Below are 57,671 nucleotides of genomic sequence, written 5' to 3' on the forward strand. Positions count from 1 at the left end.
TCCGGTAAAGATAAGTATATCATCTTTACCGCGCTCAACCGGCCGCAGGCTATAAAGCTTCGTAACTTCATCAAGGAAAACCAGCCGGAAGCATTTATCCTCATATCCAATACGAGTGAAATTATCGGAAAAGGATTTCATAGTATATAAGGATACAAAACGACTCAACATATTTGAATTAAAGGAGATTTTTAATGAAGCATCTAGTAATAGCTGAAAAACCATCTGTAGCGAGGGACATAGCACGTGTTCTCCACTGTACGAAAAAAACGAACTCTTATATAGAAGGAACGGATTATATTGTAACATGGGCGCTCGGCCACCTTGTCACGCTTGCGGACCCGGAACAATACGGCGAGCAGTATAAAACATGGAATATGGACACGCTCCCCATGCTGCCCAAAGACTGGAAGCTGGTAGTCATCAAACAGACCGGGAAGCAATATACTGCAGTCAAGGAACTGATCTACAGAAAAGACGTCTCTGATATCATTATTGCAACAGATGCCGGCCGCGAGGGTGAACTTGTTGCCCGCTGGATTCTGGACAAAGCAGGGAACAAAAAGCCACTGAAGCGTCTCTGGATTTCCTCAGTCACGGATAAAGCCATCCGTGAGGGTTTTGCGCATTTAAAGCCCGGTAAGGAATACTATAATCTCTATAAAGCCGCTGTTGCCAGAGCACAGTCTGACTGGGTTGTAGGCATCAATGCCACCCGTGCCCTGACCTGTAAATATAATGCACAGTTATCCTGCGGACGGGTGCAGACGCCGACGCTTGCCATGATTGCGGCGCGGGAGGAAGAAATACGCAGTTTCAAACCCAAAACATTTTACGGAATGAAGGCACTGGCAAAGGGAATCAGCTTTGTATGGATCGACGCACAATCCGGTTCCCAAAGAACATTTGACCGTGACCGCATCCAGAATCTTTATAAACAGCTCAGTGGCCCGCTTCTTATCGTGGAAGTCAACAAAAAGCAGAAGAAATCCTTCTCCCCCGCCCTTTACGACCTGACCACCCTGCAGAGGGAGGCGAACCAGCATTTCGGATTTTCCGCAAAGGAAACGCTCAATATTATGCAGCGTCTCTATGAAAACCATAAGGTGCTCACCTATCCACGTACGGATTCACGATATCTGACAAGTGACATGGTGGGAACGTTAAATGAGCGCTTAAAGGCGTGCGCTGTAGGCCCGTACGGCAGACTGGCCGGAAGACTTTCCATGAAGCCGGTCAAAGCCGACAAATCTTTCGTCGATAATGCAAAGGTATCCGACCACCACGCAATCATCCCGACAGAGCAATTCGTCCAGCTCGACCATATGACAAACGAAGAACGAAAAATATATGACATGGTCGTGAGGCGTTTCCTCGCCGTCCTTTCACCGGCCTGTGAGTATGAAGAAACCGTGATAAAAGGAACCATCGGATCGGAAACATTTACTGCGAAGGGAAATATCATAAAGCAGCACGGCTGGAGGGAGGTTTATGAATCCGGCTATGAAGATCCTGACGATGACGATGCAGAGGATTCTTTTGTGAAACAGACACTCCCTGAAGTAAAAAAGGGAGATACCCTCGATGTAACGAGCCTGACAGTGACGGAAGGCAAGACCAAACCGCCTGCATATTTTACAGAGGGCACCCTGATTAGTGCTATGGAAAATCCGGTAAAATATATGGAGCGCAAAGACAAAACACTCATCCGTACACTTGGGGAGACCGGAGGACTTGGAACCGTCGCCACCCGCGCTGATATTATTGAAAAGCTGTTCAACAGCTTCCTGATGGAGAAGAAGGGAAATGAGATCCATATAACGTCAAAAGGAAAACAGCTTCTGGATCTCGTACCCGCAGACCTCAAGAGCCCGGAACTTACTGCGGACTGGGAGCTTAAGCTTCAGGCGATTGCGAAAGGAAAAGTGTCCGGCCAGGATTTCATGAACGAAATCGAAGGCTATACAAAAAGGCTCATACAGGAAATCAAGACCGCCGAGGGCCGGTTCCGCCACGATAATCTGACACGCACCAAATGCCCGGAGTGCGGTAAATACATGCTCGAAGTCAATGGAAAACACGGAAAGATGCTTGTCTGCCAGGACCGTGAATGTGGACACAGGGAAACCATTTCCAGACAAACCAATGCCCGCTGTCCCGTCTGCCACAAGAAGATGGAACTTACAGGCAAGGGGGATGGCCAGCGTTTCATCTGCTCCTGCGGGCACAAAGAAAAGCTCAGCGCTTTTCAGGAACGCCGGAGCAAAGAAGGAAAAGGTGCGAATAAGAAAGATGTGAATAACTATTTGAAAAAACAGGCAAAAGAAGCTCAGGAACCGATTAATAATGCATTTGCGGACGCATTTTCCAAATTTGATATAAAATTTTAGTTATGGCCTTTATGAAAAAAATCCGCGTACGCCCTTTGCCGGCCCGTACGCGGATTTTTTGTTTATAGAATTAGTGGAAGAAATGATCCCCGATCTGAATTCCCCAGTCTCCGTTTCCGAAGTAAAGGCAGTCCCCGATCGGATTCGCTCCTGCAATCGCATCTGCTGCTGCCTGCATTGCAGTGTCAGTATATCCGCCACTTGCAAGCACACTGTCCAGCCAGCCCGTCATAGCCGGTCCAAACTGTCCTGACTGATATATGACTTCAGCAACACTGTTCGGATACACACCGCTTCTCACGCGGTTCATAATAACGGCTCCAACAGCAACCTGTCCGTCATACGGCTGGTTTCCCGCCTCACAAAAGATAATGGATGCCAGAAGCTCCTGATCCCCCGCCGCAACCGGCATGGCTGACGCCTCTGCCGCCGCAGAGAGCGCCGCTTCTTCCTCCGCCGCTCTCTGGGCCTCTTCCGCCGCCCGCTGGGCCTCCTCGGCAGCACGCTGTGCCTCCGCCGCGATTCTTTCCTGCTCTTCTTTTATCCTGCGCTGTTCCGCATCATAAGCTGTTTTTGCATCTGTTGCAGCCTTTTTCGTATCTTTCATCTCCAATGCTGGAATCCTGCCAATTGCTTCTGTATTCTCCCCTTTATCTACAGTATCAATTGTAAACGCTTCCGGCATCGAAGAAGCCGCCTGCGTTGTAAACCCGGCAGTAAACATCGTGCATACGGTAACCGCCGACAATACCTTTATAAATTTTTTTCCCTGTAACATATTTATACCCTCCTGATTTGTTGCAATATCTTTACGTGTTTGTAATAAGCTTGTAATAAAATATATGCTTATCATTTCAAACTTATTACAGATATTACAAATTTGTTACAAAACGCATTCTACTACAAAAAATCGGATCTGTCAACTTTTTTATTTCCTTTTATTCCACCCAATAAATTCCTGCGGTCCGGTACGAAAAAAATGAGAATATTCTGAAAATGGAGTGCAAAGGGGTCAGACCCCTTTGCACTCCATTTTCAGAATATTCTCATTTTTAGTCAATCACCAGCACTTCCAGAAGCTCACTCATATTCCGAATGACCGCATCTGCCCCTGCTTCTTTATATGTCTTTTCCACAGTTCTAACAAGACTGTCTTTCTCGCTCTGGGGAAGTCTTTCGTATTCCTCCTGCGTGAGTCCCATTTCTGAGCTTCCTTCGATCACTCCAATAGTAAATACACCCGCATTTTTTCCTTCTTTGATGTCGGATACGGTATCCCCTACTTTTACTACATTAGCTGTGGATGTGATTCTAAGAACCTCCATGTTTTTAAATATCATGTAAGGATAAGGCCTTCCGGCATTTCCCACAGAATTTGGTGAAAACCAGGCATCCGGCTCGTAGCCTTCCTCTTTTGCCTTTGGCACAACAACCTCCATCATTTCGTCGGTATAGCCTGTTGTTGAACCGATCTTAATGCCCTTCTCACGCAGCTTAGCCACAGTCTCCAGAACATATGGCTTTGGCTTTGCGAACTGGTCCAGAATCCCCATCAGATTTTCTTCAAAGGACTCGTACAGCCTGTCTATATCAGGCTCCCCCGGCTCCTGCCCGTATTTTTCAATCCATTGCTCCCGGATTCTTGGCATCGCCAGCATTGTTTTAATGTGATCCCTTTTCAGCATCCCCATCGGCTTTCTTACCTCTTCCATCGTAGGTTCGATTCCCGCTTTACGGAATACTTCCACAAAAGCCTGTACCGGCGCAAAACAACCGTAGTCTACCGTGGTGCCGGCCCAGTCAAATATGACTGCCTCAATTTTTCTGTTCATTACGTATCTCCTTGTTTTACTCATTATTTTCCTTTAAAAATTGTGTAAGAATTTCGATTAATTTCAAAATATCCTCTTCATAAATTTCACCGATATTACCGATACGGAAAGTCTCGGCTTCTGTCACTTTCCCCGGATAAATGGCGTATCCGCGGTCTTTGATGTATGTATACATGTCAGTAAATGAAAATTTATGATTCTCCGGATAGAAAAATGTCGTAATGATCGGCCCCTGATGTTCTGCTTCTATATAAGGATGTATTCCCAGTTCTGCCATTTTTTCAATAAGAAGTTTGTTATTATCCGTATACCTCTTATTTCTCGCCGGAATGCCTCCCTCTTCTTCCATTTCTTTAAGTGCCTGTGAAAATGCAAGTACAACATGTGTTGGTGATGTAAATCTCCATTTTCCGTCTTTGTCCATCGTCGCCCACTGGTCATACAGATCCAGTGAAAGGCTCCTCGCCTTACCTTTACTCTCAACCAGTTTTTGTTTATTGGCGATGATGAATGAAAATCCCGGCACACCTTGAATACATTTATTCGCGCTGCTGACGATAAAATCAATTCCCCATTCCCCAACAGGGATATCCACACCGCCAAAACTACTCATTGCATCGACGATCATGGTTCTGTTTCTTTCCTTAACAACCTTTGATACAGCCTCAATATCATTGAGAATCCCAGATGTTGTTTCACTGTGAACCATAGATACATGTGTAATGTCCGGATTCTGATCAAGTATTTCCGCAATTTTCTGCGCATCCGGCACTTTATAGTATACCTCATGATGAATCATATACGGGATTCCTGCGTGCTTCGCGATATCTTCCATCCGCTCGCCATAAGCACCGTTTGCTATGATAAGCAGCTTATCCTCATCTCCGACAACACTGGTCAGCACAGACTCCACACCAAAAGTACCACTTCCCTGCATCAGCACTACTGTGTAATCCTCTTCCGATACGTGCGCAAGTTCAAGCAGCTTCCTTCTAATCTCAAGTGTAATTACTTTATAATCATCATCCCAGGTACAGTGGTCAAAAAGCATCTCCTCCTTCACGGTATTTGTGGTCGTCAGCGGTCCCGGCGTCAGTAACTTATAATTCTTCATAATGTAAAAATTCTCCTCTCAATCTTTCTCCGGCCTGTAGCATCCGTTATAAATAGCATTGAAATTATAGCAATATCAGTATTAAGAAACAATCAAATACAGTTCAAACTTCGGTTAAACAAATGTAAATTTACAGATTATTCTCTCCGCTTCCCACTGAATTCTTCTGCTGTAATCTTAATGACTGACACAATTGATACGAGTCGTTCGTTAAATTCGAAGTCCTTTCCTGTCTGGCACTTCATTAATATGCTGAGTGCCTTGATTTTTTCTGCTGGATCATCTATGATCTCCGCCTTTCCCTGTCCGACAATACTGGCATAGCGAAAGCCATACTGGCATGCAACTCTTCCTTCGATCAGCTCATGGTCGCAGTCCAGTTCAAAGCCTACTTTTTGATTTTTCTGAAGCAGGTCCAGTTTCTTTCCTTCCAGAGCGGCATGGAGATAGAAGATCAATTCTTTTCCCTCATATGTATATCCGAAGTTCATTGGAAGGAGATAGATTCCATCCTCATCATACATCGCGATTCGTATCACCTTGCATGTATCCAGTACATGCAGCATCTCCTCCCGTGTTTCTATCTCCCTGTCTCTTCTTTTCATTCGCGGCATATCTTTTGTCCTCCTTTTTAATCTTATTTCATAATATCACATCCTTGCATTCTCTTCCATTATTGTATTTTTCTTCTAAATTTATTTTCGGATTTACATGACTGCTTACTGATCGCTGTCAATCCGGAAACAATCTATCGACAGCCGATATTTTTCATGATATAGTAGCCATATCACATAAAATCGTTATTGTCCGTGCCCTTTCAGGACGCACAGTAACGGTGTCCGCCAAAGGTGAAATTCATAAAGGCGGATTCATCTGCAAAAGAAAAATTTTATTTAGAGTGAGGCTTTAGAAATGAGACGGGGAAATTCAAATGTAAATCAGATCACAGAAGGAGTCATCTGGAGGCAGCTTCTTCTGTTCTTTTTTCCGATTGTATTCGGAACCTTTTTCCAGCAGCTTTATAATACAATTGACACGGTTATTGTCGGACACTTTGTGGGTAAAGAAGCCCTTGCAAGTGTAGGAGGGTCTTCCACCCAGATTATCAACCTGATCGTCGGCTTTTTTACCGGGTTGTCCTCCGGCGCTTCCGTCGTGATTGCGCAGTTTTTTGGGGCACAGGACGAACGCACCGTGCGTCAGAGCCTGCATACTGCCTATGCTTTTTCGATAGCCGGAAGTATCGTCATTAGTGTACTCGGGATCGTACTGGCTCCGTCTATGCTCGAATGGATGCATACCCCGGAAGAAATCATGGCGGACTCTACGATGTATCTGCGTATTTATTTTACCGGAATTTTATTTGTCTTCATATATAATATGGGGTCCAGCGTCCTGCGCGCAGTCGGGGATTCCAGACATCCGCTTTATTACCTGATTTTCTGTTGTGTAATGAATATTATACTGGATACTCTGTTTGTTGTAGTATTCCACATGGGGGTTCTCGGAGTCGCGCTGGCTACTCTAATCTCTCAGGCCTGCAGCGCCGTGCTTGTCACGCGAAAGCTCATGATTTCCGACGGCATCCTGAAGCTTTTTATCCGGCAGATCCGGCTGCACAAATCCGTACTGAAGTCCCAGCTTCACATCGGGCTTCCCGCCGGTTTCCAGTCCGTAATGTACAGCATTACAAATGTAATCATACAGGCCGCCCTGAATGACTTTGGAACAGATACTGCGGCAGCCTGGTCCGTATACGGGAAATTGGATGCTGTATTCTGGATGGTCAGCAGTGCTTTCGGAATTTCAATCACCACTTTCGTCGGGCAGAATTACGGTGCAAAAAAAATGGACCGTATCAAACGGAGCACCCGCGTCTGCCTTGGCATTGATTTTATTATGTCCGGAGTACTTGTGCTGTTCCTCATTGTGGCCCGTACCTTCCTGTTCCGCCTGTTTACGAATGATGCCGAAGTAATCCGGATTGGCTCCGAAATGCTCCTGCTTATCACACCGTGGTATATCGTATTCGTAATCATCGAAATACTGTCAGGTTCCCTGAGGGGGATCGGTGACGTTGTAATCCCGATGATTATTACGATGTGTGGGATCTGCCTGCTGAGAGTGGTATGGATCATCGGCGCGCTCAAGATTAAACCGACCATTCCGGCCATCATTTTCAGCTATCCGGTTACATGGATTTCTACGGCAGTCCTATTTATCATCTACTATTTTTACCGAATGAAAAAATTCAAGATATGAAATAAACACACCTCCGGCGGTTACTAGGCCGGAGGTGTGTTTTGCTTTTCTACTGAGTCACAGGCAGATGCCTATTTCTTATAATATTGTCCAAATTTCAGTGCATACATCGGTCCGAACTGGGAATAGAAGGAATCCAGTTCCACATGGTATGTCTGACCGTCCATCTTAACTACCGCGGGCTTCCCCCTCGTAATGAACTCCAGCGTGATCCTGTTCTTTCTGCAGTAATCTTCTATTTCCCTGCAAAATGCATCCACACTTCTGGGGCATTCCTCTAAATCCACAACAAGGTACCGCCCTTTCACAACTTCCCCGTTTAATTCTTCCGCTATTTTCTTAAAGGAACGATAATCCACTAACCAGCAGACAAAAGCCACCGCAATGTTCACCAGTACGATATTCCGCAGAACGCCCGGTAAAACAATCGACAGTAAAACAAAAAAACCTGCAAAAATCGAAATCCAGTAAACCGCTGCTGCCCCGTTAAACCATTGACTGATTTTTCTGTTTCCCTGCCTGTTATAAAGCCAGATAAACAAATTTCCCACAAGCAGATACACAATCAATGCAGCAGGGACAAACTTAAGCATTCCTGCAATCGCAGCCGTATCCTTTGAAAAACTCAGATACACTGCCGAGCTGGCAAATAAAACCAACCCAAAAAAGCATCCATAAAGTACTTTTTCCTTTGTTTCTTCTGATATTCCATGCGCTCTCATAACAATCCCTCCTTAATTTGTGCCCGAAGGCCTTTTAAATATTTTCTGGAAATATAAGTACTGTCACCATTCTCAAATTCCGCCATCATAATCCCGCCCGGTATGGGCTTATAGCGTTCCACCTTTGCCGTATTGAGTAGAACCGACTTCGATGCCCTCACAAATTCCACCGGCAGAATCCTTTCCAATTCATACAGCCGCTTTCTGGTACAGTAGATTTCCCCATTCATATGGATGTACTGTACCTCCATCAGTGATTCGATATAAAAAATCTCTCTGCATTTCACCTGATGGATCTCGTCATCCTTATAACAGGAGAGAAGCATATGTTTATAATTCTCCCGCTCTATAAAACCGGATAACCTCCTGATACTTTCATCTTCCTCATGTACCATCAGCCTTGCGGTCTCCAGCTTCTCTTTATCTATCTTTTCTATTTCCACCTTCATTCCATTTCCCTCCTGCCGTACCGTTTAGTAATAATGTCTTCCCTCTTTTTCTTTATCTTATCCGAGTTTTTTATAATTGTCTACTCATAAACGGCCAAAGGTCGCTGGGCATCGGTAAGAGGATATTGGACAAAAGAAAAGACGCTGCCCGGGCATTCCGCTCAGGACAGTGTCTTTCGTATCTTCTTATTTATCTCATTCTAAAGATCGGGCTGATCTTCTTATAAATCAGAAATACAATCAGGGAAACCAGTGTACCCTTCAGCAGGTTAAATGGTCCGACTGCAAAGAATACGAATGTGGATAAACTTGTAATATGTGCATTCACCGCCGTCCCCATCTCCACTAATGAATCAATCGGCATTCCAAATGCCGCGGCATAAGTTGGAAGCAGGATATATGCATTCAGTGCACATCCAATTACCGTCATAAATACAGTGCCGACAGCCATTCCCACAATGGCATTCTTTCTTGTACGGTTCCTCTTATAAATCAATCCCGCCGGAACACATAATGCACACCCGATCAGGAAATTTGCGATCTCGCCGACACCTGCTGTAATCGTGCCGTTGATAATAAAGTTCAGAAGGATCTTTACCAGCTCGATCACGGCACCTGCCATAGGTCCCATGACGAAGCAGCCTACCAGTACCGGAACTTCACTGAAGTCGATCTCATAAAATGCCGGTGCGAACGGCAGTGGAATCTCGAACAGCATCAATACTGTTGCAATTGCGGATAACATGCTGATCTGTGCGATTGTGCGGACGCCAATTTTACTTTGTGTCCTTGATACTACATTTGTCTCTGTGCTCATAGTCGTTTCTCTCCTTTAATTAAAAAAATTGAATTGAAAAGAAAGAAAATCTTCCCGGAAATCATGTCGGCCGCGTACATAACAGAATTTTCTGTGTTCCAAAAAATCCCAAAAGAAAAGCCCCGGATATTATCCGGGGCTAAAAAATACGCTTTTGATGGCATAAATTTCTTCTTTCATCCAGACTTTACTGTCGGTACTGGAATTGCACCAGTTCAGCCACTATCCGAAAATAGCAGGTCGCGGACTATACCGCCGGTTGGGAATTACACCCGACCCCGAAGAATTTTCTCTATTCTATTGGTCATTATACATCTTTACTGACTGTTATGCAAGAACTATTTCGAACCATTATACTAAACCTAAAATGCCGTATCATAATCCCAAGGCTGTCCTCCCGCAATGCATCCGCCGTCAACTCTGATTTCCGCACCGGTAATATATGCCGATGCATCTGATGCAAGCAGGATACAGATTCCCGTAATGTCTTCCGGGACGCCGGGCCTGTTCAGTGCAATTCTGTCCAGCAAATATTTTGAACGCCCGGGGTGCTCCCATGTCGGCACTGTCAGCGGGGTCTGAATATGGCCCGGACTGACGCAGTTTGCCCTGATATTGTATTTTGCCCATTCAACTGCCATTGACCTTGTCATAGACAGTACACCGCATTTTGTTGCTCCATATACGGAACAGCCTCCTAAGATGCTGCCTGTATTATGTGAGCCTATATTAATAATACTGCCCTTTTTCTGTGTTTTCATATATGGCGCTACAGACTGTGTAACCAGAAAGACACCTTTTAAGTTAATATCCATAATGCGGTCATATGTCTCTTCTTTTACATCCATAAATCCTTCTCGCTTATTGATTCCGGCACAGTTGACTAAAATATCGATATGCTTATATTGACGGCCGATCCCGACAATGCATTCTTCAATACAATCCTTATCGGTAACATCCAGCCTGTGGCATGAGGCCTCCCCGCCTGCCTCTGTTATTCTTTTCTGAACCTGTTCCAGCTGTTCCTGATTAATATCACATAGTGCCACGCGCGCTCCTGCAAGTGCCATCCCCTCTGCAATGGTACTCCCGATTCCTCCGGCAGCTCCTGTAAATACAACAACACTGCCCTCTAGTGAAAACATTTTCTGTAAGTTCTCTCCTATATTCATCATCTGGCTCACCTCTCAGACTCAACACAGACATCTGCGATTTTCTCATAATATTTTGCAATCGCACTGTGGTCTTCCTGTCCATGTCCGTCTGCATGAAGTTTCTGCAGCATTTCCATTACATTTGCCGTCAGAGGGAGCGGAACTCCTATCTCGTGCCCCGTATCAAGGGCATTATTCAAATCCTTTATATGCAGGTCGATTTTAAAGCCCGGCTTAAAATTCCTCTCCATAATCATTGGTATTTTTGCATTCATAACAGTAGAACCTGCCAGGCCGCCCTTGATCGCGTTAAATACCTTGTCCGGATCAACGCCTGCCTTCGTACTCAGCATAAATGCCTCTGACACCGCTGCAATATTTAAAGCAACGATAATCTGGTTGGCAAGCTTTGTTGTATTTCCTGCACCTATTTCCCCGCAATAAACTGCACTTCCCCCCATTGCCATGAGAATATCATACACCTGTTTAAAAACTTCTTCTTTTCCGCCCACCATAATTGATAATGTCCCGTCTATCGCTTTGGGCTCACCGCCGGATACGGGCGCATCCAGCATTTCTATCCCCTGTTTTTCACACGCTTCACTAATCTCCTTCGATACCTGAGGCGCGATAGAGCTCATATCAATTAAAATACTTCCCGCTGATGCCCCTTCCAGAACACCGTTTTTTCCCATAACCGCGGCCCGTACATGAGGTGAATTAGGTAAAACCGTAATAATCACCTTGCATTCCTCTGCCACCTCTCTGGCAGAATTGCGCTCTGACGCACCTTCTTCCACCATAACCTCAGTATTTTCTTTCACGATATCATACACAATAACTGTATGGCCTGCCTTCATCAGATTTCTGGCCATAGGCTTTCCCATAATACCTAATCCAATAAATCCTATTTTCACTTTGTTACCTCCTCGTCTGAATAACCATCTCATTCATATATTGACTCGACTGCCTTTATAACATGCTCTTTTGTCAATCCATAGTAAGTGAGCAGTTCCTGATAATTGTGTGCACTGCAGCCGAAGCTGTCTTCGATTCCCACATATTCGACTGGCTTGCATTCCTTCCTCAATACCTCTGACACTGCACTGCCTAATCCGCCCACAATACTGTGTTCCTCAGCCGTGACAACGCCTTTACAATCCTTTGCAAGCCGGATGACCGCCTCTTCATCCATAGGCTTTATTGTACTGATATTTACTACCTTTACAGAAATCCGCCCTTCCAGTTCTTCCGCCGCCTTCATTGACACCCCTGTCATATAGCCTGTAGCAAAAATAACAACATCACTGCCTGACCGTAATACAGCCGGCTCGCCTATCTTAAATTCACTTCCTTCGTCTGTAACATTCTCATAATCGTTGCGGTTTAATCTTATGTAACATGGACCTTCCAGTTCTGTCATTGCTTTCACTGCCGCCTTTGTTTCATTTGCGTCTGCCGGGGACAATACGGTCATATTCGGTATTGCACGCATAATTGCAATGTCTTCCACCGACTGGTGTGTTGCCCCGTCCCCAAAATCAGATAGTCCGGAAGAAGAACCGCAGATTTTAACATTCAATTTACCAATAGCTATTGTCTGCCGGATCTGGTCGTACGCCCTCCCTGCTGCAAACACTGCAAATGAATTTGTAAATGGTATTTTACCGGTCTGTGCCAGCCCGGCTGCAACCGAGGTCATATTGGCCTCTGCAATACCCATTTCATAATGTCTTTCCGGATATGCCGCCTCAAACATCTTCCCCATCGTAGAGCCTCCCAGATCAGCATCCAGTACAACAATGTCTTTATTCTCTCTTCCCAGTTCGACCAATGCCTCCCCATAGGCAGTCCTTTGATTATTACAGTTCATATGCCCCTCCTTTATGCCAGTTCCGCTAATGCCTGCCTGTAAGTTTCCTCTGTCAGCATGCCATTATGGAAACCTACCACATTCTCTGCAAAACTGACTCCTTTTCCCTTTACCGTATCCGCAATTATAACTGTAGGTATTCCTTTTTCCTGATCTGCCTGATCCAAAGCTGTCAGGATTTCCACCATGTTATGCCCGTTAATCTCGATTACATTCCAACCGAAACTTTTCCACTTATCTGGAACCGGATTCGAATTCATTCTGTCTCTCACAGCCCCGCTTGCCTGTAGATTATTTTTATCTACGATTGCGATCAGATTCCCTGCTTTGTAGTAACCTGCAGCCATCGCAGCTTCCCATATCTGCCCTTCTCCCAATTCTCCGTCCCCGATCAGAACATATACATTCCGGTCAATATGGTCGGCTTTCATTCCAAGTGCCATTCCGAGGCCAATGGACAGCCCCTGGCCAAGAGAACCTGTCCCGGCCTCGATACCGGGTGTTTTCCTGACGTCAGGATGCCCCTGCAGGTAAAAGCCTATTTCCTTTGTATGCCTGAGGTCGTCGACAGGGAAGAAACCAGCTTCCGCCAATGCGGCGTACTGTAAAATCGCCACATGTCCCTTACTCAGTAAAAAACGGTCCCTGTCTTCCATTTCCGGATTCTTACAGTCATAGTGCATCTTGTAAAAATAAAGTGCGGCAACAATATCCGCAGAAGAATTAGATCCCCCTATATGCCCTGCGACTCCTACGCCGATGCTTACTACAACATTCCGCCTTAGAGTCTTTGCCTTTTCCTCAAGTCTGTTTATCAGTTCTTTACTATATTCCATCTCTGAGCCCCCTTTAGTATGATAGCTGCTGTAATACATATCTGTTTATTTTTAATCGAGTTTCTGGATATTTATTTCTCCCTCATATTCGGCACAAATAACCAGGTCCTTATTCAGTTTCGCCGTCTCCGGCAGTATCACTCTGAACCGGTATTCATCCCTTGCCGGTTCATAACTTTGATAAAATTCTAATTGTCTTTTATCCTCAAGCATGTATACATCTGTCACTTTTGTTCTCAATCCCGTAACGAGTATCTCATAAGGAAATTCCGGATATTCAAAGACATGCAGAAACAGCTTTTTATCCTTGCCTGTTATTTTCCCCCAACGTATCTCATACTGGAAGTCCAGTCTGGAATTACAGCCATAGATACTTTCTCCGTTTACCCTGATCCATTCGCCTGCTTCATCCAATACTTCGATACTCTTCTGGGGAATCTGGCCGCGTTCGTCCGGCCCGATATTCAGCAGAAGGTTTCCGCCCTTACCTGCTACATCAACAAGTTTATAGAGTACATCTTTTGCAGACTTCCAATTATGGTCTATACTCGAATACCCCCATGTATCGTTCAGGGTCATCGGCGTCTCCCATGCTCCCGGGAAAGAAAGAACAGGAATTTCATTATCAGACATCTGCCTGTAATCACCCAGTTTATATCCGATCCTCCCGTTAATCAGGCAGTCCGGCTGCAGATCTTTTACAAATCTTTTCAGCTCCTTACAGAGCTCCACAGGCATCACATAAGGTGTATCAAACCACATAATGCCTACTTCTCCATAATTGGTCAGCAGTTCCCTTACCTGCGGTTCGACTTTTCCGTAAAAATACTTTTCAAAGTCTTTTTCTTCATCCTTCTTATAATCCCAGTCATTTCCCCATCCATTTTCATCTTCCCAATCCTGCATCTGGGAATAATAAATGCCTAATACCATACCCTGCTTTTGACATTCATCTGCCAGTTCTTTTAAAGGATCTCTCCCAAACGGTGTATTCATAATGTTATAGTCTGATACTTTGGAATCATACATTGCAAATCCATCATGGTGCTTGGCCGTAAAAACAAGGTACTTCATTCCCCATTCTTTTGCTTTCCGGACAATCTCTTCTGCATGAAAATCTACCGGATTAAACTGCTCCGCTAATCTGCGGTATTCTTTCCCGGGAATCCGTGCATTCCTCATGATCCACTCTGCCCCATATGGTACCTTCTCACCCTGATATATTCCCCCTAGTGCAGCATAAATGCCCCAATGGATGAACAAACCGTATTTTGCATCTTTAAACCAATTATCACTTCTCATTCAAGACTCCTTCCTCTTACCCCTTAATCGCCCCGGACATAACTCCGCTCTGAATTTGATTATGGAACAGTACATATATTATAACTACCGGAATAACAGATAAAATTATAAAAGCATACTGCGGGCCCATCTGTGCTGAGAATTCACCCCAGAACGACAGCATTGCCCGGGGAACCGTATATTTTGCCGGCTCTGAAATCAATGTCAGGGAAAATACAAGTTCTCCATATGCATAAATAAATGAAAAGATTGCCTCTGTTGCTATGATTGGTTTGCAAATAGGCAGCAGAATTGACCTGAGCAGCCTAAAGTCACTGCACCCATCTATAATTGCCGCCTCATCTATTTCCCTGCTCACCGAATCCAGAAAACCTGTAAACAAAAAGATTCCCTGTGCGAGGTTAAAGCAGACATAAACCAGAACAAGGTATCCGAAGTTATTCTTCAGCCCCCAGTCTGCGGCCATTGAGGAAATAGGGATTAAAGTAGAATGTATCGGAACCATAACCCCGATCACAAACAACATATACGCGTGGCGGGCAAAAAACACATGACGCTTTCTTGAAATTGCGTATGCGGCCATCATCGCGACAATTATTTCTATTATAGTCGTCGATATCGCGACAAGAAGTGAATTCCCGATGGAACGAAATGAGTGCCCCAGTTCATTTGCTACTGCGTAATTTTCTATTTTCCACTGTATGGGAAGATTTAATGCGCTTCTATACATCTCGTCATTCGTCTTAAATGATGAAATAAATACATACAGCAGTGGGATTATTGTTGCAAGAAGCCAGATTACAGCAACCACATATAACATTATTTTCTTCCATTTTCTGCTTTTCACACCGTCCCCCCCTTTCAATACTCTTCCTGTCTGAAGATTCTGTTACAGCAAATACTTAATGCAACGCCCAATATTAATAAAATAATCGCAATCGCCGCACTCCTGCCCATTAGTTTAAATGAATACGCATTCAAATAAAGTAAAATTCCCGGAGTGGAACTGGTCGCATTCGGTCCGCCGCCTGTCATTGCCCAAATCATATCGAACTGCTTGATACAGCCTGTAATACACAGGATAGAATATACCTTAAAGGAATTCTTACTTAATGGAAGGGTAATGTAACGGATTCTCTGCCAAGTAGTGCATCCATCTATTACCGCCGCCTCATTGAGTGCATCCGGGATGGTAACCAGACCTGCACAGAAAATCAGCATGTTAAATGCGGCAGACTTCCAGCAGTTCACCAAAGCGACTATCCAGACATTCAGACCGGGCGTATTCAGCCAGTCAAAAGCAAGAGAATTTAATCCGAGGCTTTTCAGAATCTCTATGATGGCTCCATAATTAGGATTTATCAGATTCTTCCACATAACTGCCACGATTGTTGTTCCCAGTATAACCGGCAGGTAATAAACAGTTCTGAAAACCTTTGTCCCTCTTATTTTAGCTGTTACCAGAAGTGCCAGCGCATACGATAAGGGCATCTGTATCAGAAACCCAACGAACAGAAAGATACCCGCATTTGTCAGAGAGCGCCAAAATGATTTGTCTGAAAGGATTACCCGATAATTTTCCATACCTACAAACGTCCTTTTCGCACTAAAAATCCCATTCCAAGAATGAAAAGATAAAATCACATTGCTGATAATCGGATAAATAACAAATACAATCAATAATAAAACCGCCGGAAGCAAGAATATGGCTGCAATCCAATAATCCTTCTTTTTCATGCCTTTTCCTCCTTTGAGGGGCCCACGCACCGCCTTAATACCAGACAAACTGCACGGGCCCTTTATCTGCTTACTCGTAGTTTGCTAAGTTATCCATAATCTCTTTACTGACGTCTTCCGCCGATGAACCACTTCCCAACAGTTGGAGTGCATTTCTTACAACGGTCAGTTCCGCAGTATTTGTACTTGCCTGTGCCAATTCAGCAACATAAGCTTCCGTCTGGGACATCAGTTCATTACATTCATCAAACATATAATTGTCAATGATTCCTTCTGAAGGAATAACTGAATATGTATTAGCATATTCCTTGACCAGCTCGTCCACAAATCCTTGGCTTGTAAGCCACTTTACTACTTTCAGGGATGCCTTAATCTGATTGACAGATTTATTCATTGTGCAGACAAAGTAATTCTGGGATGCCCCACCCATATTATCTTTCTCATATTTTGCATCGAAATATGGGATCTTAGCTGCATGAATCGTCTGGTTTTTAAAGCATTCTGAATCAGAGAGCAGCGCACCGCCTCTGGATAAATCTATCATAAACGCACAATCCCCTGCCCCAAAATAGGAACGCTCTGCATTTACATCAACGCTTAATACATTCTCTCCGAAATACCCTTTGTCCTGCATATCCTTAATCTCTTGAATTAACTTCACTATTTCCGGGCTTTCGTAAGTATATTTCCTGTCAGCTAACTGATTCTCAAAATCCGGTCCATATGATTTTACAGCCATAGCACTCAGAAGATGCCCATAACGGTAGTTATCAGCTTCACCAACTAAAAATGGCTGATATCCATTTTCTTTCAGAACCTCGCAGCAATGCTCCAGTTCTTCCCAGCTCTTGGGAACTTCCAGATTGCACTTGCTTAAATACTCTTCGTTATAGTATAAAAGCAGTTCAAACGCTGACCACGGAGCACCGTATATCCCCTCATGCCCATACCTCTCATAATCCACCATGTTCCAGTTTGCTTTAACAATACCATTGTACCAATCCTGATCTGCATCAAAGTAAGGTTCCAGGTTTAATACAATATCAGACTCTACGTAATCCAGACAGTTTGTACCCCCATACTGCATAAAAATATCAGGCGCATCTCCTGATGCAATGTCTGTAGACAATCTGTCAAGATAGTCTGTTTCTTTCATAATGAAGACCGGTTCAATTGTAATGCCGTTATCTTCTTCATTCCATTCATTTATTTTCCTGATGAAATACTCACTTTCTGCATCTCCCCCATCAGCGTTGATACGATGATATAACTTTACAGTCGTCTCTTCGACTTCCATCGCATCAATATCATATCCGGCATCTGCCAGTTCCCCCTGCTCCTTTTCTTCCGTCTGCCCTTTTTTTCCGCATGCACATAATCCCAATACCATACAAATAACCATTAAACAAGATAAGATACGTTTCATTTTAATATTCATTCCTTTTCTCCTCCTTTTGCACTTTTACAGTATCCTTACATGTTTCCAGATTTACAATAATCCCTCCCATCTTCTGTGAGCCCAATTTGATGTCTGCCTAATTCCTATACTTCGATCTGGAGCTTGCATCTGTGGCTCAATTGTTGTTAGTTGTTACCTGTATTACATCTATGGGTAAAATATAACATACATTTACGTTTTTTTCAATATATTTCTTAAACGAAAGATTTTTTTGTGCAATATATATAAATCATTGTTTGTCGTTATCACTTCCGCTTTCATTTAAAATACTCTAAATTCTTTTCAATATGCTCTTTCATCATCTCGGCAGCCTTTTCTTCATCGCGGCTCTCAATTGCCTTTATAATCTGTTCATGATAGTAAAGACCATTCTCATACCCCATCTTATCAATTACGGCATCCATCGACTGCTCTAAAACATCCTGCAGAATACTGTTTGTTTTTATAAAAAGTGCATTTCTTGTAATCTGGGCGATCTTTAAGTGAAACTCCAGATCTGCTTTACTGAAATTATTACTATCGGATTTATCTCTATATTTGGTCATTTTCACCAAAATGTTCTTTAATTCTTCAATGTCCCCTTCTGTTGCCCGCTTTACCGCCAGACGTGTACAGCCCGTTTCTATAATCTGTCTGAATTCAAAAACCTGTGTTGCCGTCTGTTCGCCTAAATACATAACCGGAATCAAAGCATTCATGCTGTCCCCGACATTAATATCTCTTACATAAGAGCCGTCTCCGAGCCTCGTTTCTATCAACCCCAATGCATTTAATTTCTGCAGGGCCTGCCGGACCGTGATCCTGCTCACATCAAATAAATCTGCTAAATCATTCTCTGATGGAATCTTACTGCCCGGCCCCCATTCCCCATCTATCAGCATCTTCTTTAACTGAAAAAATACCTGTTCACCAACATTGACCTTCTTAATAGGCTTAATTCCCATGACAATACCTCCTGGTTAATAATATCTGATTCCCTTTCCTTCATAGATAAGCAGTGTCGTATCTACTTATACTGCTTATTTTCGAAAGGTGTTTCTTGTATGCTGTAATACAGCTAACCATATTATTAAATATTTATGACCAATTGTCAATCATAGATCCATCAAATACTCCAAAATCTGCCATATTATTACTTCCATTATCATCCTTAAGGAATTTTTAAGTTATTCCCACCCATCTTCTTTAGAAAACAGGCGTATGATTCAGGCTGAGGAGGAAATATTATGAAAAAATACCTGTTTTTGTCCGCCGCAATACTTACTGCATTCTCACTGACTGCCTGCCGGGACTCCAACTTCAGCGGCAGCCGAATCGGGGATAACAGCCATCTGCTCATGGAATACCGTATCTTTAACGGTACAGATTCTCAGTTACTTGAAATGGAAAAAGGGGATGTCATCAATGCAGAACTTGTAATCGACAGTGGACAGTTATCCGTAAAAATCCAGAAGGAAAAGGATGATCCGGTCTATGAAAAGAAAAATATTGTCTCTTCCGATACCTTTCAAGTCCCGATTGAAGAAAGTGGGTCATACAAGGTCACAGTAACCGGAGAGAAGGCAAAAGGCAGTGTGAAATTTGAGCAAAATTCCGGGACAGAGGCTTTACTTAATTCTTATTATGAAGCACAGGATTCACGTGCGTTTAAGATGTTTAATAAATCCATTTTTAAACACCTTGCCAGCGGATGGACCGCCAAACTCGGTGATATCGAAAATCCAAAGTGGAATTACGATACCTTTGCCAAATATACTATTTTAGATAAGGACATGAATCCTGATATGGAGAAAGATTCCTTATACATCTGTACATTTTCAGCTGAGAACCAGAAATGCGGCTATGCCGTCATATCATACGACGGCGACAGCCTGTCACTGGTACGTGCAGTAGAAACGCCATATTTATTTGATATGCACAAGAATATCGAAGGTATAAAAAAAGAGCTTAATTACAGCAAAGTCCGTTCGGCATCCAAAGCCTCAAGGGTGCAGATTATGAATGGGGAGGAGCCAATAGAAGGAATTTATATCAGTGATAATGAGGGGAATCATTATCTGTATAACTTTAACTAACGAAGTCAGGCAGTCTCTTTGCAGTATTCTTTTATCAGTTGAAACAATCTGTCCCCTGAACACACCGGTACTATCGCAGTAGAGCCTGCCAGATTGGCCTCCCCATAAATATCCTCTCCCTGAGTCAGGACGAGTGCCGGTATGACATCATAGGCAGGCCCGAACAGGACTTCCAGATACTCACAGTATTTTGCTGCCTGACTGATGTCTTCCTCAAGCGCCTCATCCTTCATCTTGAATTCCAGTGAAAACACCTTCTCTTTGGTAATCAGTATCACATCCGCATAAATCCTTATGTATCTGGCCCGCTTAATCCTGAGTTCAAATAAGATTTCCCACTTCTCCCATTTTGAAGTACCGACTCCATGCATCATCAAATCTCCGAACAGGTTCTGCATAGTATTGTAGGTATCTTCGAAAGAATGGAAGAGCCCCCTCGTATCATTCAGGTTCCGTCCAATCTGGGTACAACCCCGCTTTAGGTGCTGAAGAAATTCCTCGTAATCCGTATCCAGAAATTCACGGACCCAGCTGTAATAACCGCTAAACTCCTCCAGACCGTAATGTGGCACACACTGCCGTATCATGCCGTGCCATCTGTAGTCTTTATCCTGATAACAAAGTTCTTTCATATAGGGGGAGTTATAAAGGTAATGGTTGATTACCTTTCTCGGCTGCCCTGTATATCTACCGATATCCTTTGCTTTAATACCCTCGTGGCTGCAGATCAGGTAATATATTTTCGTTTCGATTGCATCCATCATCATTCCCTCCATGAAAGTTTAAACATCTGAATCAGCTCCCCGAGCGCTCCTGTTATGTATTTCTTTTTATGGTAAATTAAAGTAAAGCTTCTTTCAAATGCATCTGGATAAAACGGCAGTATCACAATCCTGCCATTTTTCACATCCTCCTCAACAAGTTTCTCCGACATCACTGAAATCCCCGGATTTACTTCCACCGCCCGTATCAGTGCCTGATTACTGACACTTTCCCATGAGATTTTGGGCTTGCTCTGGTGTGCCTTTAATAAACCATCCGTGATCTCCCTGCCCGCACTTCCCGGTTCCCTCAAAAATAACGGATAGGCGCAGATCTCCTCTAGTGTCAGCATCTTCCTGCCCGCCAGCGGATGGTCTTTCCCGCATATGAAGTAAAGCCGGTCATGCATAAACGGTACCGCCTCAAGCTGGTCATGTCTGACTTTATCTTCCACCAGTCCCAGATCAAGATCATTTTTCAGAACCGCCTGTACAATCTGCTGTGAATTCTGTATTCTTACTGTCACTTCACACGCCGGGTATTTGTTGCGGAATGCGGCAACGGTCTGCGGCACAAGGTAATTGCCGATCGTGATACTCGATCCTAATGAAATCCCGACCGGAATATCCGGGGCTATCATACAATTCTCCATCTCATCAAACAGATCCAGTATATGGGAGGCATAGGTATAAAACGCTTCTCCTTTTTCCGTTATAAACAGTCTCCTGTTGATTCTGTCGAACAGCTTTATATGGTATGCCTCCTCCAGTTCTTTTATGGCAAGGCTGACGCTTGGCTGTGCAAGGTGCAGTTTCCCGGAGGCCTTTGTAATACTCATTTCCTGATAGACAGCAGCAAAGATTCTTAAATGTCTCAATGTCATAGTAATGCCTCACATTTTTCATAATATTTTCATTATATATATCTATATAATAATACTATTTGCCTTATATATCAATGCACGATATACTGTTAGTAACAGAGGGAGGATTTTCATTTATGAAAGAAACAACAGTAAAAGAAAGAAAACCAGAGAACCAAAAACATATTTTAACCACACTTTTTTTTGCAACCCTATATTTAAGTACCTTTACATTCGGTGGGGGCTATGTCATTGTCACTCTGCTGAAGGATAAATTCGTAGACCACTACCACTGGATCGATGAGGAGGAGATGCTGGACCTTGTCGCAATTGCACAGTCCTCCCCCGGAGCCATCGCCGTGAACGGCGCTATCGTCATCGGCTATAAGCTCTGCAAAATCCCCGGAGTTCTTGTGTCCGTGCTGGGTGCTGTTATTCCCCCTATGGTCATCCTTTCGCTTGTCTCCGTCTTCTATGATGCATTCCGGACAAATCCGTATATTGCAGCCCTGTTAGGCGGCATGAAGGCCGGTGTCGGGGCAGTCATCGCCTCCGTTGTTTATGATATGGGTGGAAACGTTGTTAAAACAAAAGACTGGGTCAATATCGTGATTATGCTTGTCAGTTTCTGTGCAAGCTATTTCTTTGGTATGAATGTGGTTCTTATCATCATCGCCGTTGCAGTATTCGGGCTGCTTCGCACAGTTTTGGAAGAAAAGAGGAGGACAAAAGGATGATATATCTCAAACTGTTTTTAAGCTTTCTCCAGATTGGCTGTTTCAGCTTCGGCGGGGGATATGCGGCCATGCCTCTTATTCAGGAACAGGTCGTCACACTCAATCACTGGCTGACTATGAATGCGTTCACGGACCTTGTCACAATTGCAGAGATGACCCCCGGTCCGATTGCCGTGAATGCCGCGACTTTCGTGGGCACACAGATTGCCGGGACACCAGGTGCCGTCGCAGCAACACTCGGATGCATCCTCCCGTCCTGTATTTTTGTCACACTCCTCGCCTTTATCTATACCAAATACAGGAATCTTTCCCTCCTTCAGGGGACACTTGCCTCGCTGCGGCCCGCAGTGGTAGCCATGATTGCCAAAGCCGGACTTACCATCATAATCTCCGCATTTTTTGTAAACGGCCTGATCTCCTTTACCCGGGAAAATGTTTCTGTCCGTATGGTCCTGTATTTTATCCTTGCAGTCGTGCTGCTGCGTAAGGTAAAATTAAATCCAATTCTGGTCATGGTACTTTGTGGTTTACTCGAAGTATCTTACTATACCGTCACTCATGTCATACACATCTGAATCTGAATATATCGGTTCGGTGAAGTTATCTTAAATTGAAAGGGGAATCTACGATGCCTGCTGTCAGTGTTTTAATCAAACCTTCCTCAAGTATGTGCAATATGTCCTGTGACTACTGCTTTTACTGTGATGAGGCACAAAAACGTTCTCAGGAATCTTTCGGATTCATGTCCGAACAAACATTAAAAAATGTCATCCGCAAGACTATGCTGCGTGCGGAAGGAATGATCAGCTATGCCTTTCAGGGCGGGGAACCAACCCTAAGAGGGCTGGATTTTTTCAAAAAGGCTGTGGACTATCAGAAACAGTATAATAAAAACCAGATTCAGGTCCACAATGCCCTGCAGACAAATGGATATGTAATCGATGAAAAGTGGTGCCGTTTCTTCCGGGAAAATAACTTTCTGATCGGTCTTTCCTTAGACGGCACACAGGATATCCATGACTCGCTTCGCCATACAAAAAACGGCGGGGGCACTTATGCCCGGACCAGTGAGGCGGCAAGGCTGATGGACGAATTTCAGGTGGAATATAATATCCTGACGGTCGTGACACCTGCAGTCGCGGATAATGTCAAAAAGATTTACCGGGATTATCAGAAACATGGCTGGAATTACCAGCAGTATATCGCCTGTCTCGACCCTCTGGATGAAGGTCATGAGAAGACGCCTTATTCTCTCACACCGGAAAAATACGGACAGTTCCTCACAGATTTATTCGACCTGTGGTATGAAGATCTTAAGTATGGCCGCCAGCCTTATATCAGGCAGTTTGAAAATTATATCGGACTTGCCGCCGGATATATGGCGGAATCCTGTGATCAGAGAGGTTCCTGCGGAATTCAGAATGTTGTCGAAGCAGACGGCAGCGTCTATCCGTGTGATTTCTATATGCTGGACGAATACTGCCTTGGTAATTTTAATGAACACCGGCTGGATCATATCAATGAAAGGCGGGAAGCGATCGGATTTGTTGAACGCTCCTTAAAACTGAATGAAAAGTGCAGAGAATGCAAATACAGCCGCCTCTGCCGGGGCGGCTGTCAGCGGAACCGGGATTTCAATCCCTCCACCGGGCTGTATGAAAATTACTTCTGCGCGGGTTATCAGATATTCTTTGAGAAATGTTATGACAGAATCATCGAAATTGAAAAAAGTATCCGCTGATTACTGGGCCGGTTCTTTTTCCGGTATACTATATTTCCTCTGCGGCACAAAAATGTACTGCATAAATCTGATAAATGTATACAGGACAAGAACCACCGCAATCACGGTCTCTGCCAGCACCAGAATCTGTATTCCCGGCACCTGCAGCCCCAGGCTGCCAAGACAGGCTGCGGCCTGTTTCACAGCGATGGCGCTGATCACAAATGGAAACGTAAATGAAGCATAGCTTGGGTAAAACGGCATTTTCATGAAGCGCACCGCATTTACCAGTGCAAACACATACAGGATACTGGCGAGGATAAGCATTCCAACGAGAAATCCCTTTGATTTGACTGCCACGGACTGCACATAGCCTGCAATGCACAGGCTGGCCGGTGCCGCGTAGATACAGATCAACGGTTTTGCCGGTTCCGGTATCTGCCTGAACTTTGCGTATCGGTATGTCACCAGTATCAAAAGCACGATCAGTGACACAAACCCGAACCAGAATGCCGCACTTCCAATCCCCGTTTTTTCATAGGCCGGCGCAGTAATCGCCGCCACTGCAATCCCGACATATACAATATAGTAACTCGCGAATATTTTCAGCATCTGTATATGCACGATGAACCGGAATGTAAAGAAGACGATCAGCACAATATGCAGCGCCAGTGCAAAAAGCCAGATATAATAAGCGCCTCCCTTGATAAATGGTTTTAAATATGTGCTGAGAATCATCAGTGCCATTGAAAATGTCCCAGACACACTTGCCATGATCGGATTCTTCATATCTTCCCTGAACATTTCTGGAAAAAGGATCAGTTTCAGCAGAATCAGTATAAACAGAAAAGCCGCGGCGATCCCGCAGATATAGCGAAGTCCTTCCGAATAACTTTGCAGCAGATTGCCAAGTGCCGCGCATCCGAGCATGACACCGCACAACGGCAGTGGTACTTTATGTATTTTATCTTTCATTCCCTCTCTCCCTGTTCCTCTTATTATGTATCCCTATGCTGTCTCTTCATCGGTATTGGTGAGTCCGAACTCACGTATTACGATTTCTGCCACTTTTCCTGCACAGAGTCCTGTATAACGGACACACTGTTCTTTATGCTCCCCTTTCCCCATATCAAATTCTTTGGTCAATACACGGCAGCAGACAGAATTCTTCCCGCTTGCCTCCTTGAACCAGGTGTGGAGTTCATTTGTCAGTTCCATACATTTAACCGCCTTCGGGTCTTTCGGCCCATTCTGCTCCGTGCGGCCAAAAAGCAGTCCCAATGCAAGGATTCCGCCATTCAAAGCTCCGCACATGCATCCCGAATGCCCGGCGCCAACCGCCATACCGGTTGCCATTGCTATCACTTCTTTTGGTACATCCAGTTCAAAATTATCCCGGATTGCCGCCATAACAGCTTCACAGCAAAAGTATCCCCCTCTGAAATAATCCTCGGCATCCTTTCTTATTTTATCGACACTTGCCTCGTTCTTAATGTTCATTTTTCTTTGCTCTCCTCTTTGATTTTTCTTCTGCCAGAATTGCCGCGCCCAATGCCCCGGCATATCTTCCATGACTCGTATTCTCTACTTTTCTTCCGATTTTATCTGACAGGATCTTTGCAAAATATGTACTTTCACTTAATCCCCCTGTCAGCATAATCTTCTCCGGCAGTTCCCGGCGCAGGCTCATCTGGGCTACTTTCGCCGCTACGGAGTCTACAACACCCGCTGCAATATCTTCCCTTTTTCTTCCTTCACCGATGTAACTGATAATCTCTGATTCTGCAAACACTGTGCAGAGGGAACTGATCGGCAGAACATCTCCCTGTGACGCAATATCAAATAGTTCCTGCAGAGTAATACCAAGGCGGTTTGCCATAATCTCCAGAAACTTTCCCGTACCCGCAGAACACTTGTCATTCATCAGGAAATCCTGTACCATTCCCTGTCTGACAAGGATCACTTTTGTATCCTGTCCCCCTACATCAATGATCGCACAGTCTTTTCCTGCAAATTCAATGCCTCCCCTGGCATGGCAGGTGATTTCCGTAACCACATAATCGGCAAAATCAACAGCCACACGCCCGTAGCCTGTCGCGATTGTTTTCGTCGCATCCGAACGGACATCCACACCGGCCTCGCGCAGTCTGTCTTCAATCACCATTGCTGTTTCCTTGCTGTTCCATCCCGTAGGCAGGGTAAAATGCAGATCTTTCCCACCTCTTGCCACTACCTTCGACGCGGTAGAACCTATATCTATCCCTACATAATCCATCCTCTTATACCTTCCGTCCTTTACAGGTTTACCATATATCAGCCCAAAACGATGCATCGTCTCTGCCGGACAGCCCTTTATAACATCTCTATAAACGCCGCAATCCTTGTGTTCAGCTGACCGATATCAGCCTGGGAATAGTCTGTCTCAACGCTGATGTACGGGATTCCTTTTTTCTCATTTACAAAATCACGGATTCCTTTTGATTCCACGCTATATGTATGGCAGGCCTGAAGCAGCACTTCCACAACTCCGTCGACCTGATATTCATCAATCAGGCGTCCCATAAGCTCCAGCCGGTTCGGATTCGGGGTCATGACAGAACATCCGATATTCAGATAACGTCTCGCCAGTGCATCATACACATCCGGATTGTCCTCATCTACCAGCTTGTCAATGGATTTTGCCCCGGTACAGTTTTCATAGGTAACAACAATACCACCGTTATCTTCAATCGCTTTGATAACCTTCTCCGTAGCGCCTCCCACCGGACATCCTGTCACCAGAATACGGGGCTTCTCTTCCTGCATGATACCTTCGGCATACTCTTTTTCAATCTTATCAACCAGTGCATCGACCTCCGCCGGAATTGCTTTTCTGTCAAACTTAAACGTACTGCCATAGAGCACCTTAAACAAATCCTGTCCTTTGATCGGCGCAGGGTCATGCTTCATGACCTCATACAGCCTTTTTAAGGAACGCCTGCCTGCGTTATTAACCTTTATCGCATCACGGATCTGGTCCTCAGTTATCTCCACATCGAACTTATTCTCTAAATACTCCTTGAAACGGATAATCTCACTCTTCCACAGTTTAAGGCCCTCTTCCCTCTGGCTGTTCGGCAGTTCCATGAGAAATACATCCTTAAACTCTGCCATGTACTCATACATTTTCTTTTTTCCGTCACAGGTAGTTTCCCCTACTACCACATCTGAAAAATAAAAGAACGGACATTTATCTGTGATGGCAAATCCATAACTGGATTTGATCAGCGGACACAAGTTCTTCGGCAGGTCTCTCTCAGCCACCGGAATCGTCTCATCTGATGTGGAACACAGCCCTACCGTGGCAGCGCCCATTGCCATCGCGATCTCCTGTGGGAAATAGGTGCAGTAAGCCCCCACAATCGGAATCCCCTTATCCTTTAATTCCTTGACAGTCAGAAATGAATTCTTCCGCTGTTCTGCAAACTCCTCAAATACTTCCGGCAGATCTTTAATTACTTCCATTTTCAAGTCCTCCAATTAATCATCTCCGGCCCCGGTATGTTGCGGGGCCTTGTACAGTCTGTTTATATTTTATCATTGTCCTTATTTATTCACTAATTAATAATTGGCATATACAATGATACTTATAGGTTTTGTCTATAATTTCGATTTACAGACGTAAGAAAACGCCCAGGTTTTCACCCGGACGTTTCTTCTTTTTAATATTTTCCTATCACTTACCGGCTGCATGGATTGTGATGCTGTTCTCTGGAACAGCGGCACGGACTGCACCCACAGCGTGGGCAGCAGCATGGCCTGCATGGCTCAACAGGCGTCCCGCATGACGGTGTTTCTATGCTGACTGGTACACTCTGTGGACTAAACTGGGTGCCAGCGTACGCCTGTACGTAATAATAATAAGTGGTACATGGTGTAAGTCCAGTATCGATATAAGATAGTGAACCTATTATACTTATAAGTTGGTATGGGCCTACGGCAGATTCACTGCGGTACACATAGTACCCTTCCGCCCCGGCAGATGCTTCCCATGTGACGAGGACCTCCGTACAGCTTAACACCAGCGCCTGCACATTTTCCGGCGTCTGAGGCACGGTGACTGCCGGGTAGGTAGTCGCTGCCGCGTATGCGCTCGGAGTTCCCTCCGCTCCGCCGACAATGGCAGCCACCCGGTAATAGTAGGTCGTTCCCGGCGTCAGTCCCGTATCACTGTAGGCCGGGCCGGAAGCCGTGCCAACATACTGGTATGTCCCGTCCGGTGTCGTACTGCGGTAAACTGCATAGGCCATAGCATTCGGTACAGGGTTCCACGTCGTATTGATCTGCGTCTGGCTCACCGGTGTAGCTATTACATTCGTCGGCATTGGTACATCGGCATCCGTGGTGGCAGACGCGATATTACTCAAAGCCCCTTCTGTAGTGCCCGCCGTGGCCGACACCCGGTAATAGTAAGTGGTATTTGGTGTCAGGCCTGCATCCGTGTATGACGTTGCTGCCGTCAGCCCAACCAGCTCATATGGGCCGGAAACCGTTGTACTGCGGTACACCTTATACAGTTCAGCTCCGGCTGCCCCGTCCCATGACGTGTTGATTCTTATCGGACCGTCAGCCACCGCGATCAGATTCTGCGGCGCGTCAGGCTCATCAGCATTTGCAGCTATATTTGAGGGCACAGACATATTCTCTGGATTACTCATACTCCTTTTTTCTTGCTCCTTCATAGTGATTCTCCTTTCGGGGAAATGAGATAAAGTCTCAATAATAATATATGCACCTTAGAAGCAGCTGTGAGGTTATGAGCAGTCATGATCAGAATTCCACAGAATCTAATATTTCCTGAAAGCTATATGTATCTGTCCTTTTTTTGAAGGTTTCCTGATTATAAGTTGTATGAATTTGTTTCAGGACCTTCTTTTTTTTCATAACAAATATGTTCAGATTCCCTTTAAACCGCTCGTCAAAACGTTCAGATGTGTAGAGAGGTGAGCTTGGTCCGGCCCAGCCTAGCTTTTTACCATTATCAAAATTGACGATAATGGTAAGCCCATCCGGAATCGCCACTCCTTCAATACTCGTTACTTCAAACAATGTAGTATCCCCTCCGCTTCGGACACCGGCATCAATTTCTTCGAAATCTTCCTTGAAGATTTCTTTTAAAATTTTCAGTTGTTCTGCCTTATCACTCATACTGCATTTCTCCTTTCTAAACACTTTTTATAGAACCGCAGCCAGTTTTTATTTCTATGAATAGTATATCATAATCCAGTGTACTCGTGTCTGCTGATATGTTAAACTAATGCGAGTTCAATTTTTCGGGTGTTCCTTAGAGTTCATAAGATTTTCTAAGTGTTGATTTTACGGCGTTCTTTCAACTTGTTTAATAGTTTTGTGTTCGTGGGGTTTCTTGCGAACCTCTCCCAAAGGTGGCAAAAGGGTGGCAAATGCCACCCTATAAAATAATCTTGAAAATTAACTTTCAAAAAATGCTATTGTCTTTCTTTGAAGAAATCAGCCCAATATGGATTTTCTTCATCAAAGATTTCCTTTTGTTCTGGTGTTAATTTATGGGGATAATCCCGGAACATATTAAACACCGTCTTTTTGTCAAAACTGAAAAGCCATTCGCCTATTGCTTCCGTTTCCAGCCACCATATTTTATCAGTTGGATTATTTTTATAAAACTCCATTAGTATCACCTTCTATCACTGGTATCTTATCACTTTCTTTTGGTTCTCACACCTCATATATTGCTCATATACAGGCTAAAACATAATGTGTTGGTATTTCTGCACATGAAGGCTTAAAACGCTTATATGAAGCAATTTCAAAAACCGCTTGACGTTGCCGGGAAACTGATTTATTATCACAATATCGGCCGCCGGGGTTGTTGCCGGTGGTGCGGCTGGTTCAATCATTATTTTGTTTTTCATCCTTTCTTTCAATGAGGTACAAAACAACCGCCTGTGACCTCATATAAGCGTCATATAGCGGTTGTTTTCGTTCCTGTGGGGATTTCCTAATACTGAACATCTTCCAACCGTAAATATCCAATGTCATATACATCTTTCTTCTGTTCCACACACGCATTGATTATATCAATCAATTCTTCATCGGTTCGTGATTCCGCTAAAGGCATCGTTGGGAAATCATCGTTGAAAGTTTTCTTGTATAACTTCATTGCATCTATCAAATTTTTACTCATACTTTAATTCCGGCTTTCCTGTTGGTTTCTTTCTGTTTCACCCATTCTTCATATTCCGATTTGATATCTTCCGGGGTATCCGGTTCTATTCCGGTAATATTACAATCATCGTCAAATATTATATAATCCCAAAATCGGGGCTTTGCTATACTCATAGGGTTTCACCTTCCTTAAAAGAAAATCACCGTTCCTTTACTGTCATTATAACAGTTTAGAAACGGTGATACAATCACTTCCTTCTTTCTTCAGCCCATTTATATCGCTTTATCCATCCCTTTAATGTATTGAGTGATAAATTATATTTTCGGGAAATATCCACATACGGCATACCAGCCAAATAATCAGATTTCACTTGTTTTCTATCAATGCTCAATACAACCGTTTTACCGTACTTTTTCAATTCTGGTAATTGTACATTTTTAAGCATAGTTTCGTGTGTGCTTTGAAACTCTTTCAACGCTCTAGGTTGCACCCATTCGCACAAATGATTTACACCTACCCCCATATCTAAAGAAATTCTTTCCCATGAATCCCCAATGATGTACCTTTTATATAAAATATGTACGTGCTTTGGGTTCGGCAATGCATGGATAAGATAAAGAGTATTTAAGCGTAGATTGATGATACTTTTTACATCTTCCAATATTTCTGATTCTCTTATATGATTCTTTTTTATTATCCGGGTTAAATAGTCCAAATGTTTAATACACTTTTGAACATTTTGCAAATATTCCTTTGCATCCATATTACACCACCAAAGACATAATAGAATCATATAAGGATTGACTTTTATTTAATTGTTCTTCAATTCTTATGTTTCTTAATGCCGCCTGTTCTGTGGAAGATGTAAAGGATTTTTTGAAAGAACTCACGCCACCCCGGTACGCATCAGAAGAATTAAAGCCGTAACTTTCCGCAATAGCACGTACATAATCATTTTCTTTTAATACCGAATATGCCGCCCTAAGAAGCCTATACAATTTGTTTCGGTTTACCTTTTCTTCTAATTCAGAATATGGAACATTGTTCTTAAAATGTGCAATGATAATATCTCTTTGTTCTTCATCCAGCTTATTAACCTCATTCCATAATTCATCATTAGAAACAGAATCCAAAATCTGATTTTCAACATTAACACCACTATCCAATGAATTATATACAGAAAGCACTTCACCATCTGAATCAGTTATTGTTGAATCCAAACTTGTACATTCACGTTCTGATATAAGGCGTTCCAATGTACCTATTTTATCAACATCTATATTCAATTCATCACAAATTTCTTTGGTACTAGGGTAGTAACCGTGTTCTTCTTTAAATTCATTTTTATACTTGTGGTACTTGCGTATTTCCCGGTAGGCGTAATCCGGTATTTTTTTCATATGTCTATTATTTGCGAAATATTGAACCATCGACCAATGAACATGATTGACTAAATATGTGGAAAATCTTGTATTTCGTTGATAATCAAAGGCTTTCACGGCATCATATAAAGCGAAATAACATTCTTGCATTAAATCTTCTTCATCAAAACACCGTAGATAAGGTTTAATAATTACCTTCATCAAGCCTTGATTCATTTCATATAATCGTGCCAAATTATCAGTAACATTTATATTATTCTGTATTTCTAATACAATATCTTCATTTGACATTCTTTCACCGCCTTTAATACAGTATTCTTAATAGTTCATCCCCATCACATTTCAAATCTTCTGAATACGCTTTGCCTATATTCAAAGTTGAAGCAATTTCATTATGGTTCATACCGTCCATATACCACATTTTCAATACTTTCTTCATGAAATCATTCCCTTTGATTTTATCAATCCGGCGTTGCAATACTTCTTTTTCTTTTTGGCTTTCTATAATTACATTCTGTAATTCTTTGGCTTCAGAATATAAAAAATCAGCCATTTTATTGTTGTTTATCAGCTTTGAAAATTGAGCAATCCAACATATTTCATTTTTATAGTTGTTCTGGATTTCAGAAAATGCCGGACATATTCCCATAATATACATGGGATTTATTTTCCTTTGCATCACGATTACCCCCTTTGGTAAACCGGGGGACTTGCCCCCGGCATTGGTAATAACTAACCTCTTTTAATAGCGTCCAACAAATCCTTCCTGTAAATTTCCCCTTGAATATTTACATTATTCTGTAAGAAATGCTGACCGGGAACATAGCCGCCGTTTTTGGTTCTATGTCCATATTCAACATGGGGTGCATAGTCTTTCAAGTACCCCATTTCGTCACCCGATAATCCGGCTGAAAGTCGTAACTCGCCATGTGGTGCACCCGGTCTAGTTGCTTCCGTTGATACAGGCGTACCACCAGTAGCCGGGTTGTTATCTTTTGACCGATTGAATATTTCTGTGATGTTTTTCTTAACAACCCCATCGAACCGGATACTGTTCATTTGCTGTAGTTTACTAGCAAGAGTATTAAGTTCATGCTCATTAAATTTCACATTTATTATGCCCATATTCTAACCTCTTTCTTCTCTGTTGTATTGCTTTCCTAATCTTTTGTTAATCAGCGGCGTTAATTCACTTGCTACGGTCTTACCGTTCAGCGTGGAAACGTGTTCAATCTTCACACCGGATAAGGCACTTAACATAGTGCTGGCTAAACGGTCATAATCAATACTTTGTGTATCGTTCCCGGCTACGTTTGCCCTTGCCGCTTCTCTTGCGTACTTGATAGATATATCATGTGGTATTACCTGTGTTCCGTCCGGTAAGTAGGTTAATTCTCCACGCCCACCTTCGTTCATTCGGGCAAATCCACCAGACCAATCTTCAGTACCATGTAAGAGGTAAGGTATTGAACCGATAGAAACACCCGGTATCATGTTAATCACACCGATTGCACTATTGATACCGCTTATGACACCGTTCACGAATCCCTTAACCTGTGATACCAGTTGGGATACAGCGGAAGCCACACCATCGAACACGCCGGACACGAAACTTGTTAAGCCGTTCCAAGCGGACTGAATACCTGTAAAGATACCCTGTATAAAATTACCTACGTTCTGCATCACGCTTGATACCGTAGAATAAATAGAGTTGAACACCCCACCTACGATACCTGTAAGCGTTGAAATCACGGTTGATACCGCTGAAATCGTAGTTGATATGAAATCCGATATATTAGAGAACACACCGGATACGATACTGAAAACAGTTGCAAATATGCCTGTGATTGTGCCGATTATAGTACCTATCACTTTAATAACGGTTGCTATAATATCTGACACAAATGTTACAATCGGTGAAATCACCGCCATAATAGCGGAAATTACACCCCCGATAAATGAAATAATCGGGTTAATAGCGGAAATGATACCGGATATAACCGACACCACCACCGATAAAATATTTGTGATAATTGGTACTAACGCCTGTATTACCGCCATTACCACATTGATTATTGCTATCAATGCTGGCATGATTGCGGTAATCACGTTCATTACCACGGTTACAATATTCGTGATTACTGGTAATAGCGTTTCAATGAGTTGTGCAATCATAGGGGCTAAAGCCGCTACAATCTGCCCTATCATCTGGGCTATCTGTACCAGAAATGGGGCTAACTGATTTATCAGACTGATAAACACCGGAAGCACCGTTGTAATTATCTGGGTAACCGCTGAAATGATACTAGCGATAACCGGAATCAAATTAGCCATAGCCGACTGAATAGCCGGAAGTACAGCGGATACAATACCGCCTATTGTTGTTCCAAGTGTAGTAAATACAGGTACAAGGCTTGAACCGATAGCGGTAACCAACGCCTGTATTTGCGGTGCGAAATTCTGAAACAGTAAAATAACCGCTTTAAGCGGCGGCGATATCAAGCCAATAACCGATATCAGCCCGGAAGAAAAACCACTTGCCCCACTAAGCCCGGAAGAAAAGCCGGAAGTTAAGCCGGAAAAGAAGCCCTTGAACGCTTCCACAACATAACCGATTACTGTTTTAATTGTTCCAAAGATATTGTTGAACACCGGAAGAAGATTCTGAACCGCACCAACAATACCTTCAATCACACCCCCGATTATAGGGGCTACTGTATCAAAAGCCGATTGCAACCCGGAAAAGATATTATCAAACGATATCCCGGATAAGCCATCAACCACACCCTGTATCTTTGTCTTTACAGCGTCCCATACGGTCATAACCCTATCATGGAACGCCTGATTGGTATTCATAAGGTACACGAATCCAGCCGCCAAAGCCGCTACCGCCGCAACCACAATACCAACCGGGGAAGCCACCGCCGCCATAACGGTACATAGTGCCGACATGATATCAGATGTTTTACTCATAATCAGTAACGCCGGGGCGATTGCCGCAACCACCGCACCAATAGCAACGATTGTTTTTTGCGTCCCTTCGTCTAAATTTATAAATCTGTTGGCAAGGTCTGTGATACCCTCAACCAGCGTTGTTACATACGGTGCAAGGGTTTCGCCGATTACAATAGCCGCACCTTCTAAGGTTGATTTCATGATAGTAACTTTACCGGAAAGATTATCCATCATTTTCTCAGCCATATCAGCCGCCGCACTATATCCGGTTGTTTCGTCTGTACACCCGGCGATTGCACCCCTTAACTTCTCAATATCTCCTTCGCCGCTGTTCATCAAGGCAAGGAAGCCACTCATAGCATTTTTACCAACTAAGGTTTCTGCCGCCGCTGTTTTCTCTGATTCTGTCATTTTGGAAAACGCCGCCCGGCAATCTCCCAAAATGTCGTTCAAATCTCTCATTGAACCATCGGCGTTACTTGTGGCTATGGTTACATCACCCAAGTTCTTTCCGGTAAATTTAATATCGCCGGATAAGTTCGTCATAATGGTTCTAAGTGATGTACCAGCCTGTGAAGCCTTAATACCACTATTCGCCATCAATCCTATTGCTTCGGCTGTTTCTTCAGCGGAAAAGCCCATAGCACCAGCGATAGGGGCACAATATTTGAATGTTTCGCCCATCATTGATACATTGGTATTCGCATTGGATGAAGCCGCCGCTAAAATATCTGCAAAATGCCCGGAATCGGAAGCCGACAACCCAAAGGCTGTAAGTGCATCGGTTACGATATCAGAAGTAGTTGCCAAATCTTCGCCGGAAGCCGCCGCAAGGCTCATAATACCGTCAATACCTTGTAACATATCTTCGGTTTTCCAACCAGCCATAGCCATGTATTCCATAGCCTGTCCCGATTCTGTAGCGGAAAACTTCGTTGTCGCACCCATTTCTTTAGCCTTTTCGGTAAGTGCGTCCATATCACTTCCGGTTGCACCGGATATAGCACCCACCTTTGACATTTCTTCTTCAAAACTTGCAAAACTTTTTACACCAACCGCACCAGCGGCACTTGCCGCCGCACTTAATGGGGCAAAAGCCTTAGAGACTGAAGAAAGTTTAGAAGATAACTTATCGAACTTACCGCCCAAATTTTCAATACAGGATTGGCTTTTACTAACCGCACTTTCAAAACCACTTGAATCACCTGTAATTTTCGCCGATAGTGTATAATCAGCCATTCTAATCACCCCCACCCTTTACCGTAAATGGAATATCTGTAACAATCGTTCCGACAACCATACGTTTTATACTTTCTTTGTTTTCCGCTATCAGTTTTCCGGCGATTGTCATAGCGGTTTTTATGCTTATATGCTTTCCTTCAGAATCTACTAACCCGAACGCCAACATTGTTTGAAGTTGGCGGCTATTGTACACCCCTTTAGATATCAAATATGGAATTGAACAATTTAACGTTTGTTCAATTCTACTTACAATATTCATGTTGTATTGCAATGAATATTTATCATTGTTAATTGTGAATAATTCTTTCATGTTCTATCACCTTCTTCATAGAAAAACAGGCGTGAAGTTAATCACGCCATTTTGCATTATTTGGGCTTATTTCAACCTTTTCTACCGTTTCACCACGTTCTTTTGGTGTCCAAATATCTTCTATACTATTTTGAATCCGTTTAATCACATCAGTATAAAATTCTTGATAACCTTCGTCACTTGAATCATGGAAATCTTTTTTTAATAGATTTTTTCCTCTTATCCGTCTTTCGTTCCCACCCATTAAACCGGCGGCAATAGATACACTTTTTTTCATTAAATCTTCTTTTCTCAACAACGCCTGTTTATCAAGTTGTTCTTCCAAATCACTTACAACATCAAACATATTATCTATGAATGTTGCTACTGGTTGCGGAACAATGAAACAGTTTCCATTGATACGAACTTGTTTCAAGCCAATATCATTTGTAATTACGTCAAATGTTTGTTCAGAAGGAAAAAAATCATTTTTCCCTCTTTTCATCATTATTGTTTTTGCACTCATACCGTTACCCCCTTGTTTATGCTTCCAAAAGTTCCATATTATCAGTAATTAACTTTCTACGTTCGTCCGGGTCACGTGTTTTTGCAATTTTTTCAATCACCTGTGCCTTTGTCATTTTTCCCGGCGTAGCGGTTTCAATCATCTGCTGAACATCTTCGTGAAGTGTATCCAGCTTGTTCAATTTCATCTGTTCCATGATTTCACTTTTAATTTCTTTTCTCAATTCCTGTAATTCTTCATCTGTTAAAGTAATCATAATTATTTATCTCCCTTCATGTACTGAATAAATGCGACTACAATAATCGCCAAAATTTCAGCCCCTACAGTTGCCAAAACTCCAAACCAAAACGGATTTACATACATTTTCTTCATCCTCACTTTCCTTATTTTTTCTCAAAACAAAGGGCGTAGGAAACAACTAATTAAAGTCATTTCCCACGCCCTTTGAAAGAACTTACACCGTTTCCGGTGCGGTACTTATGATGTTTCACCTATGTTATACGTGCTGTAGAACATATATATCATATCATATTCTTCATTCACCGTCAATAGAATTTTGACACAAATAGCCAACTTGAAAATATCCCTTGAAAAATTTACCGTTTTTCTGTTTTGGTCTTTTTATGTTATATATCTTCTTTCCAGAATCAGCCGCCATTTTATAAGCGTTGTCAATAAACTGTATCAATTCCTCTTCGGTATCCGCTGAAGCGGTTATTTTTATCATACCATCCCCCCCTATAGAAGCCATTCCGGCGTTACATGGTCATATAACCTTGCACGTGCTTCATTTATCCAGTTTACCCCGGTATATGGTGCAATCTTCCTTGTGGCGTTAATCGAGATGAAATCGGGCATACAGTCCACCACAAAGGGAACGTGTTTCTTGCCCCGGTGCTGGTGCTGTAAATGAACTTTGTTCAATGCTGTTTGAACCAAATACCATTGTTTGTAATTCTCATAGGTTTTTATTTCTTCCGGTGCTGGTATCTCAACTATGTTACCGGAATCACCAATAAATCTAACAAAGATTCTTTCCCTTCCTTCTGGAAATGCTGGATTATCGCCGTAAATATGCAATGCAACAATCGTAATCCTTCCCAAATCTGTAATCGCCTTTATTCCATTCCAGAAATCTTCATCACTCCATAATCGTTCTTCTAATGTTCGCATTGTGTACCCCTTCCTTTTGAAAATTAACTTTCAAATGTTCGCTATATTGTGAAACGTTCGCCCCGATATGAAGCGAACGTTTCATTTTTTCGTTGCACCCTTTTTCATGTTCGGGGTGCAACGCCGGGGGATATTCCAGCCCCCTATTTACAGGCTTTTCAGTGATATGTTCGGTATTCGTCTTTATTGGAAAATAAGGGTTGCACCCCTATTTGAGTTGTTTTGGAAAATCGGCGTTTCAACGTTCGCTATTTGTATTTATTGGAAAATTGAGGGTGCAACGTTTCGCCTATTTGAGTTTTTGGAAAATCGCCCAACGTTCGGTATTCGTATTTTGGAAAACGAACGTTTCATTTGTTTTGTTTTGGAAAATCGCAAGCGAACGTTTCGCCCATTTGTTTGTTTTGGAAATTAACCCCCTTGCTTTAATCCATATGAGAAAATACCACATCAATCATAGGTTAATCTACATTTCCAAATAAAACCGTTATATGAAGCCATATGAAGCCAAAAACAGGGGCTTTGATTGCCTGTAAAATGGGGGCTTTTATCACAATTTATCCAAATGGCAAAAACCCCCATTCATTAAAATTTGCTAAAGTAAAAACCCCCGATTAATTGACATTTTTTAACTTTTTTACCGCTTTGATAATATGCTATCGTTCGCCTGTATAAAAGTAAGTGCCGCTTCTACTGTTGTCATTATTTCCGCTTCGCTGGATTCTGTTGAACTTTCTTCCCATGCTCTTATTAACATATTCAATACCGCCTTTGCCTTCATGTTGTTTTCATCCATTTCACAAATCATTTCTTCTGTAATCGTCATAATATCTCTTTCCCTTCTGCCGGGTTATCTGCTATACTATGTATGGGTTTTTATAGTTTCCGGCTTGAATCTTCCCCGGCTACGCCAATAGCCGGGATTTTTATTTATAGGTTACTTGCATAGTTGTGATTATCTGAAGCCTTGCGGTAACAAATCAGAATCAAATAATGTATTTAGTGCTTCTAATACATCATCATTCATTGTTTCCGGGTAATACATATCAATAACAGGCTGATTGATGAACCTGTAAATATTAAGAATTGCAATCACTTTCATGTCCGCATATGATTTATTACAAGTTGCCACTACTTCATTAACTCCTGTTTCTTCCTGTACTCCCATTTGTAAATACTTGAATTTCTCTTTATCTCCCATGATTATCATGTATTTCTTCACTTTCTCACCTACCTTTTATTTTCGGGTGTGGGTATCGGGTAGCGGTTAGGTAGCGGTTAACGGTTAAATATATATATATTTACTTTTATAAAAATTTTCTCTTTTAGCAGAATAATTTATTTTTATATAAAGAAGTTATCTATAACCGCTACCAACCGCTACCGCCTTATTTTATAAGGGTTTCAACCGCTACCTTTAACCGATACTGAACCGCTACCAACCGCTACTTTGTGACTAACTCAAACACTTTCACATTTTTCTTCTGAATCTTCTTTTGTTTGCTTTCCGTTCCCAATTCTTGATTTACACGCTTTGCAAAAATATTTTTACTAAATGCCATGTGTCCGTTTTCGCTACAAAATACGGTATAACGGCGGTAAACCTCTGCTACAGGTTCATTTATAATTCCTTCGATTTCCCCGGCATCATTTTTGCAATCATCAATGAATGATAGCAACGGATTGTTTTCTATCCGGTAAGCGTCTTTTTCTTCCTGTACCGCATTAGGAACGGTAAATGATTTCCGCTTTAATACTTCTGCTAATCCGTCCAATGCAAGCTGTATGAAATACTCAACGCACTCTTTTTTCTTCAACTTATATTGAATCGCCGGGTCATAATCCGGCGTTTCCGGTGTGAATTTCCCATTGAGTGGAACTATCAGTAATCTTCTTAATGCCGCCCCGGTCGGGTCATTCATCTTAGGAATATTGTTTGAACTGAATATTAAAGTGGGATATGGCTTAAATGTAAACGGTGGTTTCCCCTTTTCTTCGGCGGTTATTGTTTCCCCGGTAACTATTTTCTTGAATAGTGATACATCATCTTTGTACTTGTCTGATATATCGTCACCCAAATTTGCAAGTTTTCCGAATATGTTAGCCGTTCTGAATCTATCCCCCAATTCGGCAAAATCCAAACTTGAATAATTATCATTACCAAGCATACTTTCTATCATGCTGATATAGGTACTCTTTCCGTTATGCTTATCACCTTTTAATATTGCCGCTTGACCACCGCCCAAAGTATTTGAACGATATAGGCAAGCCCCGGCGATTTCTTCCAGCAAATAGCGGATACTTGTATCATTACATGATAGTTTATCAAGAACTTCATCCACCAAATCAGATTTCGCTTCCGGGTTATAATCCCACGGTATTTTATTGGTGATGATATACGCCGGGTTGAACGGTTCAAGGCTATCTGTAGTTACGTCATAAATGCCATTATTGAAAGCAATTTTATTAAAATCGCCCATATCATAATTTTTACAACGAATCCGCATATAGTCTATCACTTCCATTCTTTGGCGTTTCCGTAGGCTGTCTATTTCATCCAACATGATATTTTCAATAGCACTTTCGCCCGGAAGATACACGCCGTTATTGAACACGTGAAGTTGACCGTTGATTTTCTTAATGTGGTACTTGTCAATCAGATATGCCGCAAACTTGTTATGTTGGAAATTGCCGTTTCCAAGGAACTGTGATTCAGCAGTATTGATTGAATCCCATTTTTCACGCCGAATAGCGTTATCAAATTCACCCCCAAGCGGTACGGAAAATAAAAATTGTTCAATCAGTTCAGCGGTTTCTTTGAACTGCTCATAACTGAAGCCGTTCTTTTTTACCGGAATCATATAATTAAACAATGTTTCCTGTCTACCGTCACCGTTACCCATTCCAAGAAAATCATAGGTTTTCTTACTATCTTCAGATAACCGCAAATCATAAAAGGGTATTTCATCTAAAGTGTTATCAGTTTTAACATTACAGTACACCAGTTTTCTTAATGATTTATCATTTTTTGAAAGTGTACCGTATGTATCAGCCGCTTTTACTTCGCCTGTAGCCTTTATGATTCTGTAACCACATTTATAATCAACATGGTCTAAAGATAATAAGGTGACATTCCCGGCATTACTCTTTTGAACTGTATAATTTCTATCGAACCAATAGAAATGACCGCCCCGGCTTTCTGATTCAATCACAACACAATGTTCCTTCTTTGCTTTAGCAATTTTCAGCCTACATTGGAATGCTTCCGGCTTATCATAATCAACCAAAACTATGTGTTGATGTAATGCACCAAGTAACCACGGATATTTTGCGATTGCTTCCTGTAATTCTTTCGGTTCGGTCTTTCCACGTCTTACCTTAGAATCTTCTTCCAGCTTGTCACTTTTACCGCCGCCCGGATAATACCCCCGGAAAAGAACATTTCCCGATTCTTTCAGAAACTTCATTAACTCCATCTTTTCTCACCCCTTCCTGTAATTTATTTTGTCTTAGGTACATCTTAAAAATCCTGTTTAACATATTGCCTGTACTTTTCCATGACTGAATCAGATACGCCGCTTTTGTACAATTTCCGAATATCAGTTATTGTTTCATCCTTCAGCAACTTCAACCAGTCAATCAAATCCTTCCTACTGTTGGCGAAATTACAGCACTTGCCACCAGCGTATTCAATGCGGTATCTCATTTAATCACCATCCATTTCAATCAAATCTTCAACAGGTACATTTAAGGCTTTGGCAATCTTCCCAAGGGTTACAGGTCTAACACTCTTACCAGTGACAACATTTATGTATGTTCCACGTGGTAATTCAGACTTAGATTGCAAATCATTGGAACTCATACAACGGTTAGCCATTGCAATTTGTAACTTCTGTTTGTTTACTATCATTCATACACCTTCTTTCTTTATCATAATTTGCATAGTTAAAATCATTCTTTAGCCTGCCATCATCAGCACCGGGCGGCTATTCCCGGTGGACACCCCTTAATGGGGGTGTTTCGGCTGTTATTTAGTTTTTTCAAAATATGTAAATGATGTAAGTGCAACTTCAGCACATATATCTTCAAATTCAAAATCAATCATGCTTTCTTTACTGCTGTGTTCGTAAATATCTTGTGCAATTTCTATAATATCGTCTGTTGTGATGTTTTCTTTATCTTCTGCCAAATCTCCAAGTAGATGTGAATATTCTTCATTGTTTCCGCAAGTGTACCAATTTCTTTTAATGCACAAATTTCTCAATTCCATAGCACCTATTTTTCTAATCTCTCTGTATCCGTATTTCATAATGATTTCTCCTTTTCGCTTGTTTTTTGTAGACGTTTCATCTATTTCTGTTGACATTCATTTTGAATGTGTTATAATCATATCATACTCGTTTTGATTGTGCAAGTGTTTTTTGATATTCATTTTGATTGTGCTATCTGAAAATACATGATACAATCAAAATTGAGGTGAAATATTATGAGTATAGGAAAAAATATTCAGTTCTATAGAATCAAAATCGGATATACCCAAAAAGAATTATCTGAAAAATTGGGAATCGCAACCGGAACGATTCAACAATACGAACTGGACAAAAGAGAACCCAAGTTTGAAATGATTCAAAGGATTGCGGAAAAATTAGAAACGTCACCATATAATTTATATGGGATTGATGAAGATATTACGGATTTCAATTTTTCTAAAGCCTGTGATTGGTTAGATGAAGCTGGTTATACAGTTGAACCACAAGATGAACACGATTCTGAAAGTGGTGTATATCAAATCTGTTCCTTTGATGAAGGTACGATTTGCCGCCTTGACGCACAAGATATAATTGCTTTGGTGGAAGATTGTAGAAAACAAGCTGAAGCCGATACAGACGAACAAACAGTAAAATACATTAAATTAGCAATCAAGAATCAGAAATAACCGCAATAAAAAACCTGTCCCGGCGGCAACCGAAACAGGATTTTTATAGATGTAACCCATAAACCTAATAAAAGGCTATGCGATACCCTAAGACAATTACAGTATAGCATACCCTTTTATTAAATGCACCATTTTTTGAAAGGATGTGTTATTTTTATGAAAGGTGGAACTAGAAAACGTGGCAAAACATGGTCATATTATTTTGACCTAGGAAAAGTGGACGGTAAGCGGCAAAAGAAAGAGAAGGGCGGCTTTGCTACCAAAAAGGAAGCGGAAGCGGCACTTACTGAAGCACTCAACGAATACAACAACGCCGGATTGGTATTTACCCCATCGGAAGTAACTTTATCAGATTACCTTGATTACTGGATGGAAAATTATTGTTATGTGAATTGCAAATCAAATACCATACGCTCATACAGTCAAATTATTGCAAATCACATTAAGCCGGAATTGGGAAAATACCGTTTGAAATCCATAACCGCCGCCGTTGTTCAAAAATGGTTGAACGATTTAAAGGCTGAAGGATATTCCAAAGGTTCTATTGCTTTGTACCGTGATACCTTATCATGTGCTTTAACTTATGCCGTGAATCCTTTGCAATATATCCAGTTCAACCCATGTATTCAAGTGAAACTTCCCAAATTTGAGACACCAAAGAAAGAAACTCGTTATGTTTTATCGGTTTCAGACTTCCAGAAGATTACAGAACACTTTGATGTTAGCACACCGCATTATATACCGCTTATGATTGGCTTTTATACCGGAATGAGGATTAATGAAGTATTTGCTTTAACATGGGATGATATAGATTTTAACAACCGGACTATATCGGTAAACAAAACCTTGATTAGAGAACAAGCCCCGGCAAAGAATGATTCACCGTGGTTCTTCAATTCTCCAAAAACAATATCATCTAACCGGGTTATAAAATTTGGTGATACCCTCTATAGGGTACTGAAAGAAGCAAAGAAGCAAAAGAACATTCACCGCATGAAGGGCGGTCAAGATTTCATTGAAAACTATATTGAGGAAACCATAAATAAAAACGGTGATGTGGTTAATCACCTTATTCCACATAAGCGTTCAGAAGGTTGTTCTTTTCCTTTGGCTGATATGGTGTGCATTAGAGACACCGGGAAATTCTTCCCGGCTGATACAATGACACATGATTGTACAAGGTACACCAAACAAGAAGGTATCAAATTCAATTTTCATTCCTTGCGGCATACACACGCCACCATGTTAATTGAAAACGGTGCAACGCTGAAAGCCGTACAGGAAAGATTAGGTCATGCCAATGTAACTATTACAATGAGCATATACACCCACAACACCGAAAGCCAAATTGAAGAAACTGTTGGTATCTTTGAAAACCTCACACAAAAAACTTCATAATAGCAAGAATAGGGCTGAAAACGTATATTGTTCAACGTGTTCAGCCCTCTTTTATTGTTCAACCGCCTTTTCGTGTTCAATGGTGGCAAATCGGTGGCAACCGGATAATTTCAGACAGGAAAACACCGTCAAAGTATTGATTTTACGGCATTCTTGAATTTTTGCATTGATAAGTTAAACTTATAAAAATAAATTCAGTATTGTGCTTATTATAAATTGTGAGGATATTCTTATGAGAAAATGTGTTTTCTTTGATGCAGACGGAACAATCTTAGATATCGAAAAAGGAGTCCCATCCGACATAAAGCCGGCCATCCGAAAGCTGACCCAAAACGGCCATCTTGCTTTTTTATGCACCGGAAGAAGCCGGGCTTTCATCCCGAAAGAGGTGGAAGAATTGGGATTTTCGGGTATGATAACCAATCTCGGAGCCTATATGGAATATGAGGGAAACTGTATTTTCCACAGGGAACTTTCCGCTTCTGATGCCAGATTTTCCGTGGACACGCTCCGTAAATGCGGGTTCGTTCCTGTTCTGGAGGGTGCAGATTATATGTACTATGATCAGGACGAATATACGACTGATGTAGATTGGTATGCTGACCTGATTACAAAGGAACTTGGTTCCAGACTTCTTCCGATCAGTGGGAACGAGGACCGGCTCCATTTCAGTAAAATCAGTGCGAAAAAAACTCCCGGCTGTCAGGTGGAGAAAGCCTGCCGGGAGTTGGAACCAATCTTTGATTATATCTGCCATGAAGGCGATTTTGTAGGAAAAACGATTGAATTCATCACAAAAGGTTGTTCAAAAGGTCTGGCTATCGCCGTCATCTGCGGTGTACTGGGAATTGATAAGGCCGATACTTACGCTTTCGGAGACAGCAATAATGATCTGTCGATGTTCGAAGTCGTCCACACCAAGGTTGCTATGGGCAATGCCTCCCGGGAACTGGCCGAAGCGGCTGACTATGTCACGGATACTATGGAACATGGAGGGATTCCGAAGGCTTTAAGGCAGCTCGGACTCATTGGAGTATAGGGGGATGGGGACATTTTCGTATTTTCTGCTTTTATTCAAGATTGTATTAGTTAAATCCCCTCGCCCAAATCTATATACTCCAGAAAATCAAAATCCGCATAGTGCTGGTGCCGCACCCTGTCAGCGCATGTTATTCCCACCATTGTCCCTGTAAATTCGCCGTATTTACAGTATTCATCAGAAAATTTCGTCGTATCAAATTTTCGGCCGATCTTCTGATAATTTTCTCCGTCACAGCTCCACTCAAACCAGGATTCCCTGCCCTGGATGTAGAGTCTCATGTATACGGGAACATCCTCCACCGGGATTCTCGTATTCAGGAACTCGGTCTTCTCCCCGTTTTCCAGATGAATGATGGAAAGCGCGCTCTGCCCCAGTGTCTCGCTATAATATTTTCTGAGATTGATGTAGTTCATGTTGTCATAATATAGGATCAGCCCGGCACTGTGCTGGTGGACTTCCGGGACGAACTCCATTTTTGTCGTGATTCTTGCATGCACGCTTGTGAGTTTTCTCGCGAGAATACTGACCTTATTCAGAGACGTTCTGGACTCCTGTCCCCGGAGTCTTACATATCCCGGCCTTACTTTTACATCTGCAAATGACTGAGGCATGATCCTCGGTGCATAATACCAGATACCGAGTTCCTCTGAATCAAAATCATCGAAATCCGGGATTTGCGGCACCGGATATTCGGGAAGGCTGCTTTCCGGCACTTCCAGCTTCGCCAGATTGCTGCCGTCCGCCATACAAAGCCAGTCATCCTCTGTCCACATCATCTTCTGGATCGCGGTTTCCCGCCCCAGAGTACAGCGCAGCTCCGGTACAAATGGCCGGGACGTGAGATGGACAAGATACACCTCGCCATCTGGCGTTTCCACATAACTTCCATGACCTGATTTCTGCAGGACAGATTCCGGATTATAATACTTCGGTTTCAGATGATCCGGGTCATGCCTTTCATAGGATTCCCCGGGAACCGATGTCACGATCGGATTTTTCGGATCTTTTTCATATGGTCCCCAGACCTGTTTGGCCCTACCCGTTGTGACACAATGATTGTATCCCGTTCCTCCTTCAGCACACATGATGTAATAATATCTGCCTCGTTTTGTCAGGTGTGGTGCCTCAATGCACCCCCTGTCCGTTCCGCCGCTCCAGATTCTCTTCGGATAGCCGAGGATGCTCTTCTGTTTAGGAGAATATTCCACCATACAGATTGCCCCCGGTTTCTCATAGCCTTCGCGCGTTTCCCACTCCAGTGACACGACCCATTTCCTGCCGTCATCATCGTGGAACATGGACGCATCGAATCCTGACGAATGCAGATAAACAGGTTCACTCCACGGCCCCTTGATATCCTTTGCCGTCACCACAAAATTGTCTACATCAAAATACCTTGCATTCATAGAATTCATCACACCATACACAACATAGAACAGATCTTCCTGCTCACAGTATGTCAGGCACGGCGCCCAGATTCCTTTCGCTGATGGAAGTTTCTTCAGGTCAACCTGCACATCATCTGTCAAAACGTGTGTGTAGAGCTCCCAGTTCTTCAAATCGCGGGAATGGTAAACCGGGATTCCCGGAAACCATTCAAATGTAGAAACCGCCAGATAATAGTCTTCCCCTTTCCTGCAAATACACGGGTCCGGGTTAAATCCCGGCAAGATTGGGTTCTGTATCATAATTCGCCCTCCTTTTCATCCTGAAACCAGCCATGTGCAGCGCACTTTCCAAAATCCCACGCATCCCAGCCGATCCATCCTGTTTCATTGACTGTATCCAGAAGCAGCTTATAATTCCAGTAAAAATAACCGCTGCCTTTTCTCCATGCCTGAAGCTGTGCCTCTGCCACTGCCCGGTAAATCTCTTTCTTTTCTTCCTCACTATAGGTCTCTTCTCCTGCCCCTTCGATACCGTTTAAAACAGACTGGCCGCCCTTTGTATCACATCCGCATGCCTGTGAGTTAAAGAGACACCATTCTCCGCATATAACCGGAAAATACTGCTGCATCTCATCCACTGCCTTTTCATAATGTTCTTTGATATATTCCACATAGGCATCTTTATTCTGAGGACATCCATCACTCTCTGCCATCATCAGATACTGGTGTGTATCCAGCACGACATTTTTGAACTCTTCTTCCCTCATGAAGTCTTTCCATGCATAAATATCAAAGCCGTCATGAAATACAATCACCTTATCCTCCGGCAGATATCGACGCATTCTGCGGTAGGCCTCTATATAAAATTTTTTCAGGAACTCAAACGATACCGGCGCACTGCCTGCTGCCATTTCTGCATCTACGGCAGGATAACGCTCTTCAACCTGAAACGTGTCCCATACCGCTGCGGTCAGCGGCTCGTTCACAATCTCGATTCCCCAGAGGCTTTCCCTGTCAGCATACCGCTCAGACAATCTTTCCAGAAGGTTCAGGGTAAACTCCACACTTTCTTCCTGCTGTGCCCATTTACACACCCCGGAAAGGCCGCCGTTGTCAAAACCATTCTGGCTGCCGGGCACTGTATGCAGGTCAATCAGCACTTTCAACCCGTACTTATCCGCCCAGCCAAATGCCTTATCCAGTTCCTCAATGCAGCCGATAAACGGTTTGCAGTCACCAAAGATAAAGTAAGGGACCGGAATACGCACTGCATTCATTCCGTAAGACTTGATAATGGCAAAATCCCGTTCCGTAATATATTCACTGCGGTGTACCCTGATCCGGGCCTCATAGACTTCTTTTGTGAGCTGCCTGGGAAGGTAATATTCATCTTCTGCCGTCGTCCCTTCGAACAAAGCCGGATTCATCCACTTTTCCAGTACAAGCCAGTTTCCTAAATTCACACCTTTTATATACATCACATTCAACCTCGTCTTTCTATGTTAAGCTTCCGCCCGTTTCTTCAGATCCTCGATAATCCCGTCAAATTCCTGATCCAGTTTATAGCCTTTCAGTAAAATGATGATGACCACATAGATCACAATCGGGATAATTGCAAACGCCAGTTTTACTGAGAAAACCGCCCCTGCCGACTGTACCGCAGCCGAATCCACATAACCGCCCATCGAGATAATACCTCCCAGAATTGCAGAACCAAGCCCGTTGCCGATCTTATATCCGAAGCTGCAGGCACTGTTTACAAGGCCCTCTGTACGATTGCCTGTCTTCCACTCGCCGTAATCAATCGTATCGGAAACCATCGCCCACATTGTCGCACCCATGCACGCCGAAGCAACACCGCGCAGTACGCTGCATGCAATAATCAGTACATAATTATCCGTCAAAAGCATCAGGCCAAAACCTATGATGTTCAATACACATCCCGCTATCATAACATTTCTTTTGCCCATCTTCTTTACAAAGAAAGCCACGATAAACATTGTCACGATCTGCGCGATATAGACTGCATTCCCGATTGGCGCAACAAGGTTCTTATCTCCAAGCACCGTCTTTGCAAAATAAACTGTTGCCCCGCCATACAGCGCCATAGACACAAAGATCAGAGCAAGCATGACCGTTACAATAATCCAGTATTTATTTTTCAGGAGGGAAACAAACCCTTCCTTGACTGGAACTGTTTTTTCTTCCCCGTCTTTTACCGCCGGCTTTACACGTTCTTTGCATCCCGCGAAATTAATCAGGAACAGGATAACCGCAATCAGCCCGAACACCCCGAATGTTTTGCTCCAAGCCGCTGCATTGTCCCCGAAAAATTCTACAAATCTTAATGTAAATGTATTGATGAAAAGTGACCCTGCTGTTGCAAGCAGATTACGGAATATACTTAGCACGCTTCTTTCATATGGGTCCTGCGTCATCAGTGCGTTTAAAGAAGAATATGGCACATTGATGGCTGTATAGATCACCGTAGAAACCAGGTTATATGTAATGAACACGTACACCAGCTTCGCATTGGAAGCCCAGCTTGCAGGAACCGAAAACAGAAGGATTCCTGCAAGTGCAAACGGAATACACATCCTTAAAATCCACGGTCTCGCCTTACCAAATCTGGAATGAGTCCGGTCAACAATATTTCCCATAATCAGATCACTGACTCCGTCAAAAACACGTGAAACCAACATGATGATACCGACAGCCCCTGCATTCACACCCGCATAATCTGTATAATACAGAAGCAGAAACCCTGTCATTGCCGTGTAAATAATGTTACATCCCGCGTCTCCGCATCCAAACGCGAAACGCTCAAAAATGGGTAATCCTTTTCTCTTTTTCTGTTCCATCAGAACAATCCTCCTTAATTCCTCTCATCTGTTAATCAGGCAGGTAATTAAGCTTCAGGGCCCCGTAAGCTTTCATTTCCTTTTATGGTTATATTTTAGCAATTCCGGCGGCCGGATATAAGGATGTAAACAAACGAAAAAATAGGTCGATACAAACTTTTTTGTATCGACCCATATTTTTACTTTACTACACCATGCTACTGTGTTCTTGCCTCCCGCGGAGTACATCCGTATACTTCGCGGAACATCCTGCGGAAAACCTTATCATTATAAAATCCATGCTTTATCTGGATATCTTTGACCGGCATGTTTGTGTTCAGAAGATCCACATAAATCTTCTCCAGTCTTACCATATTCAGGTATTCGAGAAAAGTCATCCCCATGTTTGCCTTAAAAAATCTGGAGAAATAAATCTCATTGAGTCCCACTTTTCCCGCTATCTCCGCAATCGAAATCTGCTCCGTATAATGACTCTCCACATACTCCATAATCTCCTGGATACGTTCCAGATTCTTTTGGTTTTTCTGCTGTTCCTTTCGGTCTACTTTGTAAGAGAACGAGTGGATCAGAATATAAATCACCTCAAAGATCAGGCTGTAGCACCGAAAAACGTACCCTTCCGCCTGAAACTGATAATTAATCCATAAATCCTGAAGTGTACTGCGGATATTAGCCAGTTTAGTCTGCACCCTTGGATCTTTTGACTCCAGATCCACGGCAAACGAAAAATCCCTGATATCCGGCATAAACTTCTCCAGAAACGATGTCGGAATCTGAAGCAGAATCGCCGTATTCCCGTTCATGCAGCGTGTCGAGTGAATACTCATCGGGTTGATCACGACAAAATCATTCTCTCTTAACTTCATTGACCTGTTATTCACCTGAATCTCCAGATCCCCGTGGATCAGATAAACAATCTCAATCCAGTCGTGGAAATGCTTATTAATTACTGTCTGCCCGGGATCAATGAAGAAATCCAGATGCAGGTCAAGCATTTCATTTTTATCAATAAACTCGTGACGGTATTCTTCCATAATGCATCCTCTTCATATAAACAAAAGTGTTTACATAAACCATAGCATAATGAAGGCGATTTATCAATTAATAGCTGTCTACAGCACTTTCCCCACAGCCTCTTTCCAGCCGGTGATCTTTTTTTCTCTTCTTCTTGCCGTCATCTTCGGTGTATATCTTTCCCTCTTCATCTGTTCGAACACATCCGGGGCGAATACCCCCAGCGCGATTCCCGCCGCATAGGCAGCGCCGATCCCGGACAGTTCTTCAGCATCCGGCACAAGTACTTCGGCATCCAGGACATCGCTTTGGAACTGCATTAGATACTGGTTTTTTGTAGGTCCGCCGTCGACTCTGAGCTGTACTGCATCCAGCCCGGCATCCTGGCTCATGGCCTGAACAATATCCATGATCTGATATGCGATACATTCGGTACATGCCCGGACGATTTCGGCCCGTCTGGTCGTTCTTGTGATCCCGCTCAGCATCCCCTTTGCACAGCTGTTCCAATAGGGCGCCCCGAGTCCGGTAAACGCCGGAATGAAATAGAGTTCATCGTCTGGTTCTGCTTCCCTGCAGAGGCCTTCTGTCTCTCCCGGTGAGCTGATTAACTGGACTTCATCCTTCAGCCAGCTGATGACCGCCCCGGTATAGTTGATATTTCCCTCCAGCACATAATTCACTTTCCCATTTATCTTCCATGCCAGAGAGGTAACCACACCATGTGTGCTCATGACAGGCTTTTCACCTGTGTTCATCATGATAGAAGAACCCGTGCCATAGGTCGTTTTCATCATCCCCGGTTCCAGACACCCCTGCCCGAACAGGGCTCCGTGGGAATCTCCCAGAACCCCGCTGATGGGGACTTCATGAGGCAGCACACCTCCGAAATCTGTCATCCCGAAACAGCTGTCGGAATCACATACCTCAGCCAGACTGTCCGACGAAATACCGAAGATGGAGCAGATTTCTTCATCCCATTTCAATGTATGGATGTTGAACAGCTGGGTTCTGGATGCATTAGAATAATCCGTTTTATAAGCCTTCCCGTTCGTCAGTTTATATACAAGCCACGTGTCAACGGTCCCGAAACAAAGTCTCCCGTCTGCTGCTTTTTCTTTCGCTCCTACTGTATTTTCCAACAGCCATGCAAACTTGGATGCCGGGAAATACGGGGAAAGTTTCAGCCCCGTGCTTCTGCATATCAGCTCTCCATGCCCTTCCTTCTCCACTTTTTCGCAGACACCCTGGGCGCGGGCGCACTGCCATACAATGGCATCTGCCGCCGGTTTCCCGGTTATAGAATCCCAGATCAGAGAGGTTTCCCTCTGATTACTGATTCCTACCCCGGCAACCTTTTCCCTGTCAATATCTGCTTTCTCCAGAAGATCCTGTACAACACGGACCGTATTATGATAAATTTCCTCCGGGTCATGGGACACCCATCCGGATTCATTTACAATCTGCCTGTGGGATAAATCAGAGCGCTCCAGAAGTTTACCCCCGCCGCTGAACAGTAAAGCTTTTGTGCCCTGTGTACTCTGGTCTATACTGATAATATATTGATCCTGCATTTTTGCCTCCTGTAATATGCCGGCAGCCGGTTACGCAATCGCTTCTTTTACTTTGGCTGCAATCCCCTGTGCATTTAATCCGTAGTAATCAAACACTTCCTTTGAAGTCCCTGTAATAACCGGGGCATCTGGAAGAGACATATTCAATACCTTTTTCGGGCACTCCCTTGAGACTACCTGTGCAACCATTGAGCCAAGACCTCCGAAGGGTGCATGTTCTTCCACCGTAACCACGCCCTTTGCGCCAGATGCCGCCTTAATTACCGCTGCTTCATCCAGTGGTTTCACACAGTACATATCAATCACGGACACATGGATGCCCTCCTTCGCAAGAAGCTCTGCCGCATCTTTTGCAGGACCAACCATTTCCCCGCATGCGATAACCGCTGCGTCTTCGCCCTCTGTCACGAATGTAGCCTTATCCATTTCAAACGGCACGTTATTTTCCTCATATACCGCATCTACTGCATTTCTTCCGACACGGATATACGCCGGTTTCTCATCCTCCAGGAGTGCTTCTGTCAGTGCCTTTGTCTGGAGGTAATCGCTCGGGATATAGACACGCATATTGGGGATTGCGCTCATAGCCGCGATATCCTGTGCAGAATGATGGCTCATTCCGAGAGCTCCGTAGCTGACACCGCCGCTGATGCCTATCAGCTTCACATTCGTATTGGAGTATGCGGCATCCACCTTGCACTGTTCATAACTTCTCGTAGACAAAAAACATGCCGGAGAAACTGCATAAGCTTTCTTACCGCATTTTGCAAGACCTGCCGCAATACTGACCAGGTTCTGTTCGGCAATCCCGGTTTCCACGAACTGCTCCGGATACTGGTCTGCAAACGAAGTAAAAGAACCACTCCCTCTGGAATCGCTGCACAGGGCCACAATACTCTTATCCTGAACCGCATGTTCCATCAATACTTCACAAATCATCTGTTTATTTGCTATTTTTCCCATTATTCTGCTGCCTCCTTTGCCTGTTCTAAGTCTTTCATTATCTGTGTATATTCTTCGTCCGTGGGTACTTTATGGTGCCAGGCCGCTTTATTTTCCATGATTGGGGAACCTTTTCCCTTTACCGTGTTAGCAATCAGGACAGTCGGTTTTCCTTTCACTGTCTTTGCTTCTTCAAAAGCCGCTTTCAGTTCATCGATATTATTGCCGTCGGCCACATCGATTACGTGCCAGCCAAAGCTTCTGAAACGTTCATGCAGATCATCATGCGCCATTACCTCTTCCGTACCACCTGAAATCTGCAGACGGTTCCTGTCAACCACCGCGCAGAGATTATCCAGCTTATAATGACTTGCCGCCATTGCGCCTTCCCACACAGAACCCTCCGCCAGTTCCCCGTCGCCCATAACGGTATAGACCCTGTAAGACCTGTCATCCATTTTTCCTGCCTTTGCCATCCCTACACAGACCGGAAGTCCATGTCCGAGGGAGCCGGAATTCATTTCGATTCCAGGCAGTTTATTGTTTGGGTGTCCGATGAATTTTGATCCAAACTTACTAAATTCTTTGTGCAGCTGCTCCTTCGGGAAAAAACCTTTTTCTGCCAGAACGGAGTAATAAGCCTCTACAGAATGTCCCTTGCTCATGACAAATAAATCCCTGTCCGGTGAATCCATGTTTTCCGGGCCAATATGCATCTGGTCAAAATACAGCTCTGTCAAAATTTCCATCACACTCATGTCCCCGCCGATATGTCCTGCCTTTCCCGCACGGATCAAATCTACGGTGTCTTCTCTCAGCTTATATGCCAATGCTTTTAAATTCATTCTAATTTCACCTTTCCTTCTATTATTTATGCGTTGTTCCAAACTTGGCAGCAGAATCATTCTCCGCGGAGATATGCCCTTACTTCTTCCTCAATCGGATCATACAAATCCGGTTTTACACCTATATATTTACAAGCCTCATAGAGCACCGGCACAACATCTCTGTGGATTCCTACACAGTGGTGAATGTATGGCCCCTCCACAATCTTCGCCTCCAGACGCTTGATATTCTCCACTTCAACCCAGAGATAAGTTCCCATCCCTTTCGGGCCGTCCACGCCCTTTGCTCTTCCGAGGAGCAGGGAGTATTCCCCGTTGTCCCCGTCAAACCGGCAGAGTGTTACATCACCGTGTTTTGCCTCTGCCGTCAGACTTCCCGGATGATCAAATGCGAGCGGATAGGTAAGCTTTGGCTTTTCTTTTGCAACAGAAACCGGCCACGGTCCGCAGTGCTGGAGCAGTTCCCCGTTGGCAATATCCGGGTGTCTGATTGTCCAGTCCGCAAAGAACCCCCTCGCCTCATCCATGCCTGCCGCTTCAACCATCAATGCAGTAACCGCACCGTGGATATCCGTTTCACAGACAACCGGGATTCCTTCTTCATTTAAAATCGCATTGGCTGCGCACGGCATTACCCCGAGTTCCGTCTGCAGGGCATTCCAGCACTGGATTGCCGCAGCCTGGCAGCCATATTTTGTTACAAGGTGCTTCATGGCAACAGCGAGCGCCGCAACATTTTCTGTCTGGAGCTCCTGAATCTGCACGTCCATCGTCTCGTGGATGTATGCAGTCATCGCTTCCAGTTCACTCTTCTCTGCCTTTACCGCCCTGACTTCTTCTACCAGCTCTGTCATCGGTACCGGCGCCAGCTGGACATTGAATTTCTCCAGAAGCTCTCCTTCGTTGCACATCGTTGTCCAGAAATCAAACGGTCTTGTAGAAATCTGGAGAATCCGGATATTACGGAACGTTTTTACTACATTGCAGACCGCCAGAAAGTCTCTTAAGCCCCGCTCGAATACCGGGTCATTCAGACGGCAGTTTGTAAGATATGTAAACGGGATCTGGAATCTCCTGAGTACTTTTCCCGTTGCAAACAAACCGCACTGCGTATCCCTGAGTCTTGTTCCGTCCGGTTCCGGGCGCTCATCCAGCGGTCCCCAGAGGAGAACCGGGACATTCAGTTTCTTCGCCAGCCTTGCACAGACATACTCCGTACCGAAATTACAATGAGGCAGCATCAGGCCATCAACACCCTCTGCAATAAATTTGGCTGCTATTTTCTCGACATCATGATCGTCATACAAAAGCCCTTCTTCATTGATATCTGTAATATCTATGAAATCAATTCCCAGCTCTTCCAGACGTTTTGCTGTCAGCCCCCGGAACTTAACCGCATCCGGTGCACTGAAGATGCTCCTTCTTGTCGGTGCAAAGCCTAACTTAATTTTCTTCATTTTACTTCCTCCTTAACAACGTCCTGTTCCATGAACAGGTGAGTGGCTTTTCTTTGTTACTTGCAGTATATAATTCGCAAAGCTTAATTTCATCCAATTATTCAGCATAATTAACTTAATTATTAACTTAAGCATTGAAATAATTAAGGAAAGAGTTCATAATGAAGTTACAGCATTTGATTTGGAAAAAAGGAAGGATATTCTTATGACAATTACAGCAAAAGAACTTGCCGGAAAACTGAATCTGTCCGCAGCTGCCGTCTCGATGGCACTGAACAATAAGCCGGGTGTCAGCACGGCAACCCGCAAAATGGTTATGGACGCCGCGGTTGAATATGGTTATGATTTTTCTCGTATATCAGAAAAACACAATGTCACCGGAAATATTTATTTTGTATTATATAAGAAACATGGGGCCGTCGTTGCCGATACCCCGTTCTTCTCCGAACTTTCCGACGGAATCGTACTCGGATGCAAAGAAGCGGGATATAAAGTGAAAATCAGTTATATTTACGGAGATGAAGGAGATGTGGAAGAGCAGCTGGAAGAAATCCAGTATTCCGACTGCGTCGGGATCGTACTCCTCGGGACAGAAATGGCTCCGGAGGACCTGGCTATTTTTCAAAAACTGCCGGTGCCTTTTGTACTTTTAGATACCTATTTTGAAACTGTCGACTGTAATTATGTACTGATCAATAATGTACAGGGCGCTTATCTGGCTGCAAGGCATCTGATTAAAAAGACAAAGAAACAGCCGGGATATTTAAGGTCCTCTTATCCAATCGGAAATTTTGCGGAGAGAAACTCCGGATTTTTCAAGGCGGTCCGATCCTATGGCATGGCCTCTTCAAAGAGTATCGTACATATGCTCACGCCTTCCATTGACGGTGCCTATGCAGATATGAAGGAAATACTCGAAAACAAGGAAGAACTGGCCCCCTGCTATTTTGCAGACAATGACCTCATTGCCGTAGGAGCGATGAAAGCTTTTAAAGAGTATGGCTATTCGATCCCCGGCGATATTTCTATCGTAGGATTTGACAACATCCCCTTAAGCAGGATCGTGGAGCCATCTCTTACGACCATCCACGTGCCCAAGCAGTATATGGGGGAGATGGCGGCACGCCGGCTGGTCACCATCCTGAATGAAAAGGGAGCCAAGCCTGTCAAGATCGAAATTGCCACACAGCTGATAGAACGAAGTTCTGTATAATATAAAAAGGAGGATTGGATTAATCCCACAGGAAGCTGTCTCCCCGAAAACTGATCCGGGAATTGTCTCTTTCTACATCGTCGATAGTAGAAACATAAAAATCCAGATACTCTTTCCATGACTTGTGCTTTTTGCTGAACCGGCGCAAGATCCGTTCGTATATCATCTGTGTATTTTCCTGATTGGTTCCCACCAACAGGATTAGATACTGGGTGGGGCTGCATTTTGTAAAAAAGTCAACTCTTCTCAGAGAAAATTTAATGGAATCGTATAGTTCATCCGACATGGCCTCCAAACGCTCTTTATCCTCCGTTAGTCTGTCCGTTCCGTCCGTAATGGTGCAGAGCATCAGGTAGACCGACTGTCCGTTACGCTCAATCATTCGTCTCACGAGCCTGTAGTTATTCTTAAAGCCGAAAAAGGTACAGTAAAGTGCGCCTTCTTCGTAATCACCATCCAGACCGCATTTGATGTCCCCGATATTCCGGGTCTTGAGCCCCATCATGCTGCTCATCTCCCTGTATCGGCTCGTCATCCTGTCGGATGGACTGGTTCCAAGCTTTTCGAACACTCGCTTCGTTGTTTCCTCATAGATCTGCATGGCCTCCTTGTAACGGTTTAGGGCCATAAGGCAGTCAATTTGTCTCACCTGCCACTCATCCAGCGGGTATATCTTACTGGCTGCAGTACACAGGTTTAGGGCTGCCTCATATTCCTGACGCTTCATCAGATGATCGCATACTTCTTTCAGGGCACGGGTATACTGTTTCTTGTATTTTACAGATTCAACCAGAACCCACGCTCCTGAGGAACCTCCTGGAAGGAATTCCCCCCGGTAGATTTCACAGGCCTTTCGCAGGAGTTCTATCCTTGCAGGGGAGTCCTCCTGATACGCCTGTTCCATCCAGTCAGAAAATTCCTGTGTATCTGTCCGGATTTCCATTGGGGACTGCCATTGGTAAGCCCCATTTTCTATCTTAATATACTCATATTCAGGAAGCCCGGCTTTCACCAGCATCTCATTCAAACGCCGGCATACCCCCTCGAGATCGCCGGACACATCCGCCAGTTCATCCCGATCATACATATCTTCCAGCAATTTCACCCGTGAAATCCCTTTATCACCACAGAAAAGCAGTATCTGAAG

61 protein-coding genes, 1 other RNA gene and 1 riboswitch (2 of these 63 running past the window's edge) are annotated in these 57,671 nt (G+C 43.4%); of the genes, 11 read left to right on the forward strand and 51 right to left on the reverse strand.

Translation table 11 applies throughout. From position 1 onward, the window contains the following. Nucleotides 1–150, forward strand: partial view of a YitT family protein gene (locus A8806_RS11350; protein WP_109731313.1) — the end only. It extends 693 nt beyond the left edge of the window; only the last 150 of its 843 coding nucleotides appear in the window; its start codon lies off the left edge, out of view; it ends in the stop codon at nucleotides 148–150. 44 nt (nucleotides 151–194) lie between these two features. Beyond that, entirely contained in the window at nucleotides 195–2,390 is a 2,196-nt protein-coding gene (locus A8806_RS11355) for a DNA topoisomerase III (RefSeq protein ID WP_109731314.1), read from the forward strand. A 70-nt stretch (nucleotides 2,391–2,460) separates the two neighbouring features. Here A8806_RS11355 and A8806_RS11360 read toward each other — a convergent pair whose 3' ends face one another. The 4 genes from A8806_RS11360 to A8806_RS11375 form a co-directional block, all read right to left on the reverse strand. Beyond that, nucleotides 2,461–3,168 (reverse strand): cell wall hydrolase, encoded by a 708-nt coding sequence (locus A8806_RS11360; protein ID WP_109731315.1) that lies wholly within the window; start codon nucleotides 3,166–3,168, stop codon nucleotides 2,461–2,463. 274 nt (nucleotides 3,169–3,442) lie between these two features. Continuing rightward, nucleotides 3,443–4,222, reverse strand: a complete 780-nt coding sequence (phnX, locus tag A8806_RS11365; RefSeq protein ID WP_109731316.1) for a phosphonoacetaldehyde hydrolase — start codon at nucleotides 4,220–4,222, stop codon at nucleotides 3,443–3,445. Between the two features lie 16 nt (nucleotides 4,223–4,238). Continuing rightward, the gene (locus A8806_RS11370) at nucleotides 4,239–5,336 is read right to left on the reverse strand and encodes a 2-aminoethylphosphonate--pyruvate transaminase (RefSeq protein ID WP_109731317.1); all 1,098 of its coding nucleotides are present in this window, start codon (nucleotides 5,334–5,336) and stop codon (nucleotides 4,239–4,241) included. A 137-nt stretch (nucleotides 5,337–5,473) separates the two neighbouring features. Continuing rightward, nucleotides 5,474–5,950 (reverse strand): pyridoxamine 5'-phosphate oxidase family protein, encoded by a 477-nt coding sequence (locus A8806_RS11375; protein WP_109731318.1) that lies wholly within the window; start codon nucleotides 5,948–5,950, stop codon nucleotides 5,474–5,476. 298 nt (nucleotides 5,951–6,248) lie between these two features. Here A8806_RS11375 and A8806_RS11380 point away from each other — a divergent pair, with 298 nt between their 5' ends. After that, entirely contained in the window at nucleotides 6,249–7,598 is a 1,350-nt protein-coding gene (locus A8806_RS11380; RefSeq protein WP_109731319.1) for an MATE family efflux transporter, read from the forward strand. A gap of 71 nt (nucleotides 7,599–7,669) precedes the next feature. On the opposite strand, the gene A8806_RS11385 is transcribed toward A8806_RS11380, so the two are convergent. The 12 genes from A8806_RS11385 to A8806_RS11440 all read right to left on the reverse strand — a co-directional run bounded on the left by A8806_RS11385 (nucleotide 7,670) and on the right by A8806_RS11440 (nucleotide 18,891). Then, the gene (locus tag A8806_RS11385) at nucleotides 7,670–8,320 is read right to left on the reverse strand and encodes a DUF4318 domain-containing protein (protein ID WP_109731320.1); all 651 of its coding nucleotides are present in this window, start codon (nucleotides 8,318–8,320) and stop codon (nucleotides 7,670–7,672) included. After that, nucleotides 8,317–8,769 carry a LytTR family DNA-binding domain-containing protein gene (locus A8806_RS11390; RefSeq protein WP_109731321.1) on the reverse strand — a complete coding sequence of 151 codons (453 nt, stop codon included), beginning with the start codon at nucleotides 8,767–8,769 and terminating at the stop codon, nucleotides 8,317–8,319. Before A8806_RS11390 ends, A8806_RS11385 begins: the two co-directional genes overlap by 4 nt. 190 nt (nucleotides 8,770–8,959) lie before the next feature. Continuing rightward, entirely contained in the window at nucleotides 8,960–9,586 is a 627-nt protein-coding gene (locus A8806_RS11395; protein WP_109731322.1) for an ECF transporter S component, read from the reverse strand. A gap of 164 nt (nucleotides 9,587–9,750) precedes the next feature. Beyond that, a riboswitch (FMN riboswitch) is annotated at nucleotides 9,751–9,876 on the reverse strand. A gap of 72 nt (nucleotides 9,877–9,948) precedes the next feature. After that, complete coding sequence (locus A8806_RS11400) at nucleotides 9,949–10,761, reverse strand: SDR family NAD(P)-dependent oxidoreductase (RefSeq protein ID WP_109731323.1); 813 nt, start codon at nucleotides 10,759–10,761, stop codon at nucleotides 9,949–9,951. Nucleotides 10,762–10,766: 5 nt separating this feature from the next. After that, nucleotides 10,767–11,657 carry a 2-hydroxy-3-oxopropionate reductase gene (gene garR, locus A8806_RS11405; RefSeq protein ID WP_109731324.1) on the reverse strand — a complete coding sequence of 297 codons (891 nt, stop codon included), beginning with the start codon at nucleotides 11,655–11,657 and terminating at the stop codon, nucleotides 10,767–10,769. A 29-nt stretch (nucleotides 11,658–11,686) separates the two neighbouring features. Then, on the reverse strand, nucleotides 11,687–12,613 hold the full coding sequence (locus A8806_RS11410) for a transketolase family protein (protein ID WP_109731325.1): 927 nt from the start codon (nucleotides 12,611–12,613) through the stop codon (nucleotides 11,687–11,689). 11 nt (nucleotides 12,614–12,624) lie between these two features. Beyond that, nucleotides 12,625–13,449 carry a transketolase gene (locus tag A8806_RS11415; protein ID WP_109731326.1) on the reverse strand — a complete coding sequence of 275 codons (825 nt, stop codon included), beginning with the start codon at nucleotides 13,447–13,449 and terminating at the stop codon, nucleotides 12,625–12,627. A gap of 51 nt (nucleotides 13,450–13,500) precedes the next feature. Continuing rightward, the gene (locus A8806_RS11420; RefSeq protein WP_109731327.1) at nucleotides 13,501–14,751 is read right to left on the reverse strand and encodes an alpha-L-fucosidase; all 1,251 of its coding nucleotides are present in this window, start codon (nucleotides 14,749–14,751) and stop codon (nucleotides 13,501–13,503) included. 16 nt (nucleotides 14,752–14,767) lie between these two features. Continuing rightward, nucleotides 14,768–15,598 (reverse strand): carbohydrate ABC transporter permease, encoded by an 831-nt coding sequence (locus A8806_RS11425; RefSeq protein ID WP_242996047.1) that lies wholly within the window; start codon nucleotides 15,596–15,598, stop codon nucleotides 14,768–14,770. A 14-nt stretch (nucleotides 15,599–15,612) separates the two neighbouring features. Then, nucleotides 15,613–16,488: a carbohydrate ABC transporter permease gene (locus A8806_RS11430; protein ID WP_109731328.1), complete on the reverse strand. Its 876-nt coding sequence runs from the start codon at nucleotides 16,486–16,488 to the stop codon at nucleotides 15,613–15,615. Between the two features lie 70 nt (nucleotides 16,489–16,558). Further along, nucleotides 16,559–17,926, reverse strand: a complete 1,368-nt coding sequence (locus A8806_RS11435) for an ABC transporter substrate-binding protein (RefSeq protein ID WP_109731329.1) — start codon at nucleotides 17,924–17,926, stop codon at nucleotides 16,559–16,561. Between the two features lie 278 nt (nucleotides 17,927–18,204). After that, on the reverse strand, nucleotides 18,205–18,891 hold the full coding sequence (locus A8806_RS11440) for a FadR/GntR family transcriptional regulator (RefSeq protein ID WP_109731330.1): 687 nt from the start codon (nucleotides 18,889–18,891) through the stop codon (nucleotides 18,205–18,207). 282 nt (nucleotides 18,892–19,173) lie between these two features. Between A8806_RS11440 and A8806_RS11445 the strand changes: the two genes are divergently transcribed. Beyond that, entirely contained in the window at nucleotides 19,174–20,022 is an 849-nt protein-coding gene (locus tag A8806_RS11445; RefSeq protein ID WP_109731331.1) for a hypothetical protein, read from the forward strand. Nucleotides 20,023–20,027: 5 nt separating this feature from the next. Here the strand turns inward: A8806_RS11445 and A8806_RS11450 are convergent, their stop codons facing one another. Together A8806_RS11450 and A8806_RS11455 are read right to left on the reverse strand one after the other, a co-directional pair. Next, entirely contained in the window at nucleotides 20,028–20,783 is a 756-nt protein-coding gene (locus A8806_RS11450; protein WP_109731406.1) for a helix-turn-helix domain containing protein, read from the reverse strand. Between the two features lie 2 nt (nucleotides 20,784–20,785). Next, nucleotides 20,786–21,667, reverse strand: a complete 882-nt coding sequence (locus A8806_RS11455) for a LysR family transcriptional regulator (protein ID WP_109731332.1) — start codon at nucleotides 21,665–21,667, stop codon at nucleotides 20,786–20,788. 116 nt (nucleotides 21,668–21,783) lie between these two features. Here A8806_RS11455 and A8806_RS11460 point away from each other — a divergent pair, with 116 nt between their 5' ends. Genes A8806_RS11460 through A8806_RS11470 form a run of 3 tightly spaced genes read left to right on the forward strand, consistent with a single transcriptional unit; the run spans nucleotide 21,784 to nucleotide 24,124 of the window. After that, a complete protein-coding gene (locus A8806_RS11460) occupies nucleotides 21,784–22,383 on the forward strand; it encodes a chromate transporter (RefSeq protein WP_109731333.1) in 600 nt (199 codons plus the stop codon). Further along, nucleotides 22,380–22,958 carry a chromate transporter gene (locus tag A8806_RS11465; RefSeq protein ID WP_109731334.1) on the forward strand — a complete coding sequence of 193 codons (579 nt, stop codon included), beginning with the start codon at nucleotides 22,380–22,382 and terminating at the stop codon, nucleotides 22,956–22,958. Before A8806_RS11460 ends, A8806_RS11465 begins: the two co-directional genes overlap by 4 nt. Nucleotides 22,959–23,011: 53 nt before the next feature. Continuing rightward, entirely contained in the window at nucleotides 23,012–24,124 is a 1,113-nt protein-coding gene (locus A8806_RS11470) for an anaerobic sulfatase maturase (protein ID WP_109731335.1), read from the forward strand. On the opposite strand, the gene A8806_RS11475 is transcribed toward A8806_RS11470, so the two are convergent. The 24 genes from A8806_RS11475 to A8806_RS11595 form a co-directional block, all read right to left on the reverse strand. Further along, a complete protein-coding gene (locus A8806_RS11475) occupies nucleotides 24,125–25,078 on the reverse strand; it encodes a TDT family transporter (RefSeq protein WP_109731336.1) in 954 nt (317 codons plus the stop codon). 33 nt (nucleotides 25,079–25,111) lie between these two features. Continuing rightward, nucleotides 25,112–25,603 carry a C-GCAxxG-C-C family protein gene (locus A8806_RS11480; protein WP_109731337.1) on the reverse strand — a complete coding sequence of 164 codons (492 nt, stop codon included), beginning with the start codon at nucleotides 25,601–25,603 and terminating at the stop codon, nucleotides 25,112–25,114. Further along, a complete protein-coding gene (locus A8806_RS11485) occupies nucleotides 25,593–26,378 on the reverse strand; it encodes an acyl-CoA dehydratase activase (RefSeq protein WP_109731407.1) in 786 nt (261 codons plus the stop codon). The genes A8806_RS11480 and A8806_RS11485 overlap by 11 nt, the downstream gene beginning before the upstream one ends. A 77-nt stretch (nucleotides 26,379–26,455) precedes the next feature. Further along, entirely contained in the window at nucleotides 26,456–27,607 is a 1,152-nt protein-coding gene (locus A8806_RS11490; RefSeq protein ID WP_109731338.1) for a double-cubane-cluster-containing anaerobic reductase, read from the reverse strand. Between the two features lie 215 nt (nucleotides 27,608–27,822). Beyond that, nucleotides 27,823–28,824, reverse strand: coding sequence for a fibronectin type III domain-containing protein (locus A8806_RS11495; RefSeq protein ID WP_109731339.1), 1,002 nt, complete (start codon nucleotides 28,822–28,824; stop codon nucleotides 27,823–27,825). 88 nt (nucleotides 28,825–28,912) lie between these two features. Continuing rightward, on the reverse strand, nucleotides 28,913–29,290 hold the full coding sequence (locus tag A8806_RS11500; protein ID WP_109731340.1) for a hypothetical protein: 378 nt from the start codon (nucleotides 29,288–29,290) through the stop codon (nucleotides 28,913–28,915). Between the two features lie 299 nt (nucleotides 29,291–29,589). Continuing rightward, entirely contained in the window at nucleotides 29,590–29,790 is a 201-nt protein-coding gene (locus A8806_RS11505) for a DUF7675 family protein (RefSeq protein WP_242996049.1), read from the reverse strand. Between the two features lie 511 nt (nucleotides 29,791–30,301). Then, nucleotides 30,302–30,460 carry a hypothetical protein gene (locus A8806_RS26185; RefSeq protein WP_181368672.1) on the reverse strand — a complete coding sequence of 53 codons (159 nt, stop codon included), beginning with the start codon at nucleotides 30,458–30,460 and terminating at the stop codon, nucleotides 30,302–30,304. Between the two features lie 74 nt (nucleotides 30,461–30,534). Further along, a complete protein-coding gene (locus A8806_RS11515; RefSeq protein ID WP_109731342.1) occupies nucleotides 30,535–31,050 on the reverse strand; it encodes a helix-turn-helix domain-containing protein in 516 nt (171 codons plus the stop codon). A 1-nt stretch (nucleotide 31,051) separates the two neighbouring features. Beyond that, a complete protein-coding gene (locus A8806_RS11520; RefSeq protein ID WP_109731343.1) occupies nucleotides 31,052–31,960 on the reverse strand; it encodes a sigma-70 family RNA polymerase sigma factor in 909 nt (302 codons plus the stop codon). 13 nt (nucleotides 31,961–31,973) lie between these two features. Beyond that, nucleotides 31,974–32,348, reverse strand: coding sequence for a DUF1492 domain-containing protein (locus tag A8806_RS11525; protein ID WP_109731344.1), 375 nt, complete (start codon nucleotides 32,346–32,348; stop codon nucleotides 31,974–31,976). 53 nt (nucleotides 32,349–32,401) lie between these two features. Continuing rightward, entirely contained in the window at nucleotides 32,402–32,794 is a 393-nt protein-coding gene (locus tag A8806_RS11530; RefSeq protein WP_109731345.1) for a hypothetical protein, read from the reverse strand. A 3-nt stretch (nucleotides 32,795–32,797) separates the two neighbouring features. Continuing rightward, a complete protein-coding gene (locus A8806_RS11535) occupies nucleotides 32,798–35,863 on the reverse strand; it encodes a phage tail tape measure protein (RefSeq protein WP_109731346.1) in 3,066 nt (1,021 codons plus the stop codon). A 1-nt stretch (nucleotide 35,864) separates the two neighbouring features. Beyond that, nucleotides 35,865–36,176 (reverse strand): hypothetical protein, encoded by a 312-nt coding sequence (locus tag A8806_RS11540; protein ID WP_109731347.1) that lies wholly within the window; start codon nucleotides 36,174–36,176, stop codon nucleotides 35,865–35,867. A gap of 37 nt (nucleotides 36,177–36,213) precedes the next feature. Further along, nucleotides 36,214–36,681 (reverse strand): hypothetical protein, encoded by a 468-nt coding sequence (locus tag A8806_RS11545; RefSeq protein WP_109731348.1) that lies wholly within the window; start codon nucleotides 36,679–36,681, stop codon nucleotides 36,214–36,216. Between the two features lie 16 nt (nucleotides 36,682–36,697). After that, the gene (locus tag A8806_RS11550; protein WP_109731349.1) at nucleotides 36,698–36,937 is read right to left on the reverse strand and encodes a hypothetical protein; all 240 of its coding nucleotides are present in this window, start codon (nucleotides 36,935–36,937) and stop codon (nucleotides 36,698–36,700) included. Between the two features lie 279 nt (nucleotides 36,938–37,216). Continuing rightward, complete coding sequence (locus A8806_RS11555) at nucleotides 37,217–37,408, reverse strand: hypothetical protein (protein WP_109731350.1); 192 nt, start codon at nucleotides 37,406–37,408, stop codon at nucleotides 37,217–37,219. 11 nt (nucleotides 37,409–37,419) lie between these two features. Continuing rightward, nucleotides 37,420–37,854: a hypothetical protein gene (locus A8806_RS11560; protein ID WP_109731351.1), complete on the reverse strand. Its 435-nt coding sequence runs from the start codon at nucleotides 37,852–37,854 to the stop codon at nucleotides 37,420–37,422. A 637-nt stretch (nucleotides 37,855–38,491) separates the two neighbouring features. Next, complete coding sequence (locus A8806_RS11565; protein WP_109731352.1) at nucleotides 38,492–38,680, reverse strand: hypothetical protein; 189 nt, start codon at nucleotides 38,678–38,680, stop codon at nucleotides 38,492–38,494. A 129-nt stretch (nucleotides 38,681–38,809) separates the two neighbouring features. Further along, the gene (locus A8806_RS11570; RefSeq protein ID WP_109731353.1) at nucleotides 38,810–39,076 is read right to left on the reverse strand and encodes a hypothetical protein; all 267 of its coding nucleotides are present in this window, start codon (nucleotides 39,074–39,076) and stop codon (nucleotides 38,810–38,812) included. A gap of 223 nt (nucleotides 39,077–39,299) precedes the next feature. After that, the gene (locus A8806_RS11575) at nucleotides 39,300–41,330 is read right to left on the reverse strand and encodes a DNA primase family protein (RefSeq protein ID WP_109731354.1); all 2,031 of its coding nucleotides are present in this window, start codon (nucleotides 41,328–41,330) and stop codon (nucleotides 39,300–39,302) included. Nucleotides 41,331–41,560: 230 nt separating this feature from the next. Beyond that, a complete protein-coding gene (locus A8806_RS11585; protein ID WP_109731356.1) occupies nucleotides 41,561–41,764 on the reverse strand; it encodes a helix-turn-helix domain-containing protein in 204 nt (67 codons plus the stop codon). A 47-nt stretch (nucleotides 41,765–41,811) separates the two neighbouring features. Then, nucleotides 41,812–41,880, reverse strand: an RNA gene (locus A8806_RS11590) — hammerhead ribozyme type II. Nucleotide 41,881: 1 nt separating this feature from the next. Further along, nucleotides 41,882–42,163 carry a hypothetical protein gene (locus A8806_RS11595; RefSeq protein WP_109731357.1) on the reverse strand — a complete coding sequence of 94 codons (282 nt, stop codon included), beginning with the start codon at nucleotides 42,161–42,163 and terminating at the stop codon, nucleotides 41,882–41,884. A 177-nt stretch (nucleotides 42,164–42,340) separates the two neighbouring features. Between A8806_RS11595 and A8806_RS11600 the strand changes: the two genes are divergently transcribed. The 3 genes from A8806_RS11600 to A8806_RS11610 all read left to right on the forward strand — a co-directional run bounded on the left by A8806_RS11600 (nucleotide 42,341) and on the right by A8806_RS11610 (nucleotide 45,227). Continuing rightward, entirely contained in the window at nucleotides 42,341–42,790 is a 450-nt protein-coding gene (locus A8806_RS11600) for a helix-turn-helix domain-containing protein (RefSeq protein ID WP_109731358.1), read from the forward strand. Nucleotides 42,791–42,946: 156 nt separating this feature from the next. Further along, entirely contained in the window at nucleotides 42,947–44,188 is a 1,242-nt protein-coding gene (locus A8806_RS11605; protein ID WP_181368673.1) for a site-specific integrase, read from the forward strand. 232 nt (nucleotides 44,189–44,420) lie between these two features. After that, entirely contained in the window at nucleotides 44,421–45,227 is an 807-nt protein-coding gene (locus tag A8806_RS11610) for an HAD family hydrolase (RefSeq protein ID WP_109731360.1), read from the forward strand. A gap of 50 nt (nucleotides 45,228–45,277) precedes the next feature. Here the strand turns inward: A8806_RS11610 and A8806_RS11615 are convergent, their stop codons facing one another. The 8 genes from A8806_RS11615 to A8806_RS11650 all read right to left on the reverse strand — a co-directional run bounded on the left by A8806_RS11615 (nucleotide 45,278) and on the right by A8806_RS11650 (nucleotide 55,311). Further along, nucleotides 45,278–46,918 (reverse strand): glycoside hydrolase family 43 protein, encoded by a 1,641-nt coding sequence (locus A8806_RS11615; protein ID WP_109731361.1) that lies wholly within the window; start codon nucleotides 46,916–46,918, stop codon nucleotides 45,278–45,280. After that, entirely contained in the window at nucleotides 46,915–48,096 is a 1,182-nt protein-coding gene (locus tag A8806_RS11620; RefSeq protein ID WP_109731362.1) for a glycoside hydrolase family 5 protein, read from the reverse strand. The genes A8806_RS11615 and A8806_RS11620 overlap by 4 nt, the downstream gene beginning before the upstream one ends. A 24-nt stretch (nucleotides 48,097–48,120) precedes the next feature. Next, nucleotides 48,121–49,479: an MFS transporter gene (locus A8806_RS11625; RefSeq protein WP_109731363.1), complete on the reverse strand. Its 1,359-nt coding sequence runs from the start codon at nucleotides 49,477–49,479 to the stop codon at nucleotides 48,121–48,123. A gap of 197 nt (nucleotides 49,480–49,676) precedes the next feature. After that, complete coding sequence (locus A8806_RS11630; RefSeq protein WP_109731364.1) at nucleotides 49,677–50,513, reverse strand: AraC family transcriptional regulator; 837 nt, start codon at nucleotides 50,511–50,513, stop codon at nucleotides 49,677–49,679. A 78-nt stretch (nucleotides 50,514–50,591) separates the two neighbouring features. Then, nucleotides 50,592–52,067, reverse strand: a complete 1,476-nt coding sequence (locus tag A8806_RS11635; RefSeq protein ID WP_109731365.1) for an FGGY-family carbohydrate kinase — start codon at nucleotides 52,065–52,067, stop codon at nucleotides 50,592–50,594. Nucleotides 52,068–52,097: 30 nt separating this feature from the next. Then, nucleotides 52,098–53,030, reverse strand: coding sequence for a transketolase family protein (locus tag A8806_RS11640; protein WP_109731366.1), 933 nt, complete (start codon nucleotides 53,028–53,030; stop codon nucleotides 52,098–52,100). Beyond that, nucleotides 53,030–53,854 (reverse strand): transketolase, encoded by an 825-nt coding sequence (locus tag A8806_RS11645; protein ID WP_109731367.1) that lies wholly within the window; start codon nucleotides 53,852–53,854, stop codon nucleotides 53,030–53,032. Before A8806_RS11645 ends, A8806_RS11640 begins: the two co-directional genes overlap by 1 nt. Before the next feature lie 56 nt (nucleotides 53,855–53,910). Next, complete coding sequence (locus A8806_RS11650) at nucleotides 53,911–55,311, reverse strand: L-fucose/L-arabinose isomerase family protein (protein WP_109731368.1); 1,401 nt, start codon at nucleotides 55,309–55,311, stop codon at nucleotides 53,911–53,913. 205 nt (nucleotides 55,312–55,516) lie between these two features. Between A8806_RS11650 and A8806_RS11655 the strand changes: the two genes are divergently transcribed. Next, nucleotides 55,517–56,524, forward strand: a complete 1,008-nt coding sequence (locus A8806_RS11655; protein ID WP_109731369.1) for a LacI family DNA-binding transcriptional regulator — start codon at nucleotides 55,517–55,519, stop codon at nucleotides 56,522–56,524. Nucleotides 56,525–56,543: 19 nt separating this feature from the next. Here A8806_RS11655 and A8806_RS11660 read toward each other — a convergent pair whose 3' ends face one another. After that, nucleotides 56,544–57,671, reverse strand: partial view of an AfsR/SARP family transcriptional regulator gene (locus tag A8806_RS11660; RefSeq protein WP_109731370.1) — the 3' portion only. Its footprint extends 117 nt past the window's final position; the window shows 1,128 of its 1,245 coding nt (coding positions 118–1,245); the start codon falls outside the window, past its right edge — the gene reads right to left on this strand; the stop codon is at nucleotides 56,544–56,546.

Origin of the sequence: Faecalicatena orotica (genome assembly GCF_003149245.1) — a bacterium.
In the GTDB taxonomy this organism is placed as follows: domain Bacteria; phylum Bacillota; class Clostridia; order Lachnospirales; family Lachnospiraceae; genus Faecalicatena_A; species Faecalicatena_A orotica.

Excerpts from the sequence above, each read along its gene's own strand:
- A8806_RS11355 (WP_109731314.1), top strand. The coding sequence starts at position 195 with ATGAAGCATCTAGTAATAGCTGAAAAACCATCTGTAGCGAGGGACATA.
- A8806_RS11360 (WP_109731315.1), bottom strand. The coding sequence starts at position 3,168 with ATGTTACAGGGAAAAAAATTTATAAAGGTATTGTCGGCGGTTACCGTA.
- phnX (WP_109731316.1), bottom strand. The coding sequence starts at position 4,222 with ATGAACAGAAAAATTGAGGCAGTCATATTTGACTGGGCCGGCACCACG.
- A8806_RS11370 (WP_109731317.1), bottom strand. The coding sequence starts at position 5,336 with ATGAAGAATTATAAGTTACTGACGCCGGGACCGCTGACGACCACAAAT.
- A8806_RS11375 (WP_109731318.1), bottom strand. The coding sequence starts at position 5,950 with ATGCCGCGAATGAAAAGAAGAGACAGGGAGATAGAAACACGGGAGGAG.
- A8806_RS11380 (WP_109731319.1), top strand. The coding sequence starts at position 6,249 with ATGAGACGGGGAAATTCAAATGTAAATCAGATCACAGAAGGAGTCATC.
- A8806_RS11385 (WP_109731320.1), bottom strand. The coding sequence starts at position 8,320 with ATGAGAGCGCATGGAATATCAGAAGAAACAAAGGAAAAAGTACTTTAT.
- A8806_RS11390 (WP_109731321.1), bottom strand. The coding sequence starts at position 8,769 with ATGAAGGTGGAAATAGAAAAGATAGATAAAGAGAAGCTGGAGACCGCA.
- A8806_RS11395 (WP_109731322.1), bottom strand. The coding sequence starts at position 9,586 with ATGAGCACAGAGACAAATGTAGTATCAAGGACACAAAGTAAAATTGGC.
- A8806_RS11400 (WP_109731323.1), bottom strand. The coding sequence starts at position 10,761 with ATGATGAATATAGGAGAGAACTTACAGAAAATGTTTTCACTAGAGGGC.
- A8806_RS11410 (WP_109731325.1), bottom strand. The coding sequence starts at position 12,613 with ATGAACTGTAATAATCAAAGGACTGCCTATGGGGAGGCATTGGTCGAA.
- A8806_RS11415 (WP_109731326.1), bottom strand. The coding sequence starts at position 13,449 with ATGGAATATAGTAAAGAACTGATAAACAGACTTGAGGAAAAGGCAAAG.
- A8806_RS11420 (WP_109731327.1), bottom strand. The coding sequence starts at position 14,751 with ATGAGAAGTGATAATTGGTTTAAAGATGCAAAATACGGTTTGTTCATC.
- A8806_RS11430 (WP_109731328.1), bottom strand. The coding sequence starts at position 16,488 with ATGAAAAAGAAGGATTATTGGATTGCAGCCATATTCTTGCTTCCGGCG.
- A8806_RS11435 (WP_109731329.1), bottom strand. The coding sequence starts at position 17,926 with ATGAATATTAAAATGAAACGTATCTTATCTTGTTTAATGGTTATTTGT.
- A8806_RS11440 (WP_109731330.1), bottom strand. The coding sequence starts at position 18,891 with ATGGGAATTAAGCCTATTAAGAAGGTCAATGTTGGTGAACAGGTATTT.
- A8806_RS11445 (WP_109731331.1), top strand. The coding sequence starts at position 19,174 with ATGAAAAAATACCTGTTTTTGTCCGCCGCAATACTTACTGCATTCTCA.
- A8806_RS11450 (WP_109731406.1), bottom strand. The coding sequence starts at position 20,783 with ATGGATGCAATCGAAACGAAAATATATTACCTGATCTGCAGCCACGAG.
- A8806_RS11455 (WP_109731332.1), bottom strand. The coding sequence starts at position 21,667 with ATGACATTGAGACATTTAAGAATCTTTGCTGCTGTCTATCAGGAAATG.
- A8806_RS11460 (WP_109731333.1), top strand. The coding sequence starts at position 21,784 with ATGAAAGAAACAACAGTAAAAGAAAGAAAACCAGAGAACCAAAAACAT.
- A8806_RS11465 (WP_109731334.1), top strand. The coding sequence starts at position 22,380 with ATGATATATCTCAAACTGTTTTTAAGCTTTCTCCAGATTGGCTGTTTC.
- A8806_RS11470 (WP_109731335.1), top strand. The coding sequence starts at position 23,012 with ATGCCTGCTGTCAGTGTTTTAATCAAACCTTCCTCAAGTATGTGCAAT.
- A8806_RS11475 (WP_109731336.1), bottom strand. The coding sequence starts at position 25,078 with ATGAAAGATAAAATACATAAAGTACCACTGCCGTTGTGCGGTGTCATG.
- A8806_RS11480 (WP_109731337.1), bottom strand. The coding sequence starts at position 25,603 with ATGAACATTAAGAACGAGGCAAGTGTCGATAAAATAAGAAAGGATGCC.
- A8806_RS11485 (WP_109731407.1), bottom strand. The coding sequence starts at position 26,378 with ATGGATTATGTAGGGATAGATATAGGTTCTACCGCGTCGAAGGTAGTG.
- A8806_RS11490 (WP_109731338.1), bottom strand. The coding sequence starts at position 27,607 with ATGGAAGTAATTAAAGATCTGCCGGAAGTATTTGAGGAGTTTGCAGAA.
- A8806_RS11495 (WP_109731339.1), bottom strand. The coding sequence starts at position 28,824 with ATGAAGGAGCAAGAAAAAAGGAGTATGAGTAATCCAGAGAATATGTCT.
- A8806_RS11500 (WP_109731340.1), bottom strand. The coding sequence starts at position 29,290 with ATGAGTGATAAGGCAGAACAACTGAAAATTTTAAAAGAAATCTTCAAG.
- A8806_RS11505 (WP_242996049.1), bottom strand. The coding sequence starts at position 29,790 with ATGGAGTTTTATAAAAATAATCCAACTGATAAAATATGGTGGCTGGAA.
- A8806_RS26185 (WP_181368672.1), bottom strand. The coding sequence starts at position 30,460 with ATGAGTATAGCAAAGCCCCGATTTTGGGATTATATAATATTTGACGAT.
- A8806_RS11515 (WP_109731342.1), bottom strand. The coding sequence starts at position 31,050 with ATGGATGCAAAGGAATATTTGCAAAATGTTCAAAAGTGTATTAAACAT.
- A8806_RS11520 (WP_109731343.1), bottom strand. The coding sequence starts at position 31,960 with ATGTCAAATGAAGATATTGTATTAGAAATACAGAATAATATAAATGTT.
- A8806_RS11525 (WP_109731344.1), bottom strand. The coding sequence starts at position 32,348 with ATGCAAAGGAAAATAAATCCCATGTATATTATGGGAATATGTCCGGCA.
- A8806_RS11530 (WP_109731345.1), bottom strand. The coding sequence starts at position 32,794 with ATGGGCATAATAAATGTGAAATTTAATGAGCATGAACTTAATACTCTT.
- A8806_RS11535 (WP_109731346.1), bottom strand. The coding sequence starts at position 35,863 with ATGGCTGATTATACACTATCGGCGAAAATTACAGGTGATTCAAGTGGT.
- A8806_RS11540 (WP_109731347.1), bottom strand. The coding sequence starts at position 36,176 with ATGAAAGAATTATTCACAATTAACAATGATAAATATTCATTGCAATAC.
- A8806_RS11545 (WP_109731348.1), bottom strand. The coding sequence starts at position 36,681 with ATGAGTGCAAAAACAATAATGATGAAAAGAGGGAAAAATGATTTTTTT.
- A8806_RS11550 (WP_109731349.1), bottom strand. The coding sequence starts at position 36,937 with ATGATTACTTTAACAGATGAAGAATTACAGGAATTGAGAAAAGAAATT.
- A8806_RS11555 (WP_109731350.1), bottom strand. The coding sequence starts at position 37,408 with ATGATAAAAATAACCGCTTCAGCGGATACCGAAGAGGAATTGATACAG.
- A8806_RS11560 (WP_109731351.1), bottom strand. The coding sequence starts at position 37,854 with ATGCGAACATTAGAAGAACGATTATGGAGTGATGAAGATTTCTGGAAT.
- A8806_RS11565 (WP_109731352.1), bottom strand. The coding sequence starts at position 38,680 with ATGACGATTACAGAAGAAATGATTTGTGAAATGGATGAAAACAACATG.
- A8806_RS11575 (WP_109731354.1), bottom strand. The coding sequence starts at position 41,330 with ATGGAGTTAATGAAGTTTCTGAAAGAATCGGGAAATGTTCTTTTCCGG.
- A8806_RS11585 (WP_109731356.1), bottom strand. The coding sequence starts at position 41,764 with ATGATAGTAAACAAACAGAAGTTACAAATTGCAATGGCTAACCGTTGT.
- A8806_RS11595 (WP_109731357.1), bottom strand. The coding sequence starts at position 42,163 with ATGAAATACGGATACAGAGAGATTAGAAAAATAGGTGCTATGGAATTG.
- A8806_RS11600 (WP_109731358.1), top strand. The coding sequence starts at position 42,341 with ATGAGTATAGGAAAAAATATTCAGTTCTATAGAATCAAAATCGGATAT.
- A8806_RS11605 (WP_181368673.1), top strand. The coding sequence starts at position 42,947 with ATGAAAGGTGGAACTAGAAAACGTGGCAAAACATGGTCATATTATTTT.
- A8806_RS11610 (WP_109731360.1), top strand. The coding sequence starts at position 44,421 with ATGAGAAAATGTGTTTTCTTTGATGCAGACGGAACAATCTTAGATATC.
- A8806_RS11615 (WP_109731361.1), bottom strand. The coding sequence starts at position 46,918 with ATGATACAGAACCCAATCTTGCCGGGATTTAACCCGGACCCGTGTATT.
- A8806_RS11620 (WP_109731362.1), bottom strand. The coding sequence starts at position 48,096 with ATGTATATAAAAGGTGTGAATTTAGGAAACTGGCTTGTACTGGAAAAG.
- A8806_RS11625 (WP_109731363.1), bottom strand. The coding sequence starts at position 49,479 with ATGGAACAGAAAAAGAGAAAAGGATTACCCATTTTTGAGCGTTTCGCG.
- A8806_RS11630 (WP_109731364.1), bottom strand. The coding sequence starts at position 50,513 with ATGGAAGAATACCGTCACGAGTTTATTGATAAAAATGAAATGCTTGAC.
- A8806_RS11635 (WP_109731365.1), bottom strand. The coding sequence starts at position 52,067 with ATGCAGGATCAATATATTATCAGTATAGACCAGAGTACACAGGGCACA.
- A8806_RS11640 (WP_109731366.1), bottom strand. The coding sequence starts at position 53,030 with ATGGGAAAAATAGCAAATAAACAGATGATTTGTGAAGTATTGATGGAA.
- A8806_RS11645 (WP_109731367.1), bottom strand. The coding sequence starts at position 53,854 with ATGAATTTAAAAGCATTGGCATATAAGCTGAGAGAAGACACCGTAGAT.
- A8806_RS11650 (WP_109731368.1), bottom strand. The coding sequence starts at position 55,311 with ATGAAGAAAATTAAGTTAGGCTTTGCACCGACAAGAAGGAGCATCTTC.
- A8806_RS11655 (WP_109731369.1), top strand. The coding sequence starts at position 55,517 with ATGACAATTACAGCAAAAGAACTTGCCGGAAAACTGAATCTGTCCGCA.